General features: G+C 55.7%; 53 protein-coding genes (2 of these 53 running past the window's edge). 40 read left to right on the forward strand and 13 right to left on the reverse strand.

Annotation, left to right across the window (positions count from 1 at the left end; translation table 11 throughout):
• The 4 genes from folE to AC07UI_RS18090 form a co-directional block, all read right to left on the reverse strand.
• A protein-coding gene (gene folE / locus AC07UI_RS18075; RefSeq protein ID WP_494993782.1) for a GTP cyclohydrolase I FolE crosses the window boundary here: on the reverse strand, positions 1-391 show its 5' portion. The gene continues 155 nt to the left of window position 1, outside the view; only the first 391 of its 546 coding nucleotides appear in the window; it begins with the start codon at positions 389-391; its stop codon lies off the left edge, out of view.
• 77 nt (positions 392-468) lie between these two features.
• Entirely contained in the window at positions 469-1,026 is a 558-nt protein-coding gene (locus tag AC07UI_RS18080; RefSeq protein WP_494993783.1) for a Smr/MutS family protein, read from the reverse strand.
• 76 nt (positions 1,027-1,102) lie between these two features.
• Entirely contained in the window at positions 1,103-1,423 is a 321-nt protein-coding gene (locus AC07UI_RS18085) for a hypothetical protein (RefSeq protein WP_494993784.1), read from the reverse strand.
• A gap of 132 nt (positions 1,424-1,555) precedes the next feature.
• Positions 1,556-2,146, reverse strand: a complete 591-nt coding sequence (locus tag AC07UI_RS18090) for a cysteine hydrolase family protein (RefSeq protein WP_494993785.1) — start codon at positions 2,144-2,146, stop codon at positions 1,556-1,558.
• Positions 2,147-2,384: 238 nt separating this feature from the next.
• Between AC07UI_RS18090 and prmB the strand changes: the two genes are divergently transcribed.
• The gene (prmB, locus tag AC07UI_RS18095) at positions 2,385-3,293 is read left to right on the forward strand and encodes a 50S ribosomal protein L3 N(5)-glutamine methyltransferase (protein WP_494993786.1); all 909 of its coding nucleotides are present in this window, start codon (positions 2,385-2,387) and stop codon (positions 3,291-3,293) included.
• Positions 3,294-3,456: 163 nt separating this feature from the next.
• Here the strand turns inward: prmB and AC07UI_RS18100 are convergent, their stop codons facing one another.
• The gene (locus AC07UI_RS18100; protein WP_494993787.1) at positions 3,457-4,851 is read right to left on the reverse strand and encodes a class II fumarate hydratase; all 1,395 of its coding nucleotides are present in this window, start codon (positions 4,849-4,851) and stop codon (positions 3,457-3,459) included.
• Between the two features lie 192 nt (positions 4,852-5,043).
• Between AC07UI_RS18100 and AC07UI_RS18105 the strand changes: the two genes are divergently transcribed.
• The 7 genes from AC07UI_RS18105 (at position 5,044) to AC07UI_RS18135 (ending at position 12,981) form a co-directional block, all read left to right on the forward strand.
• Positions 5,044-5,568: a DUF2059 domain-containing protein gene (locus AC07UI_RS18105; RefSeq protein WP_494993788.1), complete on the forward strand. Its 525-nt coding sequence runs from the start codon at positions 5,044-5,046 to the stop codon at positions 5,566-5,568.
• A 12-nt stretch (positions 5,569-5,580) separates the two neighbouring features.
• Positions 5,581-5,880 carry a BolA family protein gene (locus AC07UI_RS18110; protein WP_494993789.1) on the forward strand — a complete coding sequence of 100 codons (300 nt, stop codon included), beginning with the start codon at positions 5,581-5,583 and terminating at the stop codon, positions 5,878-5,880.
• 211 nt (positions 5,881-6,091) lie between these two features.
• Positions 6,092-7,030 carry an oxygen-dependent tRNA uridine(34) hydroxylase TrhO gene (trhO, locus tag AC07UI_RS18115; protein ID WP_494993790.1) on the forward strand — a complete coding sequence of 313 codons (939 nt, stop codon included), beginning with the start codon at positions 6,092-6,094 and terminating at the stop codon, positions 7,028-7,030.
• Positions 7,031-7,066: 36 nt separating this feature from the next.
• Entirely contained in the window at positions 7,067-7,669 is a 603-nt protein-coding gene (locus tag AC07UI_RS18120) for a DsbA family protein (protein ID WP_494993861.1), read from the forward strand.
• Positions 7,662-9,488, forward strand: coding sequence for an ABC transporter ATP-binding protein (locus AC07UI_RS18125; protein ID WP_494993791.1), 1,827 nt, complete (start codon positions 7,662-7,664; stop codon positions 9,486-9,488). The genes AC07UI_RS18120 and AC07UI_RS18125 overlap by 8 nt, the downstream gene beginning before the upstream one ends.
• Positions 9,489-9,690: 202 nt before the next feature.
• Positions 9,691-12,150, forward strand: coding sequence for an EAL domain-containing protein (locus tag AC07UI_RS18130; protein ID WP_494993792.1), 2,460 nt, complete (start codon positions 9,691-9,693; stop codon positions 12,148-12,150).
• Positions 12,151-12,228: 78 nt separating this feature from the next.
• On the forward strand, positions 12,229-12,981 hold the full coding sequence (locus AC07UI_RS18135; RefSeq protein ID WP_494993862.1) for an iron-containing redox enzyme family protein: 753 nt from the start codon (positions 12,229-12,231) through the stop codon (positions 12,979-12,981).
• 15 nt (positions 12,982-12,996) lie between these two features.
• On the opposite strand, the gene AC07UI_RS18140 is transcribed toward AC07UI_RS18135, so the two are convergent.
• The 5 genes from AC07UI_RS18140 to AC07UI_RS18160 form a co-directional block, all read right to left on the reverse strand.
• Positions 12,997-13,923, reverse strand: a complete 927-nt coding sequence (locus AC07UI_RS18140) for a GGDEF domain-containing protein (protein WP_494993793.1) — start codon at positions 13,921-13,923, stop codon at positions 12,997-12,999.
• Positions 13,924-14,288: 365 nt separating this feature from the next.
• Positions 14,289-15,029: a YciK family oxidoreductase gene (locus tag AC07UI_RS18145; RefSeq protein WP_494993794.1), complete on the reverse strand. Its 741-nt coding sequence runs from the start codon at positions 15,027-15,029 to the stop codon at positions 14,289-14,291.
• Positions 15,030-15,206: 177 nt separating this feature from the next.
• Complete coding sequence (mupP, locus tag AC07UI_RS18150) at positions 15,207-15,878, reverse strand: N-acetylmuramic acid 6-phosphate phosphatase MupP (RefSeq protein WP_494993795.1); 672 nt, start codon at positions 15,876-15,878, stop codon at positions 15,207-15,209.
• A gap of 4 nt (positions 15,879-15,882) precedes the next feature.
• A complete protein-coding gene (ubiG, locus tag AC07UI_RS18155) occupies positions 15,883-16,581 on the reverse strand; it encodes a bifunctional 2-polyprenyl-6-hydroxyphenol methylase/3-demethylubiquinol 3-O-methyltransferase UbiG (protein WP_494993796.1) in 699 nt (232 codons plus the stop codon).
• Between the two features lie 65 nt (positions 16,582-16,646).
• Entirely contained in the window at positions 16,647-17,978 is a 1,332-nt protein-coding gene (locus tag AC07UI_RS18160; protein ID WP_494993797.1) for a TRZ/ATZ family hydrolase, read from the reverse strand.
• Between the two features lie 107 nt (positions 17,979-18,085).
• Between AC07UI_RS18160 and mtnA the strand changes: the two genes are divergently transcribed.
• The 16 genes from mtnA to AC07UI_RS18240 all read left to right on the forward strand — a co-directional run bounded on the left by mtnA (position 18,086) and on the right by AC07UI_RS18240 (position 37,416).
• Complete coding sequence (mtnA, locus tag AC07UI_RS18165; protein ID WP_494993798.1) at positions 18,086-19,162, forward strand: S-methyl-5-thioribose-1-phosphate isomerase; 1,077 nt, start codon at positions 18,086-18,088, stop codon at positions 19,160-19,162.
• A gap of 423 nt (positions 19,163-19,585) precedes the next feature.
• The gene (gene gyrA, locus AC07UI_RS18170; RefSeq protein ID WP_494993799.1) at positions 19,586-22,246 is read left to right on the forward strand and encodes a DNA gyrase subunit A; all 2,661 of its coding nucleotides are present in this window, start codon (positions 19,586-19,588) and stop codon (positions 22,244-22,246) included.
• Between the two features lie 220 nt (positions 22,247-22,466).
• A complete protein-coding gene (serC, locus tag AC07UI_RS18175; RefSeq protein WP_494993800.1) occupies positions 22,467-23,552 on the forward strand; it encodes a 3-phosphoserine/phosphohydroxythreonine transaminase in 1,086 nt (361 codons plus the stop codon).
• Positions 23,552-24,646: a prephenate dehydratase gene (gene pheA / locus AC07UI_RS18180; protein ID WP_494993801.1), complete on the forward strand. Its 1,095-nt coding sequence runs from the start codon at positions 23,552-23,554 to the stop codon at positions 24,644-24,646. Before serC ends, pheA begins: the two co-directional genes overlap by 1 nt.
• A gap of 10 nt (positions 24,647-24,656) precedes the next feature.
• Positions 24,657-25,769: a histidinol-phosphate transaminase gene (gene hisC, locus AC07UI_RS18185; protein ID WP_494993802.1), complete on the forward strand. Its 1,113-nt coding sequence runs from the start codon at positions 24,657-24,659 to the stop codon at positions 25,767-25,769.
• 28 nt (positions 25,770-25,797) lie between these two features.
• Positions 25,798-28,005 (forward strand): bifunctional prephenate dehydrogenase/3-phosphoshikimate 1-carboxyvinyltransferase, encoded by a 2,208-nt coding sequence (locus AC07UI_RS18190; protein ID WP_494993863.1) that lies wholly within the window; start codon positions 25,798-25,800, stop codon positions 28,003-28,005.
• Positions 28,005-28,691, forward strand: coding sequence for a (d)CMP kinase (gene cmk / locus AC07UI_RS18195; protein ID WP_494993864.1), 687 nt, complete (start codon positions 28,005-28,007; stop codon positions 28,689-28,691). Before AC07UI_RS18190 ends, cmk begins: the two co-directional genes overlap by 1 nt.
• A 123-nt stretch (positions 28,692-28,814) precedes the next feature.
• On the forward strand, positions 28,815-30,509 hold the full coding sequence (gene rpsA / locus AC07UI_RS18200) for a 30S ribosomal protein S1 (RefSeq protein ID WP_494993803.1): 1,695 nt from the start codon (positions 28,815-28,817) through the stop codon (positions 30,507-30,509).
• Positions 30,510-30,802: 293 nt separating this feature from the next.
• Entirely contained in the window at positions 30,803-31,099 is a 297-nt protein-coding gene (gene ihfB, locus AC07UI_RS18205) for an integration host factor subunit beta (protein WP_065886416.1), read from the forward strand.
• Positions 31,100-31,123: 24 nt separating this feature from the next.
• Complete coding sequence (locus tag AC07UI_RS18210; RefSeq protein WP_494993804.1) at positions 31,124-31,363, forward strand: LapA family protein; 240 nt, start codon at positions 31,124-31,126, stop codon at positions 31,361-31,363.
• A gap of 250 nt (positions 31,364-31,613) precedes the next feature.
• Positions 31,614-32,690: a dTDP-glucose 4,6-dehydratase gene (rfbB, locus tag AC07UI_RS18215; RefSeq protein WP_494993805.1), complete on the forward strand. Its 1,077-nt coding sequence runs from the start codon at positions 31,614-31,616 to the stop codon at positions 32,688-32,690.
• A complete protein-coding gene (gene rfbD, locus AC07UI_RS18220) occupies positions 32,687-33,580 on the forward strand; it encodes a dTDP-4-dehydrorhamnose reductase (protein WP_494993806.1) in 894 nt (297 codons plus the stop codon). Before rfbB ends, rfbD begins: the two co-directional genes overlap by 4 nt.
• Positions 33,580-34,470 (forward strand): glucose-1-phosphate thymidylyltransferase RfbA, encoded by an 891-nt coding sequence (gene rfbA / locus AC07UI_RS18225; protein ID WP_494993865.1) that lies wholly within the window; start codon positions 33,580-33,582, stop codon positions 34,468-34,470. Before rfbD ends, rfbA begins: the two co-directional genes overlap by 1 nt.
• A gap of 56 nt (positions 34,471-34,526) precedes the next feature.
• A complete protein-coding gene (locus AC07UI_RS18230) occupies positions 34,527-35,450 on the forward strand; it encodes a glycosyltransferase (RefSeq protein ID WP_494993807.1) in 924 nt (307 codons plus the stop codon).
• Entirely contained in the window at positions 35,447-36,409 is a 963-nt protein-coding gene (locus AC07UI_RS18235) for a UDP-glucose 4-epimerase family protein (RefSeq protein ID WP_494993808.1), read from the forward strand. Before AC07UI_RS18230 ends, AC07UI_RS18235 begins: the two co-directional genes overlap by 4 nt.
• Positions 36,406-37,416 carry an MraY family glycosyltransferase gene (locus AC07UI_RS18240; protein ID WP_494993809.1) on the forward strand — a complete coding sequence of 337 codons (1,011 nt, stop codon included), beginning with the start codon at positions 36,406-36,408 and terminating at the stop codon, positions 37,414-37,416. Before AC07UI_RS18235 ends, AC07UI_RS18240 begins: the two co-directional genes overlap by 4 nt.
• A 143-nt stretch (positions 37,417-37,559) precedes the next feature.
• Here the strand turns inward: AC07UI_RS18240 and AC07UI_RS18245 are convergent, their stop codons facing one another.
• Complete coding sequence (locus AC07UI_RS18245; protein ID WP_494993810.1) at positions 37,560-38,552, reverse strand: glycosyltransferase family 2 protein; 993 nt, start codon at positions 38,550-38,552, stop codon at positions 37,560-37,562.
• Between the two features lie 342 nt (positions 38,553-38,894).
• Between AC07UI_RS18245 and AC07UI_RS18250 the strand changes: the two genes are divergently transcribed.
• From AC07UI_RS18250 to AC07UI_RS18310, 13 genes are all read left to right on the forward strand, one after another.
• Positions 38,895-40,889 (forward strand): polysaccharide biosynthesis protein, encoded by a 1,995-nt coding sequence (locus tag AC07UI_RS18250; RefSeq protein ID WP_494993811.1) that lies wholly within the window; start codon positions 38,895-38,897, stop codon positions 40,887-40,889.
• A 960-nt stretch (positions 40,890-41,849) separates the two neighbouring features.
• Positions 41,850-42,668: an ABC transporter permease gene (locus tag AC07UI_RS18255; RefSeq protein WP_494993812.1), complete on the forward strand. Its 819-nt coding sequence runs from the start codon at positions 41,850-41,852 to the stop codon at positions 42,666-42,668.
• Positions 42,658-43,974: an ABC transporter ATP-binding protein gene (locus AC07UI_RS18260; protein WP_494993813.1), complete on the forward strand. Its 1,317-nt coding sequence runs from the start codon at positions 42,658-42,660 to the stop codon at positions 43,972-43,974. Before AC07UI_RS18255 ends, AC07UI_RS18260 begins: the two co-directional genes overlap by 11 nt.
• On the forward strand, positions 43,961-44,869 hold the full coding sequence (locus AC07UI_RS18265) for a class I SAM-dependent methyltransferase (RefSeq protein ID WP_494993814.1): 909 nt from the start codon (positions 43,961-43,963) through the stop codon (positions 44,867-44,869). The genes AC07UI_RS18260 and AC07UI_RS18265 overlap by 14 nt, the downstream gene beginning before the upstream one ends.
• Before the next feature lie 23 nt (positions 44,870-44,892).
• A complete protein-coding gene (locus AC07UI_RS18270) occupies positions 44,893-45,975 on the forward strand; it encodes a DegT/DnrJ/EryC1/StrS family aminotransferase (RefSeq protein ID WP_494993815.1) in 1,083 nt (360 codons plus the stop codon).
• 34 nt (positions 45,976-46,009) lie between these two features.
• Positions 46,010-46,681 (forward strand): acetyltransferase, encoded by a 672-nt coding sequence (locus AC07UI_RS18275; protein WP_494993816.1) that lies wholly within the window; start codon positions 46,010-46,012, stop codon positions 46,679-46,681.
• A gap of 88 nt (positions 46,682-46,769) precedes the next feature.
• The gene (locus AC07UI_RS18280) at positions 46,770-47,729 is read left to right on the forward strand and encodes a glycosyltransferase family 2 protein (RefSeq protein WP_494993817.1); all 960 of its coding nucleotides are present in this window, start codon (positions 46,770-46,772) and stop codon (positions 47,727-47,729) included.
• Positions 47,726-48,832 (forward strand): glycosyltransferase, encoded by a 1,107-nt coding sequence (locus AC07UI_RS18285; protein WP_494993818.1) that lies wholly within the window; start codon positions 47,726-47,728, stop codon positions 48,830-48,832. The genes AC07UI_RS18280 and AC07UI_RS18285 overlap by 4 nt, the downstream gene beginning before the upstream one ends.
• Positions 48,833-49,264: 432 nt before the next feature.
• Positions 49,265-49,597 (forward strand): ComEA family DNA-binding protein, encoded by a 333-nt coding sequence (locus tag AC07UI_RS18290; protein ID WP_494993819.1) that lies wholly within the window; start codon positions 49,265-49,267, stop codon positions 49,595-49,597.
• A 224-nt stretch (positions 49,598-49,821) separates the two neighbouring features.
• Entirely contained in the window at positions 49,822-50,616 is a 795-nt protein-coding gene (locus AC07UI_RS18295; RefSeq protein WP_494993820.1) for an SDR family NAD(P)-dependent oxidoreductase, read from the forward strand.
• 38 nt (positions 50,617-50,654) lie between these two features.
• On the forward strand, positions 50,655-51,929 hold the full coding sequence (gene fabF, locus AC07UI_RS18300) for a beta-ketoacyl-ACP synthase II (RefSeq protein WP_494993821.1): 1,275 nt from the start codon (positions 50,655-50,657) through the stop codon (positions 51,927-51,929).
• Between the two features lie 82 nt (positions 51,930-52,011).
• On the forward strand, positions 52,012-52,665 hold the full coding sequence (locus tag AC07UI_RS18305) for a GntR family transcriptional regulator (RefSeq protein WP_494993822.1): 654 nt from the start codon (positions 52,012-52,014) through the stop codon (positions 52,663-52,665).
• A 15-nt stretch (positions 52,666-52,680) separates the two neighbouring features.
• Positions 52,681-53,532, forward strand: coding sequence for an urea carboxylase-associated family protein (locus AC07UI_RS18310; RefSeq protein ID WP_494993823.1), 852 nt, complete (start codon positions 52,681-52,683; stop codon positions 53,530-53,532).
• Positions 53,533-53,664: 132 nt separating this feature from the next.
• Here AC07UI_RS18310 and AC07UI_RS18315 read toward each other — a convergent pair whose 3' ends face one another.
• Both AC07UI_RS18315 and eat read right to left on the reverse strand, forming a co-directional pair.
• Complete coding sequence (locus AC07UI_RS18315) at positions 53,665-53,832, reverse strand: DUF2897 family protein (protein WP_494993824.1); 168 nt, start codon at positions 53,830-53,832, stop codon at positions 53,665-53,667.
• Positions 53,833-53,950: 118 nt separating this feature from the next.
• Positions 53,951-55,315 (reverse strand): ethanolamine permease, encoded by a 1,365-nt coding sequence (gene eat, locus AC07UI_RS18320; protein WP_494993825.1) that lies wholly within the window; start codon positions 55,313-55,315, stop codon positions 53,951-53,953.
• 466 nt (positions 55,316-55,781) lie between these two features.
• Here eat and kdpF point away from each other — a divergent pair, with 466 nt between their 5' ends.
• The 3 genes in view from kdpF to kdpB are tightly spaced (at most 17 nt apart) and all read left to right on the forward strand, a layout consistent with a single transcriptional unit that may run on beyond the window.
• Positions 55,782-55,871, forward strand: a complete 90-nt coding sequence (gene kdpF / locus AC07UI_RS18325) for a K(+)-transporting ATPase subunit F (protein WP_007899818.1) — start codon at positions 55,782-55,784, stop codon at positions 55,869-55,871.
• Positions 55,872-55,879: 8 nt separating this feature from the next.
• Positions 55,880-57,583, forward strand: a complete 1,704-nt coding sequence (gene kdpA / locus AC07UI_RS18330) for a potassium-transporting ATPase subunit KdpA (RefSeq protein WP_494993826.1) — start codon at positions 55,880-55,882, stop codon at positions 57,581-57,583.
• 17 nt (positions 57,584-57,600) lie between these two features.
• Positions 57,601-57,671, forward strand: the start of a protein-coding gene (gene kdpB / locus AC07UI_RS18335) for a potassium-transporting ATPase subunit KdpB (protein WP_494993827.1). Its footprint extends 2,011 nt past the window's final position; only the first 71 of its 2,082 coding nucleotides appear in the window; it begins with the start codon at positions 57,601-57,603; the stop codon falls past the right edge of the window.

The raw sequence follows: 57,671 nt of genomic DNA on the forward strand, positions 1-57,671 counted from the left end.
CGCCGGTCACTTCCTGGACCGCTTCGGCGATTTGCCGGCTGAGGTTTTCCTGGATCTGCAGGCGGCGGGCGTACATGTCGACGATCCGCGCGACTTTCGACAGGCCAAGCACCTTGCCGCTAGGGATATACGCGACATGCGCTTTTCCGATGAAAGGCAGCAGGTGGTGTTCGCACAGCGAGTAGAGCTCGATGTCCTTGACCAGCACCATTTCGCTGTTATCGGAACTGAACAAGGCACCGTTGGTGACCTGTTCCAGCGTTTGCTCATAACCGCGGCAAAGGTACTGCATGGCTTTGGCGGCACGTTTTGGCGTGTCGAGCAAACCTTCGCGGGAGACGTCCTCGCCAAGCTGGCCGAGAATCGCCGTGTAATTCTGTTCCAGGGACATGAAACTACCTGTGGGATTTTACGCAAAGGGCAAGGGTACGGTGACGGACACGGCGCTGCAAGCGTGACAACACCGCTTTACTCGTCACGACCTTCCATCATGGTGCGTTTGAGCATCACATAAACTGCACCGGCACCGCCATGTTTAGCCTGGCACGAAGTGAAGCCGAGCACCTGAGGGTGCTGGCGCAACCAGGTGTTGACGTGACTCTTGATCATCGGCCGCTTGCCGTCCAGTCGCACAGCCTTGCCGTGGGTGACACGTACGCAACGGATTTCGAATCTGGTCGCTTCAGCGAGAAACGCCCAAAGAGTCTCGCGGGCTTTTTCCACGCTCATGCCGTGCAGGTCGAGGCTACCTTCAAAAGGAATCTGGCCCACCTTCAGCTTGCGCATCTGGCTTTCCTGAACGCCGTCACGGGCCCACATCAGCTCGTCTTCCGGGCCGACATCGATGACAAACTGATCGGACAGGCCATCGACGGTGGTCACATCGGCGCGCACGGTAGCCGCCTGGCGCAGTTTGGCGATTTGCGCACGGTCGGCCTTGGGTTTGCCCGTCTCGGCACGATCATGTTTGATCGGCTTGACGCCGCGGATCTCGCTTTTGAACAGGGAAAAATCGTCGTCTTGCATGTCAGCCTCCGCGAAGGGCGGCTAGTTTACCCAAGTCCAGGCGGATCGGGCATGACAAAAAGCTGCCGCGCTGCACTCAGTCATTTTTTTTCATCAGGTGCGGCGCGATGTTCAGCCCGTTGGACTGGCGCCGGCGGCGACGGAAGCGACGCCATAACTTGATACCGATGTACAGCAGCAATAGACCCATCACCAAAATGACCGCCGAACCGGTTCGGCTGGCATTCAGTTCGCCGAGCGCGGGTGGGTGGCCCAAAAGGCTGGCGGCACCGGCCATGGCCAATAACAGGCCAAACATCGCCAGCACTGCCGAAAAGGCTACGCCCAGGCGAAAACGCCAGTTACTTGGGCCTTTGGGGCGCAAGCGACGTGCGTCAAATCCATCGGATATCTTCATTCCGACCTTCCTCAATGGGTATCGGCCCTTCGACCGGGAGATGACCGGGTGGTTCCTGAGGCTAAGACAATTGCAGAGACCGGGAGGTTTTTGCGGATGAGCGGCTGGATGGGCCGCTCATTGAGCGGTCGATCAAATCAGGTCTTTGGTCAGCGCAAGGGTGGCAAAGTTGTCCGCCATGATGGCCATCTCGGTCTGCTGCACATGTTCTGCGCTGAGGATTCCGCCCTTGTACGGTAGATCGCGGGTCGCACACGCATCCTCCACCAGCGTGCAGCGAAAGCCGAGGTTCTTGGCCGCGCGCACCGTGGTGCTGACACTGGAATGGCTCATGAAACCGCAGACGATCAGGTCCAGCGAGCCGAAGTCCTGCAGACGCTTTTCCAGTTCAGTGCCATGGAAGGCGCTCGGCAGCAACTTGCCGATGATGGTCTCGTCACCTTGTGGTTCCAGCCCCGGGATGAACTCGCCGCGCTCGCCTTGAGGGTCGAACAGACCACCCACGGTGCCGAGGTGGCGTACATGTATGATCGGCCGACCGGCAGTGCGAGCTGCGGCAACCAGTTTCTTGATGTTTGCGACGGCAGCATCCATGCCGGTCAGGGCCAGGGGACCGTTGAGGTACTCTTTCTGGGCGTCGATGATGACCAGGCTGGCATGGCCCAAATTGGCCGGTGCATAACCACGGCCGCTGAGTTGAAACATCGTCTTTGGAACGGACATTCTGGGGCTCCTTTGAGTGGGGCTTTTGCGACATTGTCCTCTGGCAGAGCACTTCTGTGAATGGCTACCAACGTAAGCTGCGTGGTTGCTGGCCTACAGCCGTGTCAATAGGGTTGCTGCGTTCGACCAAAAGACTCAAAAACGGATAACTCCTACATCAGACCAGCGTTTTTCATGCGTCGTCGGGGACGGTTTTGGCTGTTAGAATCATCCGTCGTTTTTTCAGGAGTTTGCCCCCGTGATCACTTCCCGCCTGCGCACTTTGCGCGACCACATCCGTTGGGCCGTCAGCCGTTTTCATGGGGAGGATTTGTTTTTCGGCCATGGGACAGACAACGCCTGGGACGAAGCCCGTCAATTGGTGCTTGGCGCGTTGCACCTGCCTTGGGAAATTGCCGACAGCTATCTGGACTGCCGCCTGGAAGATGACGAGCTGGTCAACCTGCAACGGCTGCTCAAGCGTCGTATCGAGGAACGAATCCCGACGGCTTATTTGCTGGGCGAGGCGTGGTTTTGCGGTATGTCGTTCATCGTTGACGAGCGAGTGCTGATCCCGCGTTCACCGATCGGCGAGCTGATCGAAAAACGTTTCGAACCGTGGTTGGGCACCGAGCCTGCACGCATTCTTGACCTGTGCACGGGTTCCGGCTGCATCGGCATTGCCTGCGCTTATGAATTCCAGAACGCTGAAGTGGTGCTGGCCGACCTGTCGTTCGAAGCCCTGGAAGTTGCCAATCAGAACATCGAGCGTCACGGTGTCGACGAGCGCGTATTCACAGTTCAAGGTGATGGTTTCGATGGGCTGCCGGGCCAGCGCTTCGACTTGATCGTTTCCAATCCGCCGTACGTCGATGCTGAAGATTTCGCCGACATGCCGGATGAATACCAGCATGAGCCAGAACTGGGGCTGGCTTGTGGTGAGGACGGCTTGAATCTGGTGCGACGCATGCTCAGCGAAGCGGCGGATCACCTGACCGAAAAAGGTTTACTGATCGTCGAAGTCGGCAACAGCCAGGTGCACGTCGAAGCGCTGTACCCGGAAGTGGATTTCGCCTGGCTGGAATTTGAACGCGGCGGCCACGGCGTGTTCATGCTCACTGCCGAGCAGTGCCGTCAGCATCAGGCATTGTTTGCTTCAAGGGTTTGATGGCGGGAAAACGCAATCGCGCAGGCTGCGATCTTTGATCGTTCCCATGCTCCCGCGTGGGAATGCAGCCCGTGACGCTCTGCGTCACAAAGCGGACGCGGAGCGTCCGGTAAGGCGTTCCCACGCAGAGCGTGGGAACGATCATCGCAGGCTGCGCCAGCTTCTACCCCTGTTTACCAGCCTCCAGCATATTCTCCGGTCTGACCCAGGCATCGAACTCTGCATCTGTCAGATAACCCAATTGCAGCGCAGCCTCGCGCAGGGTCAGGCCTTCGCCATAGGCTTTCTTGGCGATTTCTGCTGACTTGTCATAGCCGATATGCGGGTTCAGCGCCGTCACCAGCATCAAGCCGCGCTCCAGGTGCGCCGCCATTTGCACAGGGTCAGGTTCCAGCCCGGCAATGCAATGCTGCTGGAAGTTGCTGCACCCATCGCCCAGCAAGCGGATCGATTGCAGCAGGTTATGGATGATCACCGGTTTGAACACGTTCAGTTGCAGGTGGCCCTGGCTGGCGGCGAAACCGATGGCCACATCGTTGCCCAGTACCTGGCAGGCGAGCATCGACAGCGCTTCGCATTGGGTCGGATTGACCTTGCCGGGCATGATCGAACTGCCGGGTTCATTGGCTGGCAGTTTTACTTCTGCAAAACCGGCTCTAGGGCCTGAGCCCAGCAAGCGCAGATCATTGGCGATTTTCATCAGGGTCACGGCGAGGGTTTTCAGCGCGCCGGATAACGTGGTCAGCGGCTCGTGGCCGGCCAGTGCGGCAAACTTGTTCGGTGCAGTGACGAACGGCAGACCGGAGAGGGCGGCCAGTTCGGCAGCGATCGCTTCGCCAAAACCGTGAGGCGAGTTGAGCCCCGTGCCAACGGCGGTGCCGCCCTGAGCCAGTTCGCACACCGCAGGCAACGCGCTTCGAATCGCCTGTTCGGCATAGTCGAGCTGCGCTATAAACGCTGAGAGTTCCTGGCCAAAGGTGATCGGCGTCGCGTCCATCATGTGCGTACGGCCGGTCTTGACCAGCTTCATGTGCCCTGCCGACAGCTGTGCCAAACCACCGGACAGTTCGTTGATTGCCGGCAACAGATGTTGCTGCACCGCTTGGGCGGCAGCGATGTGCATGGCGGTGGGGAAGCAGTCGTTGGAGCTCTGCGAGCGGTTGACGTGATCGTTGGGATGCACCGGGCTTTTGCCGCCGCGCGGATTGCCGGCCAGTTCATTGGCGCGCCCGGCGATTACCTCGTTGACGTTCATATTGCTTTGGGTGCCGCTGCCGGTCTGCCAGACCACCAGCGGGAACTGGGCATCATGCTCGCTATTGAGCACCTCGTCGGCGGCCTGTTCGATCAGGCGGGCGATGTCGGCGGGCAGGTCGCCATTGCGGTTGTTGACCCGTGCAGCGGCCTTCTTGATCAGTGCCAGTGCGTGCAGCACCGTAATCGGCATGCGTTCGTTGCCGATGGCGAAGTTGATCAGCGAGCGTTGCGTTTGAGCGCCCCAGTAGGCGTCATCAGGGACTTCAATCTGGCCAAGGCTGTCGGTTTCGATACGGCTCATCGGTCGCACTCCTGTTGGTCTGATTCGCCAGTTTAGGCCGTGATCTGCCATTAGGGTTCCATTAGTCGATTTTTCTACCGTTCAACCCTTGCAAATCAGGTGTGGCAAGGCTTGGGGTTGAGTGACAGAGTTTTTTAGGCGCAGAATGGTCGCCCTTGGGGTTTTACCTCGCCAGCTAGAAAAGGAAACTTGATGACTCGTTTTCGTGCCATCTGTACCGCGGTTGTTCTGGTTTGCGCCAGCGGCCAGGTTCTTGCCGATACCGCCAGCCACAACGCCAGTGCCGAAGCCTTCCTGACTCTGGCACACGCCGACAAGCTCGGTACCCCGGTGTACATGCAAGTGCAGCAAATGTTCGCCCAGCGCTTTGAACAAACCAAGGCCCCGGAGTCCAAAAGAGCCCTGTTGGAAACCTACCAGGCCAAGGCCAACGCCGCTCTGGACCAGGCCATTGGCTGGAATAAACTCAAGCCGGACATGGTCAAGCTCTACACCACCAACTTCAGCGAGTCCGAACTCAAGGACCTGGTAGCGTTCTACCAGTCGCCGCTGGGCAAGAAAGTCCTGGAAAAAATGCCGCAGCTGACTCAGCAATCGGCCCAGATGACCCAGGCCAAACTGGAAAGTGCGGTACCTGTGGTCAACAAGCTGCTCGCTGACATGACCGCCGAACTTGAGCCAAAAGCCGCAGAAGCGCCGGCCAAGAAAAAGCCTTGAGCGGAGTCGGGAATGACCATGCAACAACGTATTGAATCGGCGCTGAGCGCATTGCAGCCCGAGCATCTGCAGGTACTGGATGAAAGCCATATGCACAGTCGTGGGTTGCAAACCCACTTCAAGGCAGTGCTGGTCAGTGAACAGTTTGCCGGGCTTAACAGCGTCAAGCGCCACCAGAAGGTTTACGCCACTCTCGGCGAGCTGATGGGGGAGTTTCATGCGTTGGCGCTGCATACCTACACGCCTGAAGAATGGGCGAAGATCGGCGCGGCTCCGGCATCGCCGACTTGCGCCGGCGGCAGCAAGCATTAAAAGATCGTAGCCTGCAGCAGCTCCTGCGGGGGCGCGCAGGGCGGGCTTTTGCAGGAACTGCTGAAGGTTCGAGCCGCGTTCGGACGATCTTGACGATCTAGAGCCAATCGCAGCTGTTTTTGCTAGAATCCGCAACGCGCCGCTAATCAGTCGGCGCGTTTTTTTTGCGTCCGGTTCACCCTTTACGAGGGTAGCCACCTGGAGATTACCCATGACACAAAACATTGTCGTGGCGGCACTGTATAAGTTCGTCACCCTTGAGGATTACGTCGCCCTGCGCGAGCCATTGCTGCAGGCGATGGTCGATAACGGCATCAAAGGCACGTTGTTGATCGCTGAAGAAGGCATCAACGGCACCGTTTCCGGTAGCCGTGAAGGCATCGACGGGCTCATGGCCTGGTTGAAGAGCGATCCACGCATGGACGACATCGATCACAAAGAGTCGTACTGCGAAGATCAGCCGTTCTATCGGACCAAGGTCAAGCTCAAGAAAGAGATCGTCACCCTCGGCGTTGACGGTGTCGACCCGAACAAACAGGTCGGCACCTATGTCGATCCGCAGAACTGGAACGCACTGATCAGTGACCCGGAAGTACTGCTGATTGATACCCGCAACGACTATGAAGTCTCGATCGGCACCTTCGAAGGCGCGATCGACCCGAAAACCACCAGTTTTCGCGAGTTCCCTGACTACATCAAAGCCAACTTCGATCCGGCCAAACACAAGAAAGTCGCCATGTTCTGCACTGGCGGCATTCGTTGCGAGAAGGCTTCGAGCTACATGCTCAGCCAGGGCTTCGACGAGGTGTATCACCTCAAAGGCGGCATTCTGAAGTACCTCGAAGAGGTACCGCAGGAAGAAAGTCAGTGGCGCGGCGACTGCTTTGTTTTCGATAACCGGGTTACCGTGCGTCACGATTTGAGTGAAGGCGACTACGATCAGTGTCATGCCTGCCGTACACCCATCAGTGTCGAAGACCGCGCCAGCGAGCACTATGTGGCCGGCATCAGTTGCCCGCATTGCTGGGATAAGCTGAGCGAGAAAACCCGACGCAGTGCCATCGACCGGCAGAAGCAGATCGAACTGGCGAAAGCCCGCAACCAGCCGCACCCGATTGGTTTCAACTACCGTCAGCCATCCGAGGCCTGAGCCATGTCCGCACGCCTGCTCTATGTAATGGACCCGATGTGTTCCTGGTGCTGGGGCTTTGCTCCGGTGGCCGAGGCCCTGGTAGAGCAGGCTCAAGCCGCGGGCGTTGAATTGCACCTGGTGGTCGGCGGCTTAAGGACCGGCAGTGGTGCAGCACTGGAACCGACCACGCGGCGTTACATCCTTGAGCATTGGCAGGCGGTCACCGAGGCCACTGGCCAACCGTTCAAGTTCGAGGGCGCTTTGCCCGACGGTTTTGTCTATGACACCGAGCCGGCCTGCCGGGCGGTGGTCACCGCGCGCAGTCTGGCACCGGATTGCGCCTGGAAACTGCTCAAGCTGATTCAGCACGCCTTTTATGCTGAAGGTCGCGACGTCACCCTCGCCAGTGTGCTGGTGGATCTGGCTGAAAAAGCTGGTGTGCCGCGTATCGAGTTTGCAGCAGCTTTCGATCGCGCCGAGCAGCACGCGGCGACGGCGGCGGATTTCACCTGGGTGCAGGACCTGGGTATCGCTGGTTTCCCGACCTTACTCGCTGAGCGCGATGGTCAACTGGCGCTGTTGACCAATGGCTATCAGCCGCTGAACGAACTCTCCCCATTGCTCGGTCGTTGGCTGGAGCGTGCCGCCTGTGCATGATCAACCCGATAGTGTGGAGCAACCCAAGCGAATCGATCGACTGAGTTGGGCGGAAATCCGCCGTTTGGCGCTACATCACAAGAAATCCCTGTGGATTGCCAACGGCGTAGCGGTGTTGGCGACGCTGTGCAGCGTGCCGATCCCCTTGCTGTTGCCATTGTTGGTGGATGAAGTGCTGCTGGGGCGTGGCGATGCCGCGCTCAAGGTCATGAATCACGCTCTACCGACAGACTGGCAAAGAGCCGCAGGTTACATCGGCCTGATGTTGCTGATTACCCTGACACTGCGTTGCGGCGCGTTGCTGTTCAACGTGCTGCAGGCGCGATTGTTCGCAAGCCTGGCCAAAGATATCGTCTACCGCATTCGTGTCAGGCTGATCGAGCGACTCAAGCGCATCTCCCTCGGCGAGTACGAAAGTCTGGGCAGCGGTACGGTGACCACCCATTTGGTCACCGATCTGGATACCGTTGATAAATTTGTGGGTGAAACCCTCAGTCGCTTTCTGGTGGCCATGCTGACACTGGTCGGGACCGCGGGCATTCTGGTCTGGATGCACTGGCAGCTGGCGTTGTTGATTCTGCTGTTCAATCCGCTGGTGATTTACGCCACGGTGCAACTGGGCAAACGGGTCAAACACCTGAAAAAACTGGAGAACGACAGCACTTCGCGATTTACCCAGGCGCTCACCGAAACCCTTGATGCGATCCAGGAAGTCCGCGCTGGCAATCGCCAGGGCTTTTTCCTCGGGCGTCTGGGCCTGCGGGCGCAGGAAGTTCGCGACTATGCCGTGAACTCACAATGGAAGACCGACGCCTCCAGCCGGGCCAGCGGTTTACTGTTCCAGTTTGGCATCGACATCTTTCGTGCGGCGGCCATGCTCACCGTGCTGTTCTCTGACCTGTCCATTGGCCAGATGCTGGCGGTGTTCAGTTATCTCTGGTTCATGATCGGTCCGGTCGAGCAATTGCTCAATTTGCAGTACGCCTACTACTCGGCGGGTGGGGCGTTGACGCGGATCAATGAGTTGCTGTCGCGTGCCGATGAGCCGCAGTATCCCGGTGGTAATAACCCTTTTCAGGGGCGCGAGACGGTGGGGATCGAGGTCCGCGGTTTGAGCTTCGGTTACGGCGACGAATTGGTGCTGGATCAGATGAACCTGTCCATTGCTCCCGGCGAAAAAGTCGCGATCGTTGGTGCCAGCGGTGGTGGCAAAAGTACCCTGGTGCAATTGCTTCTAGGGCTCTATACGCCGCTGTCGGGCAGCATCCGCTTCGGCGGTTCGACCCAACAGGAAATCGGTCTGGAAACCGTGCGCGAGCATGTCGCAGTCGTGCTGCAGCACCCGGCGCTGTTCAACGATACGGTACGGGCCAACCTGACCATGGGGCGTTTACGCAGTGATGAGGCCTGCTGGCAGGCGCTGGAAATTGCCCAACTGGATACCACCGTCAAAGCCTTGCCGCAGGGGCTGGATAGTATCGTCGGGCGCTCCGGGGTGCGCTTGTCTGGCGGTCAGCGACAGCGTCTGGCTATTGCGCGGATGGTCCTGGCTGAACCCAAGGTGGTGATACTCGACGAGGCCACCTCTGCGCTGGACGCTGCTACCGAGTACAACCTGCACCAGGCGCTGGCGCGCTATTTAAACGGCAGGACAACATTAATCATTGCTCACCGTCTGTCTGCGGTAAAACAGGCTGATCGAGTACTTGTGTTTGATGGCGGGCATATTGCCGAAGATGGCGACCATCAGCAGCTGATTGCCGACGGCGGCCTGTACGCCAAGCTTTATGGCCATCTGCAGCAAGTTCAACAACCTTGAGTTTTGACCGCTTTTCTGTGCTTAGTGCTTGAATTCCTTAGGAAAAATGTTGCTCTTGCGGCGTTCAACTTTTGCCTTGCAACTAAATAGATTTCGAACGACGCATCGATCAGTTCGAATTATTGGAAATTAGCCTAGTCTGTGCTGTTAGGAGCAGAGCTCACTCGGGTGTTCATCTGGCAGTGCTTATGCAAGGGACCTCATGAAGCAAACGCGGACTCTCGGAACACCACGATTATTGGGTATCGTCTGGCCATTTATTGCCGTTGTGTTATTTCAGGCATTGCTGGGCGGCGTCAGCCTGTACGTTCTGTCAGCGGTGCGCGGCTATGTTGCGGGTGAAAGTCTGTGGTCCAAGGGCCAGAAAGACGCTATCTATTACCTCAATCTGTATGCCGACAGCCGCGACGAAGCGATTTTTCTCAAGTACCAGCACGCCATCGCCGTGCCGCAGGGTGGGCATGAGCTGCGTATCGCCCTGGATCGTCAGCCCCCGGACCTTGACGCTGCACGTCTGGGGATCCTCAATGGTGGTAACCATCCGGATGACATATCAAGCCTGATCTGGTTGTACCTGAACTTTCGCCACTTCAGCTACCTGGAAGAAGCCATCAGTCGATGGACTGTGGGCGATAGCTACCTGCTACAACTGGATACTGTCGCCAGGGAGATGCACCGGGGCATCATCAGTGATCAAGCCAAACCTGCCGATTTTCAGCGCTGGAAGGCCTTGATACTTGCCATTAACGACAGTGTGACGCCCGCTGCCAAGGCCTTTAGCGATGCATTGGGCGAAGGGTCTCGGGTCATTCTGAGATTGTTGCTGTACACCAATCTGGCCACAGCGCTGGTGTTGATCGCCCTGGCACTATTGCGTACCCACAAGCTTCTGAAGCAGCGCCACGCATTTGCCGATGCCTTGCAGCTGGAAAAAGAACGGGCGCAAATCACGCTGCAATCCATTGGTGATGGCGTTATCACTACGGATGTCGGGGGAGCGATCGCTTACATGAACCCGGCGGCTGAAGAGCTGACTCACTGGAAAGCCGAGCAGGCCAACGGTCTGCCGTTGGCTGCGTTATTCAATCTTTTGGATGAAAACGCCCAGACTGATGGTTTTACCCTGATCGAGCACATTTTGAGTGGTCAACTCAGTGGTGGCAGTGAGCACTCCAAACTCATTCAGCGCCTGGACGGCAGTACCGTGTCGGTCACCCTGGTCGGCGCGCCGATCCAGAACGCCGGTAAAGTCAGCGGCACGGTACTGGTGCTGCACGACATGACACAAGAGCGTCAATACATCGCCAATCTGTCATGGCAGGCGACTCACGATGCTCTGACGGGCCTGGCCAATCGTCGTGAATTCGAATATCGGCTCGAACAAGCCCTGCACAATCTGGCACGCCAGCCGGGCCGCCATGCCTTGATGTTTCTCGACCTGGATCAGTTCAAGTTGGTCAATGACACGTGCGGGCATGCAGCGGGCGATGAACTGCTTCGGCATATCTGTGCCTTGTTGCAATCGGGCTTGCGCGAAGGCGATACCCTGGCGCGCCTGGGTGGAGATGAATTCGGCATTTTGCTTGAAAACTGCCCGCCGGACGCCGGAGAGAAGATCGCCGAGGGGTTGCGCCAGACCGTGCAGAACCTCCATTTCGTATGGAAGGGCCGGCCTTTTCTGACCACGGTCAGCATCGGCCTGGTTCACGTCGCGCAAACGCCCACAACCCTTGAGGCGTCATTGCGTGCCGCCGATATGGCCTGCTACATGGCCAAAGAGAAAGGGCGTAATCGGGTGCAGGTCTACCATGCCGACGATTCGGAGTTGTCCTTGCGCTTTGGCGAGATGGCGTGGGTGCAACGACTGCACATGGCGCTGGAGGAAAACCGCTTTTGTTTATATGCCCAGGAAATCGCTGCGTTGGGTCAGACGGAGCGCGGGGGCGGGCATATCGAAATATTGCTGCGGTTGCATGACGAAGCAGGGCGAATGATTCTGCCCAACAGCTTTATTCCCGCCGCCGAACGTTACGGGTTGATGACATCGCTGGATCGTTGGGTGGTACAGAATGTATTCAAGATCATCGCCCAATGTATTGCTGAAGAGCGCGAAGGGCCGATGGCCATGTGTGCGATAAACCTCTCGGGCATCACTATCGGAGATGACGACTTCCTGGACTTCCTGCGTGAGCAGTTCATTGCCTACGCTGTCCCTCCTGAAATGATTTGTTTTGAAATCACAGAAACCAGTGCAATTTCCAATCTGGGAAGTGCAATTAGATTTATTAATGAGCTCAAAGGCTTGGGATGCCATTTCTCACTAGATGACTTTTGTGCTGGTATGTCCTCGTTCGCCTATCTTAAACATTTACCTGTAGACTTCTTGAAGATCGATGGAAGTTTCGTAAAGGATATGCTGGACGACCCGATTAACCGCGCTATGGTCGAAGTGATCAATCACATCGGTCATGTCATGGGTAAGCGCACGATTGCAGAGTTTGTTGAAACACCTCAGATTGAGCAGGCCTTGCTGGAAATCGGAGTGGATTACGCTCAAGGGTACATTATCCAACGCCCGCAATTGTTTACCTGTGACAGCCTGCAGTGTCGGCCCGCGCGACCACAGCCTTTGTTATTCAAGGCGCCTGGCACGTTCCGTTGAAATCTCTTGCTGATCCGTACAATCACAATCAAAAGGAGCTCGACAGTGATCGACACGTTCAACAGAACCGGCCCGCTTATGGAAGCCGCAAGTTATCCCGCCTGGGCTCAGAAGCTGATCCAGGATTGCAGCGAGAGCAAACGCCGGGTGGTCGAGCACGAACTGTATCAGCGCATGCGCGACAACAAGCTCAGCGCCAAAACCATGCGTCAGTACCTGATCGGTGGCTGGCCTGTCGTTGAGCAGTTCGCTTTGTATATGGCACAAAATCTGACCAAGACCCGCTTTGCACGTCATCCCGGCGAGGACATGGCGCGACGCTGGCTGATGCGTAACATTCGAGTAGAACTCAATCATGCTGATTATTGGGTGCACTGGAGTCGTGCGCACGGCGTCAGTCTGGAAGATTTACAGGCGCAACAGGTAGCGCCAGAGCTTCATGCCCTGAGTCATTGGTGCTGGCACACCAGTTCGGCCGATTCGCTGATCGTGGCGATTGCCGCGACCAACTATGCCATTGAGGGGGCTACAGGCGAGTGGTCGGCGCTGGTTTGCTCCAATGGCATCTATGCGGCGGCGTTCCCGGAGGAAGACCGCAAGCGAGCGATGAAGTGGTTGAAAATGCATGCCCAGTACGATGATGCTCATCCATGGGAGGCGTTGGAAATCATCTGCACGCTGGCGGGTCTGAACCCAGACAAATCACTGCAAGTCGAGTTACGCCAGGCCATTTGCAAGAGCTACGACTACATGTACCTGTTCCTGGAACGTTGCATGCAGCTGGAAAAGGCTCCGGTGGTTCGTAAGCACATGGCGCTGGCCGAGGATTGACTCCAGCCGACAGGTTTACCCCGCCATCGCCAGCCGGTTGCGGCCTTCACGTTTTGCCACATACAAAGCGCTGTCTGCCCGGCGCAACAGGCTTTCGGCTGACTCACCGGGTAACAGGGTGGCGCAGCCAAGGCTTACTGTGAGTTCGATAAGCGTGTCATCCGCTAAATAATCCTGAGCCTGTACTGCATGACGTAGCCGCTCGCCAACCATGGCGGCGGCCTCTCGGCCAGTGTTGGAGAGCAGGATCAGAAACTCCTCGCCGCCATATCGAAACACCATATCGACATTGCGCAACTGGTCCTTGATCGAGGCGGCTACGGCCTTGAGCACCTTGTCGCCTGCGCCGTGACCGTGGCTGTCGTTGATTCTCTTGAAGTGGTCGATATCCAGCATCAACAGCGATAGCGGTTGCAGATGCCGACGGGACATTTCGATTTCCCGTTGAAACGTCTGATCCATGGCGATCCGGTTGCCGGTGTCCGTCAGCGGGTCGCGCAGCGCGCTACGAGTGGCTGCCCGGTATAGCAAGGCATTACGGATCGGGTAGAGCAGGGAAGACAGTAGAGACTCCAGGTTGCCCAGATCCTGTTCGCTAAAGCGCTGATTGCGTCGAAACACCAGCTCACCCAAGTGTTCGCCCTCATGGCTGAGGCTGTAGCTCACACAATGGTGTCCGCGCTGGCCGAACGCCAGGCGCAAATCGCTGGCCTGGTGCTGGTAGCTCAAGGCATCCAGTGGAACGAGTCGCTGAATTTCGCGGAAGAACAATCCCAGAATGTGTTGTGGCTCAAGACTGGTTTGCAGCTGTAGGCCTAGTTGCTGGCGCAATTGCGCAAGGCTGACGGGGCGTTGTAGAAGGGGTGACTGCTGACCAAAGCCCAGGCGTTGCAATTTGGCGCTATCAAAGTCAATTGCGTTGGTCTGGGTAGGTGATTTCATATGGTGTGAGCCCCTAAGCACGTAATGCTGTCTTACAGGCTGGGTGAGAGCGGCTTCGGGCTGCGCGTCATACTGGTCCATCAGTCCCGTAGGACAAGTAACTGCAGTCTAGTCTGCTTTGCCGAACGTTATAAGCCCCGGCTCAGGCGATGCCCGCTTCGCTAACACGCTGCGTGTCTGAACAGTGTTAGAGCGAAAGTCGTGCCATTCGGTTCGGTAAATTAAAAATCGTTATAATTCAATCGGTTGGTCGGTAATGGCGTCAATGCGTATGGACGCCGCGGCATTTGTTTGGCTTCAATAACAGGCCTGATGACCTTGTTGCGTGCGCCGCGACGGTATTCCGTCGCGGTGGTTGAAGGGGATTACTGAGCGTCGAAGGCCTGGCCGTTGATGCCGGTGCTGTCCGGCCCCATCAGGTACAGATACACCGGCATGATTTCTTCAGGTGTCGGATTGTTGCTCGGGTTTTCGCCTGGATATGCCTGAGCCCGCATGCTGGTGCGGGTAGCGCCGGGGTTGATGCTGTTGGCGCGCACTGGTGCGACGGTGTCCAGTTCGTCGGCCAGGGTTTGCATCAAGCCTTCGGTCGCAAACTTCGAGACCCCGTAGGCGCCCCAGTAGGCGCGGCCTTTGCGTCCGACACTGCTTGAGGTGAACACCACCGATGCGTCCTGGGATAGCTTGAGCAGCGGCAGCATGGTGCTGGTCAGCATGAACATCGCGTTGACGTTGACTTGCATCACGCGCATGAAGTTTTCGCCGGACAGCTGTTCCAGCGGGGTGCGCGGGCCAATGATCGACGCGTTGTGCAGCAGGCCATCGAGGTGTCCGAACTCGGTTTCGACCATGGCCGCCAGCTCATCGTATTGATGCGGCAGTGCGGTTTCCAGGTTGAACGGAATGACTGCGGGTTGTGGATGACCGGCCGCTTCGATTTCGTCATAGACCCGGGTCAGATTGGCTTCGGTCTTGCCCAGCAGCAGCACGGTGGCGCCATGAGCTGCAAAGGTCTTCGCGGCAGCAGCTCCAATGCCACGGCCAGCGCCGGTGACCAGGATGACCCGGTCTTTGAGCAATTCAGGGCGGGCGGAGTAATCAAACATAAGAAACCTCAACAAAATTCACAGAAGCCCCCCCCTGTGGGAGCGAGCTTGCTCGCGATGGACTTGAAGCTGACGCGTTTGGTCAGGAAACACGCGTTATCGTTAACGACCATCGCGAGCAAGCTCGCTCCCACCACAGGAAAGGCGATCAGCCACGCAAACCATCAGGAAAGTCGCTCAGCAACCACACAGGGCGCTATCCAGAACCTTACGCAACTCCAGTGGATGATCGACCACCACATCCGCCCCCCAATGACTGGGGTTGTCGTCTGGATGAATATAGCCCCAGGTCACCGCGGCAGTTTTGGTGCCTGCGTCGCGGCCTGACTCGATATCGCGTAGGTCATCGCCAACAAACAGCACGTTGGCCGGATCCAGGTCGAGCATCTTGCAAGCGAGGATCAGTGGTTCGGGATCAGGTTTGCTGTTTTTCACATGATCCGGGCAGATCAGCACCGCCGAACGCTCCGCCAACCCTAGTTGCTGCATGATCGGTTCGGCAAAACGTACCGGCTTATTGGTGACGACGCCCCAGATCAGATTGGCTTTTTCGATGTCCGCCAACAGCTCGGCCATGCCATCGAAAAGTTTGCTATGGACTGCGCAGTCTTTCAGGTAACGCTCCAGAAACTCCAGGCGCAGTTCCTCGAAACCCGGTGATTCCGGGTCCATCGAAAAGGTCACGGCAACCATGGCCCGCGCACCGCCGGAGATTTCGTCGCGGATGTGCTTGTCGCAAACCGGTGCCAGGCCGCGATCGGCGCGCATGCTCTGGCAAATGGCGATAAAGTCCGGTGCGGTGTCGAGCAGAGTGCCGTCCATGTCGAAAAGAACCGCTCTGATACGCATGGGCTTATTCCTCCCGCAGGGTCTGGATCATGTAGTTGACGTCAACGTCCGTCGCCAGCTTGTAGTGCTTGGTGAGCGGGTTGTAGGTCAGACCGATGATGTCCTTGACCGTCAGACCGGCCGAGCGGCTCCAGGCGCCGAGTTCGGAAGGGCGGATGAATTTCTTGAAGTCGTGGGTGCCGCGCGGCAGCAGTTTCATGATGTATTCGGCGCCGACAACGGCGAACAGGAATGCCTTCGGATTGCGATTGATGGTGGAGAAGAACACTTGGCCGCCTGGCTTGACCATGCGGAAGCAGGCGCGGATCACCGAAGAGGGGTCTGGCACGTGTTCGAGCATTTCCAGGCAGGTGACCACGTCGAATTGCTCCGGCATTTCTTCGGCCAGGCCTTCGGCGGTGATCTGCCGGTACTCGACGCTGACGCCGGATTCCAGTTGATGCAGCTGGGCCACGGCCAGCGGCGCTTCGCCCATGTCGATACCCATCACCGTTGCGCCGCGCAGGGCCATGGCTTCGCTAAGGATGCCGCCGCCGCAGCCGACGTCGAGGACTTTTTTGCCGGCCAGTTTTACCCGCTCGTCAATCCAGTTGACCCGTAACGGGTTGATGTCGTGTAGCGGTTTGAACTCGCTTTCACGGTCCCACCAGCGATGGGCCAGGGCTTCGAATTTGGCAATTTCAGCGTGGTCGACGTTGCTCATGGGGGGCATCCTCTAAATCTAATAAATTCTGCGGTAAGCCTTGAATGTCAGTTCAAGGTTTCTATCTATTGGCGATGACCGCTGATGCGTTTGCCCCAGGCTACGGCTGTGGCGCAAAGCTGTTGTTCATCCAGGCGGGTCAGGCGCCGGTCGTCGAGCAATTGCTTGCCGGCGACCCAAAGGTGTTTCACACAGTCTCGGCCGGTGGCATATACAAGCTGCGAGACCGGGTCGTAAATGGGTTGCTGCGCCAGGCCGGAGAGGTCAAAGGCCACCAGGTCGGCAGCTTTGCCGACTTCCAGTGAGCCGACTTCGGCGTCCAGTCCCAGCGCTCGTGCGCCGTTGAGCGTGGCCATGCGCAATGCGCGATGGGCATCCAGGGCGGTCGCCGAGCCAGCGACGGCCTTGGCCAAAAGTGCTGCGGTGCGGATTTCGCCGAGCAGATCCAGGTCATTGTTGCTGGCTGCGCCATCAGTGCCGACAGCAACGTTGACCCCGGCCTGCCACAAACGCTCGACCGGGCAGAAACCACTGGCCAGTTTCAGGTTCGATTCCGGGCAATGAATCACGCTGCTGTTACTTTCTACCAGCAAAGCCAGGTCGTCATCGCTGATTTGTGTCATGTGAACGGCCTGGAAGCGCGGACCGAGCAAGCCCAGGCGCCCCAGGCGGGCCATTGGTCGCTCGCCGCGCTGCTCGACGGATTGCTGTACTTCAAACGCGGTCTCATGGACGTGCATATGAATCGAGGCATCCAGCTCCTCGGCAATGACCCGGATTTTCTCGAGGTTCTCGTCGCCGACGGTGTAGGGTGCATGAGGGCCGAAGGCGATCTTGATGCGCGGATGGTGCTTGAGATCGCCGAACAGCTCGATGCCCTGACGGATGGCCTCATCGGCATCGCTTGCACCGGGAATCGGAAAGTCGAGGATCGGGATGGCAATTTGTGCGCGAATACCGCTGTTATGCACGCGTTCACTGGCGACTTTCGGGAAGAAATACATGTCCGAGAAACAGGTGATGCCGCCTTTAAGCTGTTCTGCGATGGCCAGATCGGTGCCATCGCGAACAAAGTCCTCATTGACCCACTTGGCTTCGGCGGGCCAGATGTGCTGCTCCAGCCAGGTCATCAGCGGCAAGTCATCGGCCAGGCCGCGAAACAGGGTCATCGCCGCGTGCCCGTGAGCATTGATCAGGCCAGGGCTGAGCAGTATGCCCGGCAATTCGCGGACTTCAGTGGCGTTGAGTTTCAAGGCGTCGGCGCGCGGGCCGATGAATGCAATGCGGCCGTCACGGATGCCCAGGCCATGCTCTTTGAGGACCACACCGGCGGGTTCGACAGGTACCAACCAGGTCGGCAGCAATAATAAGTCGAGCGCAGCGGCAGGGTTCGGCATCGAGGGTGGGTTCCAGTGCTTTATAAAGGATGGCGAAGTATACCCGAGCGTCTTCGCGGGCGGATCGCTATAATCGGCGGCTTTTGTACATGAGTACGGGGTGAGGCATGCGCGATCGACTGTTGGCTGCGGAGAAGGTAAAGGCCATCGATTGGCGGGATGATGCCCTTTATCTGCTCGATCAGCGCATTTTGCCGTTCGAAGAACGCTGGATTGCCTACACCGGTGCAGCCGGTGTGGCCGAAGCCATTCGCTCGATGGTTGTGCGTGGTGCCCCGGCCATTGGCATCAGTGCGGCCTATGGTGTAGTGCTGGCGGCGCGCACGCGGTTTGCCGCCGGCGGTGACTGGCAGGCAGCTCTTGAGGAGGATTTTGCCTTGCTCGCGGATTCGCGGCCGACGGCGGTCAATCTGTTCTGGGCGCTGAACCGCATGCGCGAGCGTCTTGAACGGCTAAAAGGGCATGCCGATCCGTTGTCGGTCCTTGAGGCGGAGGCCTTGGCCATTCATGAAAGCGATCGCGAAGCCAATCTGACCATGGCGCAATTGGGTGTCGATCTGATCCGCAAGCATCAGGGCAATGCTCAAGCCATTTTGACGCATTGCAATACTGGTGCCTTGGCCACGGGCGGCTTTGGCACGGCGCTGGGAGTGATTCGTGGTGCCTGGCTGGAGGGTATGGTGGAGCGGGTCTACGCCGATGAAACCCGGCCTTGGCTGCAGGGCTCGCGGCTCACTGCCTGGGAGTTGGCCAACGAAGGTATTCCCGTCACGCTGAATGCCGACTCGGCCGCGGCACACATCATGAAAACCAAGGGCGTGACCTGGGTGATCGTCGGTGCTGACCGGATTACCGCCAATGGCGATGTGGCGAACAAGATTGGCACCTATCAGTTGGCGGTGTGCGCCATGCACCACGGGGTGCGTTTCATGGTGGTGGCGCCGAGTTCGACCATCGACATGACCTTGGCCAGCGGTGACGATATTCCTATCGAAGAGCGTGATGGCAGTGAGCTGCTGGAAGTCGGCGGCAAGCGCGTCGGGGCTGATGTGGGCGCTTTCAATCCGGTTTTCGACGTCACCCCGGCGGACCTGATCGACGCCATCGTCACCGAAAAAGGTATTGTCGAGCGGCCCGATACCGCGAAACTGGCTCAGTTGATGTGTCGCAAGCGGCTGCATTGATGGTGGTTGGCGTCTGTTAAATCGCTTTCGCGGGCAAGCCTCGCTCCTACAAGTCCCCGATGTTCTGTAGGTGCGAGGCTTGCCCGCGATGAACGATGACGCGGTCTGCAGCACCTGAAGCAGCATTTCGCTTGCGAATCGGGCGCAATAACACCTCTAAGCTTCTCTGGTCCCCTATCAGGCTGTCACCGGTCCACTAACTATGCTCCATGCGCGTCTGGGGGATAGGTGCGTGGCGGCGATTGTGATAACATCCGGCGGTTTCCAAGGTAGCCCGATGTGGCTGCCTTTACTGCGCAGATCCATGGCATAACTCGTTGATTTGTCGTAAGTCGAGGCATGGCACCAAGCCTGCATCGACGAGCTTCGTTCGTCCCATATGGATGCGACGAAGTTTCACCAGAAAAAGGAATCAGGCTTCTCATGGGCGAACTGGCCAAAGAAATCATCCCGGTCAATATCGAAGACGAGATGAGGCAGTCCTACCTCGATTACGCAATGAGCGTAATTGTCGGGCGGGCACTGCCTGATGCGCGCGATGGCTTGAAGCCCGTGCACCGGCGCGTACTGTTCGCGATGAGCGAGCTGGGTAACGACTGGAACAAGCCGTACAAGAAATCTGCCCGTGTTGTCGGTGACGTGATCGGTAAGTATCACCCCCATGGTGATACTGCGGTGTATGACACCATCGTTCGTATGGCCCAGCCTTTTTCCCTGCGCTACCTGCTGGTAGACGGCCAGGGTAACTTCGGTTCGGTCGACGGCGACAACGCCGCGGCCATGCGATACACCGAAGTACGCATGACCAAGCTGGCGCACGAGCTGCTGGCCGACCTGCATAAAGAAACCGTGGACTGGGTGCCGAACTACGACGGCACCGAAATGATCCCCGCGGTCATGCCGACCAAGATCCCCAACCTGTTGGTCAACGGCTCCAGCGGTATCGCCGTGGGCATGGCGACCAACATCCCGCCGCACAACCTTGGTGAAGTCATCGACGGTTGCCTGGCGCTCATCGACAACCCTGAGTTGACCGTCGATGAGTTGATGCAATTCATCCCCGGCCCGGACTTTCCGACTGCTGCGATCATCAACGGTCGCGCCGGCATCATCGAAGCCTACCGTACCGGTCGCGGACGCATCTACATGCGTGCCCGTTCGATCATCGAAGACATCGACAAGGTCGGTGGTCGTCAGCAGATCGTCATTACCGAACTGCCTTACCAGTTGAACAAGGCGCGTCTGATCGAGAAGATCGCCGAGCTGGTCAAAGAGAAGAAGCTCGAAGGCATCACCGAGCTGCGCGACGAGTCCGACAAGGACGGTATGCGCGTCGTGATCGAGCTGCGTCGTGGTGAAGTGCCTGAGGTGGTCCTCAACAACCTCTATGCCCAGACTCAGCTTCAAAGTGTTTTCGGCATCAACATCGTTGCGCTGATTGACGGTCGCCCACGGATCCTCAACCTGAAGGATCTGCTGGAAGCCTTCGTACGTCACCGTCGCGAAGTCGTAACCCGTCGTACCGTGTTCGAACTGCGTAAAGCCCGTGAACGTGGCCATATCCTGGAAGGTCAGGCTGTTGCACTGTCGAACATCGACCCGGTCATCGCCCTGATCAAGGCTTCGCCAACTCCGTCGGAAGCCAAGGAAGCGCTTATAAGCACGCCTTGGGAGTCCAGCGCAGTGGTCGCGATGGTCGAGCGTGCCGGTGCTGATTCCTGTCGTCCGGAAAATCTCGACCCGCAATACGGTCTGCGCGAAGGCAAATACTTCCTCTCGCCAGAGCAGGCGCAAGCCATTCTTGAGCTGCGTCTGCACCGTCTGACCGGCCTGGAGCACGAAAAGCTGCTGGCCGAATACCAGGAAATCCTCAACCAGATCGGTGAGCTGATCCGCATCCTCAACAGCGCTGTGCGCCTGATGGAAGTGATCCGCGAGGAACTGGAAGTCATTCGTGCCGAGTACGGCGATGTACGTCGCACCGAGATTCTCGATGCTCGTCTCGATTTGACCCTGGGTGACATGATCCCGGAAGAAGAGCGCGTCGTGACCATCTCGCACGGTGGCTATGCCAAGACCCAGCCATTGGCTGCGTATCAGGCTCAGCGTCGTGGCGGTAAAGGCAAGTCGGCTACCGGCGTCAAGGATGAGGACTACATCGCCCACCTGTTGGTCGCCAACAGTCACACCACGCTGTTGCTGTTCTCCAGCAAGGGCAAGGTTTACTGGCTGAAAACCTACGAAATTCCGGAAGCATCGCGCGCTGCCCGTGGTCGTCCATTGGTCAACCTGCTGCCGCTGGGTGAGGGTGAATACATCACCACCATGCTGCCGGTCGAGGAATACACCGAAGGTCACTACATCTTCATGGCTACCGCTGACGGTACGGTGAAGAAGACGCCGCTGGAGCAATTCAGCCGTCAACGCAGCGTTGGTTTGATTGCGCTGGAGCTGGACGAAGGCGACGTATTGATTTCCGCTGCGATCACTGATGGCGAGCGCGAAGTCATGCTGTTCTCCGACGGCGGCAAGGTTACCCGCTTCAAAGAGTCCGATGTCCGTGCCATGGGGCGTACCGCTCGCGGTGTGCGTGGCATGCGTCTGCCGGAAGGTCAGAAGCTGATTTCCATGCTGATCCCGGAAGAAGGCAGCCAGATCCTCACCGCTTCGGCGCGTGGTTACGGCAAGCGTACGGCTATCAGCGAGTTCCCTGAGTACAAGCGTGGTGGTCAGGGCGTTATCGCCATGGTCAGCAACGATCGTAACGGCCGTCTGGTCGGTGCAGTCCAGGTGCTCGACGGCGAGGAAATCATGCTGATTTCCGATCAGGGCACACTGGTTCGTACCCGCGTCGACGAAGTTTCCAGTCTCGGCCGCAACACTCAGGGCGTGACCCTGATCAAGCTGGCCAGCGACGAAACACTGGTCGGTCTGGAGCGTGTTCAAGAGCCATCCGAAGTCGAAGGCGAAGAGCTGGAGGGCGAGGAAGCTGTTGAGTTCCAGGGCGGTGCAGTCATCGAGGATGTTGTTGAAGATCAGCAACTCGATGCCGCTGTGGCTGACGACGCCGAACCGCAGGAGTAAACGGATACGCGAGGGGGGCGGATGAAAATTCTCCCCCTTGTTATTTTTCCAGCCTGTAGGAGCGAGCTTGCTCGCGATGGTCGCTAACGATAACGCGGGCTAGCTGAAGCACCGCGGCGCTCTCAGGCTCATCGCGAGCAAGCTCGCTCCTACAGTGATTGGCCCCCGTGTCGATCGATGATTTATTGCGTGATCCCACCAAATCAGAGCGAGATTGGATGTGAGCAAGAGAGCCTATAACTTCTGTGCCGGCCCCGCGGCGCTTCCCGAATCTGTCCTGCAGCGCGCGCAGGGTGAACTCCTCGACTGGCACGGCAAGGGCCTGTCGGTCATGGAAATGAGCCATCGAAGTGATGAGTTCGTCTCCATCGCGACCAAGGCCGAGCAGGATCTGCGTGATCTGCTGGATATCCCCTCGAACTATAAAGTGCTGTTTCTGCAAGGCGGCGCCAGCCAGCAATTTGCTCAGATTCCTCTGAACCTGTTGCCGGAAACCGGCAAGGCTGACTATATCGACACCGGTATCTGGTCGCAGAAAGCCATTGAAGAAGCCTCGCGCTTCGGCACCGTCAATGTGGCGGCGACGGCCAAGCCTTATGACTATTTCGCAATTCCCGGCCAGAACGAATGGAAGCTGTCGCAAGACGCGGCCTACGTGCACTACGCGCCGAACGAAACCATCGGCGGTCTGGAATTCAGCTGGATCCCGGAAACCGGTGATGTGCCACTGGTTGCGGACATGTCTTCGGATATCCTGTCCCGTCCTGTGGATATCTCCCGTTTCGGCATGATCTACGCCGGCGCACAGAAGAACATCGGCCCGAGCGGTATCGTCGTCAACATCGTTCGCGAAGACCTGCTGGGTCGCGCCCGTTCAATCTGCCCGACCATGCTCGACTACAAGGTCGCGGCCGACAACGGCTCCATGTACAACACCCCGCCAACCCTGGCCTGGTACCTTTCGGGTCTGGTCTTCGAATGGCTGAAGGAGCAGGGCGGCGTAGAAGCCATCGGCAAGCTCAATGACGTCAAGCAGCGCACGCTGTATGGCTTCATCGACGCCAGTGGCCTGTACAGCAACCCGATCAACAAGTCCGACCGCTCATGGATGAACGTGCCATTCCGTCTGGCGGATGATCGCCTCGACAAGCCGTTCCTGGCGGGTGCCGAGGAGCGCGGTCTGTTGAACCTCAAGGGTCACCGTTCCGTAGGTGGCATGCGCGCCTCTATCTACAACGCCGTCGACATCAATGCGGTCAACGCGCTGGTGGCGTACATGGCAGAGTTCGAGAAGGAACACGGCTAATGTCTGAGCAAGAACTCAAGGCACTGCGCCTGCGCATTGACAGCCTGGACGATAAAATCCTGGAGCTGATCAGTGAGCGTGCGCGCTGCGCCCAGGAAGTCGCGCGAGTCAAGATGGCTTCATTGGCCGAAGGCGAAGTGCCGGTGTTCTATCGTCCTGAGCGCGAAGCTCAGGTGCTCAAGAAGGTCATGGAGCGCAATAAAGGTCCGTTGGGCAACGAAGAAATGGCGCGTCTGTTTCGTGAAATCATGTCTTCGTGCCTGGCGCTGGAGCAGCCACTGAAAGTGGCTTATCTAGGCCCCGAAGGTACCTTCACTCAAGCGGCGGCCCTGAAACACTTCGGTCATGCGGTGATCAGCAAGCCTATGGCCGCAATTGATGAAGTGTTCCGTGAAGTGGCAGCCGGAGCGGTGAATTTTGGCGTGGTGCCTGTGGAAAACTCCACCGAGGGCGCGGTCAACCACACCCTCGACAGCTTCCTTGAGCACGATATGGTGATCTGTGGCGAAGTCGAGCTGCGTATCCACCATCACCTGTTGGTCGGTGAAAACACCAAAACCGACAGCATTAGCCGTATCTACTCCCATGCCCAGTCTCTGGCTCAGTGCCGCAAGTGGCTGGACGCCCATTACCCGAATGTCGAGCGCGTAGCGGTTTCCAGCAACGCCGAAGCGGCCAAGCGGGTCAAGGGTGAATGGAACTCGGCAGCCATTGCCGGTGACATGGCGGCAGGCTTGTACGGCCTGACTCGTCTGGCCGAAAAAATCGAGGACCGTCCGGACAACTCCACGCGCTTCTTGATGATTGGCAGTCAGGAAGTGCCGCCGACCGGCGACGACAAGACCTCGATCATCGTATCCATGAGCAACAAGCCTGGCGCGCTACACGAGTTGCTGGTGCCATTCCACGACAATGGTATTGACCTGACGCGGATCGAAACCCGGCCTTCGCGTAGTGGCAAATGGACCTATGTGTTCTTCATCGACTTCGTTGGCCATCACCGTGATCCGCTGATCAAGGCTGTGCTGGAGAAGATCAGTCAGGAAGCAGTAGCACTCAAAGTGCTGGGTTCCTACCCGAAAGCGGTTCTCTGAGGCTTTAACAATGAGTGGTGACTTCCTCGCTCTGGCGCAGCCGGGTGTGCAACAACTTTCGCCTTACGTCCCGGGCAAACCCGTGGACGAACTGGCTCGCGAGCTGGATATCGATCCGGCAAAAATCGTCAAACTGGCGAGTAATGAAAACCCGCTGGGTGCCAGCCCTAAAGCCTTGGCGGCGATTCGCGAAGAGCTGGCCGAGCTGACTCGTTATCCGGATGGCAACGGCTTCGCTCTCAAGAGTTTGCTGGCCGGGCAGTGCCGTGTGCAACTCGATCAGGTGACCCTGGGTAACGGTTCCAATGACATTCTGGAACTGGTGGCTCGTGCCTATCTTGCGCCCGGTCTGAATGCGGTGTTCAGCGAGCATGCGTTCGCGGTCTATCCGATCGTCACTCAGGCCGTAGGTGCGCAGGCGCGCGTGATTCCAGCCAAAGACTGGGGGCACGATTTGCCGGCGATGCTCAAAGCCATCGACAGCAATACTCGCGTGGTCTTCATTGCCAATCCAAACAATCCGACCGGCACCTGGTTCGGTGCAGAGGCGCTGGATGAGTTCCTTCAGGACGTGCCTGAGCACGTGCTGGTGGTGCTCGACGAGGCCTATATCGAATATGCCGAAGGTAGCGATCTTCCGGATGGTCTGGACTTCCTCGCGGCTTACCCGAATCTGCTGGTCTCGCGGACCTTCTCCAAGGCTTATGGTCTGGCCGCGTTGCGTGTCGGTTATGGCCTGTCTACGGCGATCGTCGCTGATGTCCTGAACCGCGTGCGCCAGCCATTCAACGTCAACAGCCTGGCCCTGGCCGCGGCTTGTGCGGCGCTGCAGGACGAAGAATATCTGGCTGAAAGCCGTCGCTTGAACGAGTCCGGTATGCAGCAGCTGGAAGCGGGCTTTCGCGAGCTGGGCCTGAGCTGGATTGCGTCCAAAGGCAACTTCATTGCGGTCGATCTGGGGCGCGTCGCGGCTCCGGTGTTCCAGGGTTTGCTGCGTGAAGGTGTGATCGTGCGTCCGGTGGCCAACTATGGCATGCCGAACCATCTGCGCATCACCATTGGTTTGCCGGCTGAAAACAGCCGCTTCCTCGAGGCGCTGGCCAAGGTTATGGCTCGTGGTTGATGTCATTGCTGTGCAACCTGCTGTGCCTATGATCGGTCGCCTGGTGGTGGTCGGTCTTGGGCTGATCGGTGGTTCCTTCGCCAAGGGCCTGCGCGAAAGCGGCCTGTGTCGCGAGGTCGTGGGTGTCGATCTTGATCCGCAGTCGCGCAAGCTGGCGGTTGAGCTTGGTGTGGTGGATCGCTGCGAAGAAGACCTTGCTCTGGCTTGTAGCGGTGCCGATGTCATTCAGTTGGCGGTGCCGATTCTGGCTATGGAGAAATTGCTGGCCGTTTTGGCGCGCATGGACCTGGGGCAAGCAATTCTGACGGACGTCGGCAGCGCCAAGGGCAATGTGGTGCGTGCTGCGAGCGAAGCGTTCGGCGGCATGCCCGCGCGTTTTGTGCCGGGGCATCCGATTGCCGGCTCCGAGCAGAGCGGGGTAGAAGCCTCCAATGCGCAGTTGTTCCGTCGACACAAAGTGATTCTGACACCGCTGGAACAGACCGATCCCGCAGCGCTGGCAATGGTTGACAGGCTTTGGCGCGAGTTGGGTGCGGATGTTGAGCACATGCAGGTCGAGCGTCATGATGAAGTGCTGGCGGCTACGAGCCACTTGCCGCACTTGCTGGCGTTCGGTTTGGTCGATTCATTGGCCAAGCGCAGTGAAAACCTTGAGATCTTTCGTTACGCTGCGGGCGGTTTCCGCGATTTCACGAGAATCGCCGGTAGCGACCCGGTCATGTGGCACGACATCTTTCTCGCCAATCGCGAAGCTGTCCTGCGCACACTCGATACATTTCGCAGCGATCTCGACGCCTTGCGCGACGCGGTCGATGCAGGGGACGGGCACCAGCTGTTGGGCGTTTTCACGCGCGCCCGGGTTGCCCGCGAGCATTTCAGTAAAATCCTGGCCCGCCGGGCCTATGTGGACGCTATGAACTCCAACGACCTGATTTTCCTGGCTAATCCTGGTGGCCGCCTGACTGGGCGGATTCGTGTACCAGGCGATAAATCGATTTCCCACCGTTCGATCATGCTCGGCTCTCTTGCCGAAGGCACTACCGAAGTCGAAGGTTTCCTCGAGGGCGAAGACGCCCTGGCGACGCTGCAGGCTTTCCGTGACATGGGGGTAGTGATCGAAGGTCCGCACCATGGCCGTGTGACCATTCACGGCGTCGGCCTGCACGGCTTGAAGCCGGCCCCCGGGCCGATCTATCTGGGTAATTCCGGTACGTCGATGCGTCTGTTGTCGGGGTTGCTGGCGGCGCAGAGCTTCGACAGTACCTTGACCGGTGATGCGTCGTTGTCCAAGCGGCCGATGAACCGTGTGGCCAATCCGCTGCGTGAAATGGGGGCGGTCATCGAGACCGCTGAAGATGGTCGTCCGCCGATGACCATTCGTGGTGGTAACAAGCTCAAAGGCCTGACCTACACCATGCCGATGGCCAGTGCCCAGGTTAAATCCTGCCTGCTGTTGGCTGGTCTGTACGCCGATGGCAAAACTACCGTAACCGAGCCCGCCCCGACTCGCGACCATACCGAGCGTATGCTGCGTGGTTTCGGCTATCCGGTAACGGTGAATGGCGCTACGGCTTCGGTCGAGTCCGGGCACAAACTGACGGCGACGCACATCGAGGTTCCGGGGGATATTTCTTCCTCGGCGTTCTTCCTGGTCGCAGCATCGATAGCCGAAGGCTCTGAGCTGGTGCTTGAGCATGTCGGTATCAACCCGACCCGTACCGGTGTTATCGATATCCTGCGTCTGATGGGCGCTGATATCACTCTGGAAAACCAGCGTGAAGTCGGCGGCGAGCCAGTGGCTGATCTGCGTGTACGTGCGGCTAAACTGAAGGGTATCGAGATCCCGGAAGAGCTGGTTCCGTTGGCCATTGATGAGTTCCCGGTACTGTTCGTGGCTGCCGCCTGTGCCCACGGGCGCACGGTGCTGCGTGGCGCAGAAGAGCTGCGAGTCAAGGAGTCGGATCGCATTCAGGTGATGGCGGATGGTTTGCTGGCGCTGGGCGTCAAATGCGAGCCAACCCCGGACGGCATCATCATCGATGGCGGCCAGATCGGGGGCGGTGAGGTGCATGGTCATGGCGATCACCGCATTGCCATGGCGTTCAGTGTGGCGTCGCTGCGGGCAAGCGCTCCAATCCGTATCCATGACTGCGCCAACGTTGCTACGTCGTTCCCCAACTTCCTCGCGTTGTGCGCGCAGGTCGGTATCCGCGTTGCGCAAGAGGCTCAATCGTGATGATCAAAGCGCCTGTAATTACCATTGATGGGCCGAGCGGTTCGGGCAAAGGCACCATCGCCGGTATTCTGGCCAAACGTCTGGAGTGGTGCCTGCTGGATTCGGGGGCGTTGTACCGCTTGCTGGCATTTGCTGCGCGCAATCACGGGGTCGACCTGACCAACGAAGAATCGCTGAAGTTGCTGGCGGCGCATCTTGACGTGCAGTTCGTCGGGGCGACCGAAGGTCAGCCGCAGCGGATCATTCTCGAGGGTGATGATGTCACTGATGACTTGCGCAACGAACAAGTCGGCGCCTGGGCTTCCCAGGTAGCCGCGCTGCCGGCGGTGCGGGACGCTTTGCTGCAACGCCAGCGGGCGTTCCAGGAACCTCCGGGACTGGTGGCTGATGGTCGGGACATGGGAACGGTGGTTTTCCCCGATGCTCCGCTGAAGATTTTTCTGACCGCCAGCGCCGAGGAGCGTGCACGTCGCCGATACTTGCAGTTGAAGGCCAAAGGTGATGATGTTAGTCTGTCGAGTCTGCTAGATGAGATACGTGTACGTGATGAGCGTGACACCCAGCGAGCGGTAGCCCCGCTCAAACCGGCGGCTGACGCCATACAGCTGGATTCCACGGAATTGTCCATCGAGCAGGTGCTGGAACGCATCATGAGCGAGATCGCCATTCGCGATATCGCCGGGTGACCAGGAAACTCCGCAGGGGACACCAGGCATAGTCCTGCGGTTTTTCTTTTATATGAACGTAACCCACATCGTCTGGGATGTGGCAGATGGGCGTATTCTTCGCCCTTATCAACAGGAATTAAAATGAGCGAAAGCTTTGCAGAACTCTTTGAAGAAAGCCTAAAAACCCTGAACCTTCAGGCTGGCTCGATCATCACCGCTATCATCGTCGATATCGATTACCAAGCTGGTTGGGTAACCGTTCACGCTGGTCTGAAGTCCGAAGGCCTCATTCCGCTGGAACAGTTCCACAACGATGCTGGTGAACTGAACATCAACATTGGTGATGAAGTTCACGTTGCGCTGGACGCGGTCGAAGACGGCTTTGGCGAAACCAAACTGTCCCGTGAAAAAGCCAAGCGCGCTGAATGCTGGATTGTTCTGGAAGCAGCCTTCGCAGCTGAAGAAGTGGTCAAGGGCGTTATCAACGGTAAGGTTAAAGGCGGCTTCACTGTCGACGTTAACGGCATCCGTGCGTTCCTGCCAGGTTCTCTGGTTGACGTCCGTCCAGTGCGCGACACCACGCACCTGGAAGGCAAAGAGCTCGAATTCAAGGTCATCAAGCTCGACCAGAAACGCAACAACGTTGTCGTTTCCCGTCGTAGCGTCCTCGAAGCCGAGAACTCCGCTGAGCGCGAAGCTCTGCTGGAATCCTTGCAAGAAGGTCAGCAAGTCAAAGGTATCGTCAAAAACCTCACCGATTACGGCGCATTCGTCGATCTGGGTGGCGTCGATGGCCTGCTGCACATTACCGACATGGCCTGGAAGCGTATCAAGCATCCTTCCGAAATCGTCAACGTTGGCGACGAGATCGATGTCAAGGTTCTGAAGTACGATCGCGAGCGCAATCGTGTTTCCCTGGGCCTCAAGCAACTGGGCGAAGACCCATGGGTTGCTATCAAGGCACGTTACCCAGAAAGCACTCGCGTTACCGCGCGTGTAACCAACCTGACCGACTACGGCTGCTTCGCTGAGCTGGAAGAAGGCGTGGAAGGCCTGGTACACGTTTCCGAAATGGACTGGACCAACAAGAACATCCACCCTTCGAAAGTCGTACAAGTCGGCGACGAAGTGGAAGTTATGGTTCTGGACATCGACGAAGAGCGTCGTCGTATCTCCCTCGGCATCAAGCAGTGCAAATCTAACCCATGGGAAGATTTCTCTGGCCAGTTCAACAAGGGCGATAAAATCTCCGGCACCATCAAGTCGATCACCGATTTCGGTATCTTCATTGGTCTGGACGGCGGCATCGACGGCCTGGTTCACCTGTCCGACATCTCCTGGAACGAAGTGGGCGAAGAAGCCGTACGTCGCTTCAAGAAGGGCGACGAGCTCGACACCGTCATCCTGTCTGTTGATCCAGAGCGTGAGCGCATCTCCCTGGGTATCAAGCAGCTGGAAAGCGATCCGTTCTCCGAGTACGTTCAAGAGAACGACAAAGGCGCAATCGTTAAGGGTATCGTGAAAGAAGTTGACGCCAAAGGCGCCATCATCACTCTCGCTACCGATATCGAAGCTACTCTGAAAGCCTCCGAAATCAGCCGTGACCGCATCGAAGATGCGCGTAACGTTCTGAAAGAAGGCGAAGAAGTTGAAGCCAAGATCATCAGCGTTGACCGCAAGAGCCGTGTAATCCAGCTGTCCATCAAGTCGAAAGACGTTGAAGACGAGAAAGAAGCTATCCAGAGCCTGCGCGAGAAGCCAGCTACTTCGGATATCGCTGCTGGTCCTACCACTCTGGGCGACCTGTTGCGTGCACAAATGGAAAAGCAGAACTAAGTTCTGTCAGACCATAGAAAAAGGGCGACTTCGGTCGCCCTTTTTTGTGTCTGCGATTTGACCCGCAACTTGCGTTGTACGCTGCCGGCTATCTGTCGATGAGCAGCGCAAGTTAGGTACTACCCGGGTATAAGGTCCGGGCTTTTGGCTTCGGTAAATGCCGTGGTTCTTGGTCCGTGCACGGCATCTCTGGCGTCGTGCAGATAAGTCAATACACGGGCTGTTCAAAATCCTCCGGGCGTGCTAAAACCTTTGAAGCGCTGATCTAGCTGCTTGAAAAAGAAGGGAAAAATATGACGAAGTCGGAGTTGATCGAACGAATTGTCACCCATCAAGGGCTGCTCTCATCCAAGGATGTCGAGCTGGCCATCAAGACCATGCTTGAGCAAATGTCCCAGTGCCTCGCTACCGGTGATCGCATCGAGATCCGTGGCTTTGGCAGCTTCTCCTTGCACTACCGCGCACCGCGTGTAGGTCGCAACCCGAAAACCGGTCAATCCGTCAGCCTTGACGGTAAATTCGTTCCCCACTTCAAGCCGGGCAAAGAGCTCCGGGATCGGGTGAATGAGGACGAGGAGGAGGGGATTTGATAGTGTTGGCTCAAGGAGCAACTCATGCGTAATTTGAAACGCGTACTCCTCGTGGTAGCTGTTCTCTTGCTTGTGCTGGCGATTCTGGCTTTTGTGCTAGAGAACCAGCAATCAGTTTCCTTGCTGTTCCTTGGCTGGGCCGGGCCGCAACTGCCAATCTCAGTCATAACGGTGTTGGCGTTGTTGATAGGGATGCTGATTGGGCCTCTTATCGGCTGGTTTGTCGGTCGCACCGCAAGAGCGCGGCGCAAGCGCTTGGTCTGATTAAGGCGCGGGTCGGGGGGAGGGGCATCGAACTTTTCACGCGTTGTTTGTCTATATCCGTTAGTAAATCCTCCTTTAAACTGTAAAATGCTACGTCTGTCTGAATAGTTGGAGATTCCATAGGGATCTCGGCATTGGCACGGATGGATCACTCGTCAGAGGCTACGGCTAATACGATAGCTTTTGCATTCATGGATTAGACAGCGCTCAGTGTGCAGCTTTGTCAGCAACTCAAGGGTATGGTTTCCGCGTGAAAATTCTAGTAACCGGCGGCGCCGGGTTTATCGGCTCTGCAGTCATTCGTCATATCATTTCCAATACTACTGACTCCGTAGTAAACCTCGATAAGCTGACTTACGCTGGCAACCTTGAGTCTGTGGCGCAAGCGGCTCAGAGTGAGCGCTATGTGTTCGAGCGCGTGGATATCTGCGACCGGGATCAGGTGGATCGCGTCCTGCGCGAGCACCAGCCCGATACGATCATGCACCTGGCGGCCGAATCCCACGTTGATCGCTCGATTTCCGGCCCGTCTGAATTCATCCAGACCAACATTATCGGCACTTACACCTTGCTGGAGGCTGCTCGCCACTACTGGAGCACCCTGGATGATGAGCGCAAAGCCAATTTCCGCTTTCACCATATTTCTACCGACGAAGTCTACGGAGACCTTGAAGGTCCGGAAGACCTCTTCACCGAAACCACGCCTTACCAGCCAAGCTCGCCGTATTCGGCCAGTAAAGCCAGTTCCGATCACCTGGTTCGTGCCTGGAGCCGCACTTACGGCTTGCCGACCCTGGTCACCAATTGCTCGAACAACTACGGCCCATGCCATTTCCCTGAGAAGTTGATCCCGCTGATCATCCTCAATGCGCTGGAAGGCAAGCCGCTTCCGGTGTATGGCAAAGGCAATCAGGTTCGTGACTGGCTCTACGTCGAAGACCACGCACGTGCCCTGTATAAAGTCGTGACCGAAGGCGTCGTCGGCGAGACTTACAACATTGGCGGCCATAACGAAAAGCAAAATATTGAAGTGGTGCACACGCTCTGCGCTCTGCTTGATGAGTTGCGTCCCGATTCACCGCATCGCCCTCACGCCAGCTTGATCACCTATGTCCAGGATCGCCCTGGCCATGACCAGCGCTACGCAATCGATGCCAGCAAAATCCAGCGTGAGCTGGGCTGGGTGCCTGAAGAGACCTTCGAGACCGGGATTCGTAAAACCGTCGAGTGGTACCTCGATAACACCGAATGGGTTGCTCACGTGAAAAGTGGCAGCTATCAACAGTGGATTGATAAAAACTACACTGACCGTTCAAGCAAAGCATGAAAATCCTTCTTCTTGGCAAAAACGGCCAGGTCGGCTGGGAGCTGCAACGCTCCCTTTCGCCACTCGGCGAAGTGATAGCGCTCGACCGTCAAACGGTCGATGGGCTGTGTGGCGACTTGTCCGATCTTGACTCGCTGCGAGCAGCGATTCGTCAGGTCAAACCCGACATCATCGTCAACGCTGCGGCTTACACTGCGGTGGATAAAGCCGAATCAGAGCCTGAGCTCGCAACTCGCATAAATGCCCTGGCAAGTCGGGTCATGGCCGAAGAAGCATTGTCCCTTGATGCCTGGCTGATTCACTATTCTACGGACTACGTGTTCAGTGGCAGCGGACAAGCGCCATGGAAAGAAGATGACGCAGTCGCGCCAGTGAATCATTACGGCGCGAGCAAGCTCGCTGGTGAGCAGGCCATTAGAGGTACCGGCTGCAAACACCTGATCTTCCGCACCAGCTGGGTCTATGGTGCTCGTGGTAACAATTTTGCCAAGACCATGCTGCGTCTTGCCAAAGGCAGGGAAACACTGAGCGTCATTGCCGATCAGGTTGGAGCGCCCACTGGTGCAGACTTGATCGCAGACGTTACAGCCTTGGCTATTCAGCAAGTCGTTAAGCGCCCTGAGCTGGGGGGCGTGTATCACTTGGCGGCTGGCGGCGAAATCTCGTGGCACGGCTATGCTAGTCATGTGATCGATTTCGCTCGTGGCCATGGCGAACAACTGATGGTGACGGCAATCAATCCGATCGATACCACGGCCTACCCAACACCTGCGCGTCGGCCGCTGAATTCGCGTCTGAATACTCAGAAGCTGCGTGATAACTTTTCTTTGCACTTGCCGGATTGGCAAAGTGGCGTAACCCGAATGCTTATGGAAGTTCTAGATAAATGATCAACACGACAAATCGCAAAGGCATCATCCTCGCTGGCGGCTCGGGCACACGTTTGCACCCGTTGACCTTGGGTGTTTCGAAGCAGATGCTGCCGATCTACGACAAGCCGATGATCTTTTATCCGCTGTCGGTGCTTATGCTCGCGGGCATGCGTGAAATTCTGATTATCTCCACCCCGGAAGACTTGCCGTGCTTCCGCAAGCTGCTGGGTGACGGCAGCGTGTACGGCATCAAGCTGACCTACGCCGAACAGCCAAGCCCGGATGGCCTGGCTCAAGCCTTCATCATTGGCGAGGAGTTCATCGGTAAGGATCCATGCTGCCTGATCCTGGGCGACAACATCTTCTACGGTCAGCACTTCTCCGACAATCTTCGCTCCGCCAGCACTCAACAGCATGGCGCCACGGTATTTGGTTATCACGTTTCCGATCCCGAACGCTTCGGTGTGGTTGAGTTCGATGCATCGGGCCGCGCACTGAGCATCGAAGAGAAACCGCTCAAGCCAAAATCCAGCTACGCGGTGACCGGTCTGTACTTCTACGACAACCAGGTTGTCGAAATCGCCAAGAACATCAAACCGTCCGAGCGCGGCGAGCTGGAAATTACCGACGTCAACCGTGCTTATCTCGAGCAGAAGACCCTCAACGTCGAAATGCTTGGGCGCGGCTTTGCCTGGCTGGACACCGGTACCCACGACTCGCTGCTTGAAGCCAGCCACTTCGTGCACACGATCGAGCAGCGCCAGGGGCTGAAAGTAGCTTGCCTGGAAGAGATTGCTTACCACAATGGCTGGATCACTGCCGAACAACTGGGCGCTCAAGCTGACGCTTTGAAGAAGACCGGTTATGGTCAGTACCTGCAGAAGCTGCTGGGCTCGAGCTCCCACTGACCGGCGAGCGTTATCCTTTCGAACGCTTACGTTCAGCCGGTGCAAGCAGGATAGGTATGCCAGTAGAACATCCCAAAGTTGCGGTTTTACTGGCGGCTTACAACGGAATGCAATGGATCGAGGAGCAGATTGCCTCGATCCTCATTCAGTCAGCGGTAGACGTAACGATCTATATCAGCGTCGACCCTTCAACGGACGGTACCGAGGCTTGGTGTGCAGCGTATGCGGCTGAGCATACTCGCGTGGTCCTTCTGCCGGCTGCCGGCTCTTTTGGTGGTGCCTCGCGTAATTTTTTCCGGCTGATCCGTGATGTTGATTTCGATGGCTATGACTTTATTGCCTTTGCCGATCAGGATGACGTTTGGCACGTTGATAAACTCTCGAGGGCGACTCGGACTCTGAATACCGGCGAATTTGCTGCTTATTCGAGTAACGTCACCGCCTTCTGGCCGAATGGCAGAACCCTGTTACTGGATAAGGCTCAGCCGCAGGTCACTTGGGACTTCTTGTTCGAGGCGGCCGGGCCAGGCTGCACTTACGTGTTTGGCAAGAGTCTGGCGACGTCGTTGAAGGCTTCCATGCTCGCCAATTGGCAGCAACTGCAAGACGTCAGCCTGCACGACTGGTACTGCTATGCCTATGCGCGAAGCCATGGCTATGTATGGTTCATCGACCCGCTACCGACCATGCACTACCGTCAACATGAGCGAAATCAGGTGGGAGCCAATACCGGGATAAACCCGTTGATTGCACGCTATAAAACCATTCATGACGGCTGGTGGTTCTCTCAAGTCCGGCTCATCACATGCCTGGTTGGGCAAAGTGGCAATCCCTTTGTCCAAGGGTGGCTGCGCCTTGGGCGCAGGCAACTATTAAAGCTTTCACTTAGTGCCTGGAAATGCCGACGACGTGCGCGCGATAAGGTGTTCTTCTTTTGTATTTGTTGCGCCACGGCGGTGATCGGGAAAAAAGCTAAATGAAAGGCCCGCAGGTTTTAGTCACAGGCGCGACGGGGTTTGTAGGCGAGGCTGTGGTCTTCAGGTTATTGCTCGATAAGAAGTTCACCCCTGTGGCGGCCGTTCGCGGTGTTACACGCTTGAGTGGCTTGTGTCGCGTTGTGCCATTCGATCTGAATGAGACAACGGTGTTGCCCCCCCTGAATGATGTTCAGGTTGTCATTCACTGCGCTGCCCGGGTGCATGTGATGAACGAAACCGCGGTGGATGCCCTGGTGGAGTTTCGAAAGGTCAATGTTGACGGGACTGTGCGACTCGCTCAGAAAGCCGCAAAGTCTGGCGTAAAACGTTTCATCTTTATCAGCTCGATCAAGGTTAACGGCGAAAGTACCGTCTCAGGTGCACCTTTCAAAGCTGACGATCGTCCCGCACCTGTCGACCCATATGGGATATCGAAGCGAGAAGCTGAAGATGCGTTAAGGCAAATCGGCCTGGATACAGGTATGGAAGTCGTGATCATCCGTCCGCCGCTTGTTTATGGTCCGGGAGTAAAAGCCAACTTTCTGAGCATGATGCGTTGGTTGGACAAGGGCATACCGCTGCCGTTGGGCGCTATTCGCAATCAGCGCAGTCTGGTGGCATTAGGTAACTTGGTAGATCTCGTAGTGACCTGCATCGATCATCCGGCCGCCGCGGATAACACATTTCTAGTCAGCGACGGTGAGGACTTATCCACAACCCAGTTGCTTCAACGCATGGCTCACTCATTAGGTAAGAGCGCTCGATTGTTGCCGATACCTACAGGTATGTTGAATCTAGCGGCCTCAACTTTTGGAAAAAAATCGATTGCTCAGCGTTTATGCGATTCGCTGCAAGTTGATATCAGCCAGACAAGGGTGCTTCTGCACTGGGCTCCTTCTATAAGTACTGCAAGAGCCCTGCGTCAGACCGCGGACCATTATCGGGACAAAGAAATTAAATGATTTTTTGGTGGGTGTTACTGGCAGTATTCGCCGTTTCCTGGATTTTTACCCTGGTCTTGCGCCGTTATGCTTTGGCCAAAAGCCTGATGGACATCCCCAATGAGCGCAGTTCCCACTCCGTTCCTACGCCACGTGGCGGAGGGGTGGCTATCGTGGTCGCGTTTGCATTGGCTCTCCCTGTACTGACCGCGTTGGGGCTGTTGAGTGCGCCAGCGCTTATAGGGCTCCTGGGCTCGGGGTTGCTGGTAGCGGTCATTGGGTTTGCCGATGATCATGGGCATATCGCCGCCAGATGGCGGCTGTTGGGGCATTTTATAGCAGCCGGCTGGGCACTCTTCTGGCTCAATGGCCTTGCCCCCATCTCACTGTTTGGAGTTCTGGTTGACTTAAGTGTGATTGGTAACATCCTTGCGCTGATCTATCTGGTGTGGATGCTTAATCTTTACAATTTCATGGACGGCATCGATGGCCTGGCTAGTGCTGAGGCGATAAGTGTGTGCCTGGGGATTTGTCTGGTTTATTGGCTTGGTGGAAACACGAATCTAATGTGGGCTCCGCTTATTTTGGCTGGGGCAGTCGCAGGGTTTCTTTGCTGGAATTTCCCACCTGCTAAGATTTTCATGGGGGACGCCGGAAGCGGGTTTCTTGGCATCGTTCTAGGCGGACTAGTGCTCCACGCGGCTTGGGAAAAGCCTGAGCTGTTATGGAGCTGGCTGATATTGCTAGGTGTTTTTATTGTCGATGCAACATGGACTTTAGTGCGGCGGCTGGTAAGAGGGGATAAGGTGTATCAGGCTCATCGTAGTCACGCTTATCAGCATGCAGCTCAAGGCTCAAAAAATCATCTGGTGGTCACAGTAGCCGTTATCTTGATAAATATAGGCTGGTTATTACCCATATCACTATTCGTTGGTGCTGGAGGCTTGGGGGGAGGTTGGGGATGCCTTCTTGCTTATTCCCCGCTCTTTTATCTTGCGTGGAAATTCCACGCGGGAGTGGTGCGCTGATCGCTCGCTGCGAGGCCGGCACACGGATAAAAAGTGCTGATTAAATGGTTTTTCCTTTGGGGCGGCTACTGCAAACGCCCCTTTCTTTTCAGTTTTAAGTTGTAGCTGGAAGCTTTGCAAAGGGGCGTGAAGGGTGGCACGGGTCAAATTTTATTAAGAATTGCGGCTGCTATTAAGCTGACGTTTCCCTTCAGTGTCTGGCGATGGACACCGCTGTTTTTTATAAGGCGAAGTCGTGAAATTAATCCGCTTTGTCGCGCGAGCTCGAACTGTTGAAGTGTCTGTTTGTTTTCAGGTGTTAAACTTTCTTTGACTGAATTAATGACGATAAGGTTTTGAGTACTCCACTCTCTGAACCGACCGGTCAACATTTTTCTAATTCGCAGAAGTCGGTTCTTCAAGTCGGCGTTGGCACCAATAAGGTTGCCCTCATGCTGGCGATAGTCTAGCGTGGGTAGAGGGTCATATACGATTTTTCCGCCGCAACCACTCACTAAAAGATACGCCAGCCAGTCGTGTGCCACAACAGGGGCATCGGCGGCGATGCGCAGCATGAGTTCTCGGGCTGCATTGTTGATTAGCATCGTATTGGCACCTGCAATACTTTGCACCAATGAGTTTTTAAAGCATGGACGACTTTTGAATAGAGGGGAGTAGCCCATGGGCTCCAGTTTTGAATTTACCAGTCTTGTTCTTGAGCAATAAAGGGCTGGCTGTCCTGGGGTACCATTTATCTGAGCGATGCTTCTCTCTAGCTTGTTCTCAAGCCAAATATCATCTTGATCGCTGAACGCAAAGTAGTCGGCAATTATTGTCGTGTTTTTTATTAGTGATAAGAAGTTTCTGGCGAAGCCTTGGCGTGGGCCAGACAGAATGGAAAGTCGATCGGCGCCGAGTCGCTGTTGGTAACTCTGCAGTATTTTCAGTGTTTCGTCTTCCGAACCGTCGTCCGAGGCGTAAATTGACCAGTTTTTGTGCGACTGGTTTAAAATCGAATCAAGCTGCTCAGAAAGAAATTTTGCACCGTTGTAAGTGCAAATAAGTACTGCAACTTTGTCAGTGCCGTCCGGCCGGGTCTCTCGCGACGATGAGGGGGCGGGGGCTCGAAAATGACGGCCGTTGTTTTGATTTTCCATGATTTCGATCTCTCGCGCGCCAGCTATATAGTAAATCTAGTACCGATAAAGAAGGGATGAGTATGATTTCGAACGGTTTTGTCTTTGGGATACGTCAGTTGCGGCGGTGGTTTCAGCAGTCATCACGAGGTAGGCATTGTCTGGCAAGCTTAACAGGATTGGGGAGGCGCTGACGAGCGGGCTTGCCCCGCAACCTTTGATCGTCCAGAGAGTCATATCAGGCGTGGACCGACGAGGGGTGCCCCGGTGGTCGTATTCTGTTCATGAAGGAGGCTACAATGCCGGGAGTTACTAAGTTTTGGGGGGTGGGAGTGGGAGTGGGAGCGGTGATCGGGCGAGTCAATGGATAAATTACGATCGTTTTTATTGGGCTTGCCGCGACGGCAGAAAAGGCTGTTGCAGGTTGGCACTGACGTTTTCCTTGTCTGGGTTGCGCTGTGGTTGGCTTTCATCGTCCGTCTGGGTGTCGATGATATGTACAATCCGCTAAAAGTGCATTCCTGGCTTTTCATTTGTGCGCCATTGGTCGCGATCCCCCTATTCATCCGGTTCGGAATGTACCGCGCGGTCATGCGCTATTTTGGCAATGATGCCCTCATTGCCATCATCAAGGCAGTCAGCCTTTCATCGTTGATTCTGGCGGTTGTAGTCTATTGGTACAGCAACCATGAGAACGTGGTTCCGCGCTCCATCATTTTCAATTACTGGTGGTTGAGCCTGGTGATCATTGGTGGCCTGCGCCTTTGCATGCGCCAGTATTTCATGGGGGACTGGTTTACCGCCGCTCAGCATGTGCCGTTCACCAACCGGGATGACGGTTTGACCAAGGTTGCCATTTACGGCGCCGGTGTGGCGGGTAACCAACTGGTCGCAGCGTTGCGCATGGGGCGTGTGATGCGCCCCGTGGCGTTTATTGATGATGATGCGAGTATCGCGGATCGATCAATATCCGGTTTGCAGGTGTATAAGCCCAAGCATATTCAACAGATGATCGATGTTACCGGTGCTCAGGAGATTCTTCTGGCGCTGCCGTCGTCGACTCGTGCCCGGCGTCGAGAGATACTCAATTTTCTCGAAGGTTTTCCGCTTCACATACGAAGTGTGCCGAATTTCACCGATCTGGCTAGCGGCCGGGTGAAGGTCGATGATATCCAGGAGGTAGATATAGCCGACTTGTTGGGTCGAGACTCTGTGCCGGCGCAACCCGATTTGTTGGCTCGTTGCATCAAGGGAAAAGTGGTTCTGGTGACTGGCGCTGGCGGCTCAATTGGCTCGGAGCTCTGCCGGCAGATTTTCTCGCTTGGCCCGATCACGCTTTTGTTGTTTGATCATAGTGAGTTCAATCTTTATAGCATTTTATCCGAGCTGGAGCGCCGAATCGACCGTGAGTCATCGTCTGTCCGGTTGCTACCAATCCTGGGGTCTATTCGTCATCCCCATAAGCTCCTTGATGTAATGAACGCCTGGAATGTAGATACGGTCTATCATGCCGCCGCTTATAAACACGTTCCGATGGTGGAGCACAACATTGCCGAAGGCGTGCTGAATAATGTTATTGGTACGCTTAATACGGCGCAGGCGGCTTTGCAGGCGGGTGTTGAGAACTTTGTACTCATATCGACGGACAAAGCGGTACGTCCTACCAATGTGATGGGCAGCACCAAGCGACTTGCTGAACTAACCTTGCAAGCGCTCAGTTGCGAATTGGCGCCGGTGTTATTTGGTGACAAAGCCAATGTATCCCGCGTCAACAAGACCCGATTCACTATGGTGCGTTTTGGGAATGTGCTGGGGTCTTCTGGTTCAGTAATTCCACTATTCCACAACCAGATAAAATCCGGCGGACCATTAACCGTTACCCATCCGAAAATCACTCGATATTTCATGACCATACCCGAGGCGGCGCAGCTGGTGATTCAGGCTGGATCCATGGGGCAGGGCGGTGACGTGTTTGTGTTGGACATGGGCGAGCCGGTCAGGATTGTTGAATTGGCAGAGAAGATGATTCATCTGTCTGGTTTGAGCGTTCGTTCGGAGAAGAATCAGCATGGCGACATCGCCATCGAGTTCACCGGCTTGCGTCCCGGTGAGAAGTTGTATGAAGAGTTGCTGATTGGCGACAATGTCTCGGCGACCCAGCATCCGATGATCATGAGCGCGAATGAAGACTATCTGCCTTGGGATGTGCTCAAGGCAAGGTTGACTGAGTTGCTTGCTGCGGTGGAGGTGGATGATTACTCTCGAGTCAGGCAGCTGCTGCGTGACACCGTGAGTGGCTATACCCCTGATGGAGAGATTGTCGACTGGATTTACCAGCAGCGCCGCCTCGAGCCCTGACGAGCGCTTGCTGATACGATGGCCGATTCTATGCGCGCAGTTGATCCTTGGGTCGGCCATGTCGTTTCTGCGGTGGTAATCACGAGGTTTCCTTTGAGAAGGGTGTTGCGTGCTTGCACCACCAGTCTTCGGTCGTGTCAATCTCGATTTTCGACAAGATCGCCTTTTCGTGTTTGCGTGCATTCGGGTGGTTGATTGACAGCTCCGGGCGCAAAAAACTTACCCCCCCTCTCACGAGTGCCTGTATGGCGGGGCTCATGCCATTGGGTCAAGGCGCCTGCAGGTGGCATGTACCTGGCCGCGCACATCGGCGGAAAATGGTATATGCCCTAACCCCGCGGGGGAGGCTCTACTTGGCCTGAACCGCCCGCTTGGTACGGGCTCGCAGGTATTATTCGTTGACGTTTTGAGGTATCCTCGACGCGCCTTTAGGGCGTTCAGCCAGGGCTCCATTTTATCAGGTGTATTGGTTTTTGCGGGTGTCTATGATCAACAACCTTTTTGTGTTTGTTCAGCTAATAGATCCAAGGCTTCGTGAATTTTGAAACTCCTGGGCTCTGACATTGTCTCACGTCATTTTTTCTCTACTCTAAAGAGCTATAAGGGAAGTGTTACAGCATGGTCGAAAGCTATTTTTCATCAACAAATGAATAGTATTGAAGAACTGTGCCAGTTAGCTCTTTCCCGGCAGTTTGAGTGTTTATTCTCAATCAGTGACGTGTGCCAGAGACTGGCTCGCCGAGTAAAAGAAATACAAGATGGTTTTTTTCGGATAGGGCCAAGCCAGTCTTCTTGTCTGGTCGCAAGCCTTCGAAAAAGTTTAACGATTTTTCGCCAATGGATTGAATTTCATTTGATCGCTAACATCATGCAGCAGTCCAGGATGCCAACGCCAGTGGTGTTACTTATAACCCAAGAGGCCAGATCGAAAGCCCTTATTAACTCAGGGGAGTTTGCCTGATGCAGAATTTTTCAATATCGCCGCGCGAAATGATCGCAAGTTTTGTTCGAAATCGTTCGTTGATCAAGGCTTCTGTCAAACGTGAGGTGTTAGGGCGTTATCGCGGCTCAGTGTTGGGAGTATTTTGGTCGTTCTTCAACCCTGTTTTCATGCTCGCGGTATACACCTTTGTTTTCAGTGTCGTATTTAAGGCGCGCTGGAGCGGCGGCAGCGACTCTAAAACCGAGTTTGCACTGATTCTCTTTGCCGGCTTGATGGTATTCAGCCTTTTTTCCGAATGTATAAATCGTGCTCCGGGGCTAGTTATTGCTAATGCGAATTATGTCAAGAAAGTGGTTTATCCGTTAGAAATACTTCCTTGGGTAAGTCTCGGGGCGGCACTGTTTCATGCTCTGATAAGTCTTGGGGTATGGATGATTGCTTATCTGATTTTTTTTGGGGCGCCACACGTCACAGCTTTGTACCTTCCGCTGGTGGTACTTCCACTGGTGTTGATGATGATGGGGTTGTCCTGGGGCTTGGCTGCGCTGGGGGTTTACCTGCGTGATATAGCGCAGTTCATAGGGATCTTGACATCGGTGCTGATGTTCTTGTCGCCGATATTCTACCCGGCGAGTGCATTACCTGAAGCTTATAGACCTATCTTGATGCTGAATCCGCTGACGCCTGTGATTGAGCAAGCCAGAGATGTGCTGTTTTGGGGGCAGGTGCCCAATTTCTTCAGTATTTTGGTTCATATACTGGTGGGGACATTAGTGATGTGGCTGGGTTTCGCCTGGTTCCAGAAAACACGCAAGGGGTTTGCTGATGTCCTCTGAGTCCGGTATCGCTATCAAGGTTGAAAACCTCAGCAAGTGCTATCAAATCTATGATCAGCCTCATGATCGATTGAAGCAGTTTTTGATGTCGGGTCGCCAATATTACCGAGAGTTTTGGGCCCTGAATGATGTTTCATTCGAGATCAAGAAAGGTGAAACCGTTGGCATCATAGGGCGCAATGGAAGTGGTAAGTCCACTCTTCTGCAAATGATTTGCGGGACGTTGAATCCTACCAGCGGTAGCGTTCAGACCCATGGTCGAATCGCCGCGCTTCTCGAATTGGGTTCGGGATTCAATCCAGAGTTCACCGGGCGCGAGAATGTTTATATGAACGCGGCCGTACTGGGTTTGAGTACGGAAGAAACGGACGCTCGTTACGATAAGATTGTTGAGTTTGCGGACATAGGCAGTTTTATCGGCCAGCCAGTAAAAGCATACTCGAGCGGAATGATGGTCCGCTTGGCGTTTTCGGTTGCCATTCATGTAGATCCGGATATTTTGATTGTTGACGAGGCGCTATCGGTTGGTGACGCATACTTCCAGGCGAAATGTGCGAAGATGATCCAGACGATAATTGCTGGTGGTTCCACTGTGCTGTTCGTCAGTCATGATACAGCTTCAGTGAAGTCACTGTGTAGTCGTGCACTGTTGTTGGACTCCGGACGAAGCCAGTTTTTGGGCGATGTAAATACGGCAGTTGAAAAGTATTACTCTGCTTTGATCGAGAGCCAGCGAGCCGAACGAGTATTAGATGAGTCTGTCGAGCCGTCCGCGATGGTCTCAGCTGAGTTTACTGATGGCGCTGAAAGTTTTCAGTCAATGGCCAGCTTTCAGCGGATAAAGAACGGCGTCGCAGAGTTCATAAATGTTGCGTTGTTGAATGAAAGTGGCCAAGCGATAGATTCAGTGAACTTTGGTCAGAAAGTGATCCTCCGACAAGTCGTGCAGGTGAACAAGGCCACACACAGGTTAGGGTTGGCATACCATATTCGCGACAAGAACGGTCAGGATATTATTTACTCAGATACCGGAATCGAGCATGACAACCACCTACTGGATGTCAAGGCTGGGAGTGTCCACGTAATAGAGTGGCGCTTCACTGCGTATCTTCGTGAGGGAAGCTATGTGGTAGCGTCTATGCTTTCTGAACCGGTGGATCTGAGAATAGGGGACGTGGTGGTCGCAGACTTCGTTCCTATCTCTACAAAATTTACACTGTCGAGTGCTGGCCATCCACAAATATACGCCGCAGCGTATTGGCATAATGAAGTAAAAGTTCGAGAGATTACGCATGTCCCAGATTAATAATAAGCTTCACCTTGGATGTGGGTCAGTGAATTTCCCAGGGTGGATAAATATTGATCTTGACTCGCCAACTGCGGACATGTTGCTGGATCTTACACACCCATTGCCTTTCCCTGATGGTTCTGCGACTCATATGTTCAATGAACACTTCATTGAACACATAACACGTTCGCAAGCTGTGCAGTTTTTGCAAGAGTGCCATAGAGTGCTCTCTGCGGACGGAGCCATAAGGATCACGACGCCCAATCTGCGTTTTTTAACATACTCATATATGACAGGGGCCATTGGTGAGTGGGGGGATCTCTGGCAACCGAATACGCGCTGTATGATGTTGAATGAAGGAATGCGTTCTTGGGGACACCAATTTGTTTACGATGCGGAAGAGTTGGTTGAGGTTCTAGTTGAAGCCGGATTCAGGACGGTGTCCTTTCAATCCTACCGCGACAGCGCTGACCAGATGTTTAGAGGCCTCGAGTCTCGACCTTTTCACAATGAGCTGATCATTGAAGCACGAAAATCTGATGTAGCTGAAGTGCAGGTTGATTTTGATGTGGTTACTAAAAATGAAGCGGATTGGATTAATTCGCTTTCCACATACAATCCTCCTGTTCAAGAGCAAAAGCTCGCTCGTGTAGAGCAGGAGTCTTTGGCTCGCGCACAGTTTATCGATACGCAGGCGGCGCATATTCTCAAGATGGAAGAAAATGCTCTTGTCCAGGCACAGGCCATTGAGGCTCAAGTAGCGCATGCACTCAAAGTGGCGGAAGAGTCTTCAAAACAGGCTCAGGTAATTGAAATGCTGGAGCTTCGTATTGGCGAGGCGGAGGCTGAGTTGGAGGTGTTTCGTTCCTCGTGGTGCGGAAAACTCAAATCACTATTTAATAGAACTAAATAATAGTTTTGCTTTTCGGGACGCTCATGAATATTACAGTTACGAAGCCGTTTGTACCTCCCTTTGGTGAATTTCAGGCTTACCTGCAAGGGGTTTGGGATCGTGAATGGTTTACCAATAATGGACCGTTGGTAAACGAACTCGAGCTGAAGCTCAAGGAAAAACTTGATGTTGAACATTTATTGTTTCTTAGTAATGGCACTATTGCGCTTCAAATTGCAATACGAGCTCTCGATCTGCGCGGTGAGATAATAACCACCCCATTCAGCTATGTTGCTACTACTTCTAGTATCGTCTGGGAACATTGCAAGCCAGTTATGGTGGATATTTGTTCCGATACTTTGAATATCGATCCGCAAAAAATCGAGCAAGCCATCACTTCGGAAACAACCGGGATTCTGGCAACTCATGTGTTTGGTAATCCTTGTGATGTCGAAGCTATCGAGCTGATTGCAAAGAAGCACAATCTGCGCGTTATCTATGATGCGGCCCACGCTTTTGGTACGCAATATAAAAACCGTTCGCTTTTGTCATACGGGGATATTGCAACCTGCAGTTTTCATGCGACAAAGCTTTTTCATACAATTGAAGGTGGTGCAGTAGTTACAGCTAATCCTGAAATTCTGAAAAATATGGCGATGATGAGAAATTTTGGTCATTCGTCGTTGACCGATTTTGGCGGTGTGGGGATTAACGGCAAAAACTCCGAAGTTCACGCAGCAATGGGGTTGACCAACTTAAAATACGTTGAAGAAATCCTGAAGGTTCGTGCAGAGCTTTGTAATCATTATAAGCGTGAGCTTTCGGGTTTGCCTGTACGCTTTCAGAAAATTGCAGACGATACAACCTACAATAATTCTTATTTTCCGGTGGTCTTTGAAAGCGAAGCCATGCTTCTGAGGGTTATGGAGGCACTTAATTTAAATAATGTGTACCCGCGGCGATATTTTTATCCTTCGCTATCTGAACTTCCTTATGTGCATGATCAACGCTCTCCCGTTTCGGAAGATATATCGCGTCGTATTCTGTGCTTGCCACTTTATCATACCCTCTCGCGTGAAGAGATTGATATGATCTGTCGGTATATTAAGCGTTCGATCAGATACTAAATAATAGTCCATATTACTTAGAGCGGTAACGGTCATGAAAAAGTATTACGGTATCATTGGAGCTGGCGGTCACGGCCGAGAGGTGATGCCTTTAGCGAATGCTGCGTTAGCCGCTGAACTGTCTAGTGGTCGGGCGGAGCTTTTTTTTGTAGTAGAAGGCGACGTTGCAACTGACAAGGTTAATAATTATTCGGTACTTTCTCTTGATGTTTTTTTAAACCTGGAAGGCGATATTTTTTTCAATATAGCCATTGGCGCATCACAAGTCAGAGCCCGTATCGCGGAAATGTGCGAGCGTACAGGTGCCAAGCCATTCGCAATTATCGCCGATAACGTTGTCATTCTTGATTCAAATGAAATCGGCTGCGGTGTAATGCTTTCGCCTTTTGTCACCGTTACTTCGAATGTGAAAATCGGGAAATACTTTCACGCTAATAACTACTCTAACATTGCGCATGATTGTGTTATCGGCGACTTCGTAACTTTTGCTCCAGGGGTCAGGTGCAACGGTAACGTTGTCATTGAGGATCACGCCTATATTGGTGCTGGTGCGTGCATCATTCAGGGTGCATCAGGGAAGCCTCTCACTATTGGTCGCGGCGCTATTGTTGGAATGGGCGCTGTGGTGATCAAAGACGTGCCCGCAGGCGTGACGGTGGTCGGTAATCCTGCGCGCCCTCTGACTAGAGAACCATTGAGAAAATGACGGCGTTCAGTAAAAGTTTGATGATAGTTGATGGGAATGCGGAGATTTTTGCTCCCCACAATCTCTCCCCCCGCAGAGGAATAAGTCAGTGATCAAAGAAACGGTTGATGTATCTATTCTGCTGGTTACCTATAACCATCAAAAGCACATTCGGCAGGCGATGAATGGTCTGTTTGGTCAGATAATTGATGGGCCTATCGAGCTGGTAGTGGCTGATGACGGTTCCAGCGATGATACTCTCTCGATCATCAAAGAGTTTGATGGGGTGGACGACAGGTTTATCTTCAAATATCTGGACAATAGCGTCAACTTAGGCATAACAAAGAACTACCAAAGAGGTTATGAGGCCTGCTCTGGAGAGTATGTAGCTGTTCTAGAGGGCGACGACTATTGGACCAGTCCGTGGAAACTCAAGCGTCAGGCCGATTTTTTGAGGGAGCATTGGGAAAGTGACCTATGCTCCGTTAATTATTTTGTCTATGAGGAGGATCGTGCTCAGCTGACGCCTAGGGTTACTGCCGGGCAGGGATACAGGCTGGTTTCAGCTCGCGAGTTGATTGCCGACAATCTGGTGGGTAATTTCTCGACGTGCATGTATCGACGATCGGCATTGGCCAGGTTGCCAAAGGCAATGTTTGAGATTAAGTCTTATGACTGGATTACAAATATCTGCCTCGCCCGAAGCAGTTTGATTGGGTTCCTTCAGGAGCCTATGTCAGTCTATCGGCTTCATACTGCGGGCGTCTGGACTCAGACACCGCATATTGAAAAGCTGAAGATCCAGTTAGACATAATTCCTGCGTATGATGCGCTCACAGATCATGTGTTCCATGATGATTTTGAGCACCTTTCTGCCCGTCTGCGGCATGTGATCACGGCTTCGCAAATCGGAAACGTCGCCGAAACGGTAAGCCAGCCAGTTTTGAGGGTCATCCCTTCGCTGTTGAATTATATGCCCCCTATCGTTCTGGTTTTCATTCGCGCAATTGTTCCGGTAGCACTAAAAAATATTTTGGTTAAAATTGTGAAGCGGAGCCGCTCGGTATGACGTCGCCAACAGTTTCTGTGATTATGGCTACCTATAATCACGCAAATTTTGTCGCTCAGGCAATTGAGAGTGTACTTAGTCAGGTCGACGTGGATTTTGAGTTTTTGATTTCCGATGACGGGTCGTCTGATAACACGCGGGACGTTGTTGCCTCTATTCATGACGAAAGAATCAAGTTCTTTCCTAATGAAGTCAATCGGGGAGCCTGTGTCGTTACCAATGAACTGATCGAACGAGCATCAGGCGAATTTATCGCGCTGATTAACTCCGATGACTCTTGGATTGACGGTGACAAACTCGCTTACCAAGTGCAGTTCATGCGGGATAACCCTGAAATCGGGGCCTGTTTCGGGCGGGCTCGATTTGTAGACAAAAACGGTCAAGCGATGGATAAGGCCTCCATCTCTTTTGGCGGTGCGTTCGATCGGGATAATCGCTCGCAAGGTGCTTGGCTGAGGCACTTTTTTGAATTGGGCAATTGCATTTGCCACCCAACGATGTTGATTCGCAAGTCCTGCTATGATCATCTTGGTATGTATAGTAACCGTCTACGGCAACTTCCAGATCTGGATATGTGGGTGCGGTTGGTCAAGCACTATCCGATACATATATTTGAACGCGAGCTCATTAATTTCAGGCTCTTGCCGGGTGAGAACGCCAGTAGCCAGACGGTGACGAATTCAATTCGTACAATCAATGAGCACTACCTCATTGCCGATAGTTTTTTCGACGATGTGACAGCTGAGCAGATATCTGAGGGCTTTGGAGATTTGCTCAAGCGCAAGGATATTCCGAGTGAACTCCATTTGGATATCGAAAAGGCTATGTTGTTTCTGAGCTATAATCAGTGGCTTGGGAAGCCTTATCAAATGATAGGGCTGCTGAAGTTAAATAAACTGCTTAATAGCCCGGCTCATTATGCTGTCATGGTCAACGAGTACGGGTTGGACGACCGATGGTTTCAGAAGGAACTTGGAGAAATAGATGTTCTACGACCAAAAGTTGTTGCGGTCATGAGCCAACAGAAGTCTCGTATTCTTCGGGTCTGGCAGCAATACTTGTCGAGGTTTTTTCGTCATAGCCCAGGAAATCGCAACCTGTAGCGCATTGAATCATGTGTTAGTGCGGAGTATCTGGAAGTCTCGCCTATACCGCTGTTAGTGCTAAGTCCCATAGTTATCGATTAGCTGGATTCTAAGGGATTGGCCCTACCTATGTAATAGGCGGGATTTTCAGCCGCTTTTTCCGGAAGTCTTCCTCTGTAGTCAGATTCTTAGCTCCAGGAACCTTGGTCAAATACATTGTATTACCATGAATATAAACGAGTTGCTACTTCGGCGACGAAGTGGCTATTTGGTTTGCTCACAGCTACATTTTTCGGTCTGGTTGTGATTCTTGGCTTAGCCTGGTTAAAGTGTGAATCGTTACATATGCTGTAACGCAGCCATTTTTGACATGTACATGATATGACCTAATTTAGAGATGCAGCTTCGGAAAAGCTGCTTCTCCCTTATCGATGTCATGGAGTGTCACTTATGCGTACAGCCTACTTCTCGTCCCTGGTCTTTGCTCTGCTGACCAGCGCCTCTCTTGCTGTCAACGCTGCGCCTGCCAAACAGGAGGCCACTGCGCCTGTCGCTGCGCAAGTAGCACCAGCTGGGCAAACCACCTCAAAGGTCAATCTCAACGGGGCCGATGCGTCTACCTTGCAACGCGAGCTCTCGGGGATTGGTGAGGCCAAGGCCAAGGCGATTGTTGCTTACCGGGAGAGCAACGGGCCTTTCGCGTCGGTGGATGAGTTGCTGGAGGTCAAGGGGATCGGCAAGGCGATTCTGGACAAGAATCGCGACAAGCTTGAGGTCAATTGAAGCCCATCCGTTAGTGCTCGAGGCCGGTCGTTGACTGGCCTTTTTTGTCTTCTGATGTCTGAGCAATCCAATGAGGCGGAGTCATTTCGCCTTTTGTCAGGTTAAAAAAATTACGACTATCATATTTTGTTTGTATTATGCCTATAATAAACTCGCTTCCCCCCTGAGGTGCCTTGACTGCCAAGGCACTCAGATCCCCCACAGCTTCTCCCAGGAGTGCAGCTATGAACCCGGTCCAATCCCAAGGTACAGCCCTCATCACCGGCGCATCGTCCGGTATCGGTGCGATTTACGCTGAGCGGCTGGCGGCGCGTGGTTATGACTTGTTGTTGGTCGCTCGCGATGAACGGCGACTGGAGGCGGCCGCGATCAGGTTGCGTGACGAGTACAGTGTGCAGGTTGAAGTGATGAAAGCGGATTTGACGCTCAAGGCGGATCTGCTGAATGTCGAACAGCGCTTGCGCAGCGACCCAAGTATCAGTCTGTTGTTGAACAATGCCGGTGTCGCTGCCGATGGGGCGCTGGCCAGTGCAGATATGGATCAGATGGAGCGGATGATTCAGCTCAATGTGGTGGCTGTCACGCGTTTGGCTTCTGCTGCTGCGCAGAGTTTTTCGGCTGCCGGGCGCGGTTCGATTATCAATCTGGCGTCGGTGGTGGCGTTGATTCCGGAGCGCTTCAATGCAACCTATAGCGCGACCAAAGCTTACGTCTTGAGTTTGACCCAATCCCTGAACGCCGAGTTAAGTGGGTTGGGCGTGCGGGTGCAGGCCGTGTTGCCGGGGGCAACGCATACGGAAATCTGGGAGCGTTCAGGTATCGATGCCAGCGCGATCCCCCCGGAAATGGTGATGGACGCAGGGGAAATGGTCGACGCGGCATTGGCCGGCTTTGATCAAGGGGAGTTGATTACGATTCCTTCGCTGCCGGATGCGGCGGATTGGCACGCCTTTGTTGCGGCGCGCCATGGGTTGGGGCCGAATTTGTCGAAGAGCAGCGCGGCGGCTCGCTACAAGTGAGGGGCTTGGTCCATGACACGATTTGAGGTGTTTAGCGTATGAACGGTCGTCGAGTTGTCGTGACAGGCATGGGCCTGGTTTCTCCGCTGGGTTGCGGTGTCGAGCAAGTCTGGGAGCGTTTGCTGGCCGGTCGTTCGGGGTTGCGGCGGCTACCGGAGGAGATGGTGGCTGATCTGGCGGCCAAGGTTGGCGGCGTGGTGCCAACTCTGGCAGAGGATGCTGAAGCGGGTTTTGATCCTGATCGGACGACGCCGCCCAAAGAGCAGAAGAAAATGGATCGCTTCATCATGTTCGCCATAGCGGCAGCGAAAGAGGCATTGGAGCAGGCGAACTGGACCGCCACTGACTCTCGGACCCAAGAGCGCACGGCGACGATCATCGGATCCGGCGTCGGTGGTTTTGGTGCCATTGCCGATGCGGTGAGAACGACTGATAGTCGCGGCCCGCGGCGTTTGTCGCCGTTCACGATTCCATCGTTTCTGGTCAACCTTGCGGCGGGTCATGTATCGATCCAGCACGGTTTCAAGGGGCCGCTGGGGGCGCCGGTAACCGCCTGCGCCGCAGGCGTACAAGCCATTGGTGATGCCGCGCGATTGATTCGTAGCGGCGAAGCCGATATTGCGGTGTGCGGCGGCGCGGAAGCTGCAATTGATCGTGTCAGTCTTGCCGGTTTTGCGGCGGCCAGGGCATTGTCCAGTGGCTATAACGATACTCCCGAGCGCGCTTCGCGACCGTTCGACAGTGGGCGCGATGGTTTTGTCATGGGGGAGGGTGCGGGGATTCTGGTGATTGAGGCGCTGGAGCATGCTCTGGCCCGAGGCGCTCGACCGTTGGCGGAACTGGTGGGCTATGGCACCAGCGCCGATGCCTATCACCTGACCGCCGGCCCGGAAGATGGCAGCGGTGCGCGGCGTTCCATGGCGCTGGCATTGGCGCAGGCCGGAATCAGCGCGGCGCAGGTGCAGCATCTGAATGCTCACGCGACCTCTACGCCGGTGGGTGACCTGGGCGAGATCGCCGCGATCAAGTCGTTATTCGGTACACACGAAGAGGTTGCGGTGACATCGACCAAATCCGCCACCGGGCATCTTTTGGGCGCTGCGGGCGGAATTGAGGCGATCTTCACGATTCTGGCTATTCGCGATCAAATCGTTCCGGCCACCCTCAACTTCGAGAACCCGGATGCAGCGGCGCAAGGGCTGGACATCGTCCATGGTCAGGCACGGTCGCTGGCAATCGAGTATGCGTTGTCCAATGGCTTCGGCTTTGGGGGGGTCAATGCCAGCGTGTTGTTCAAGCGATGGCAGGCGTAAGCTTTCGTCATTCGCAGAATTGGCACGAATAGTGGTTATTCGTTATCTGACGATTGTTGAACAATCATGAGGGGCGATGACCATGAGCAGCGGACTTTCCCTGGCCGATCACATCACATTGGAGATACGGACCGACATAATCGGTGGCCGATTGTTACCGGGCATGGCCTTGATCGAAAGCGATCTGGTGACAGCCTACAATGCTTCGCGTAACACTATTCGCGAAGCACTGCATCGCTTGGGGCAGGAAGGGCTGACCCGCTATGTGCGCAACAAGGGTGTGGTGGTGCGGCGCCTCGGCGTCGATGAAGTGCGCGATCTGTTTCAGGTCCGGCGCACTCTGGAGTTGCAGGCCATCGCCACCAGCAAGCCACTGCGCGAGTATCAGTCCGATCGCATGCTCGAGGCCATCGAAGCCACGGAACTTGCCCGCGAGCGCGAGGACTGGCAAGCCGTCGGCACCCACAGCCTGTGTTTTCACCAGCATATTGTTGGGCTGATGTGCAGCCCCTTGTTCGATGAGTTCTTCACGAACATCGTCGCCCAGATGCGCTTGGTGTTTTGTGCTGCACCCGACGAGGAGCTCTTTCAAACACCTTGGCTTGCGCGCGATCGACAGATTCACGATTTGCTTGCCGAGGGCAAAAAACCTGCAGCTCAGGAGGCGATGAGTCTTTACCTCGACGACTCCGAGCAGCAGTTACTCGACATGCTCAGCGACACTTCCCACCCCTGATCGAGGATGTTCACTATGTACAAAGACTATCCCGCGGCTTACCAGGTCAGCAAAGGCTCGGCCCTGCAGGTGGACAAGGCCTTTTATGAGCGGATCCGTGACACCAAGGACGGTCGCACGCTGATCGACCAGTTCGAAGTCCCGATCCGCACGGGTCGTGCGTGGAAGGTCCCGGCCGGGCATGTCTTTCGCGTGACCACCCCTGTCGGCCCGCAAGTGGGGGATTTCAATGTCTGGAATGCCAATGATCCGCGCGAACGTTTGTGGGCCGCACGTACTCGTCAATTGCAGGGCGCGCATGTCAGCACCCATGACCGGCTCTGGTCGAACCTGCCGTTTTTGCGGCCTTTGGTGACCATCACCGATGACAGCCTGGCGAGTTACGGTATCGATGAACATGGTGGTCGACTGCACGATTTGCTGGGCACCCGCTGCGATCCTTATGTAAACAAAATGCTCACCGGTGAAGATTTCCACCATCACTGCCATTCGAACCTGACCCGCGCTGTATTGCCCCATGGCCTGACCGAGTTTGACGTACACGATGTGCTGAATATCTTCCAGTGCACCGGTCTCAACCACGACGACATGTACTTCATGAAGGCCTGCCCGGCACAGAAGGGCGACTATCTGGAGTTCTTTGCCGAAATCGATTTGCTCTGTGCCTTGTCCACGTGCCCGGGAGGTGATTTGTCGCTCGCGATGTGGGGGCCGGATGCGCAGGATCCGCTGAGCGTCTGTCGTCCGTTGGGGGTGGAGATCTATCGGCTTGAAGATTCATTGCTCGAAGGCTGGAGCCAGCCTGAGCGCGCGGCCTACAAGGGGATGCACGGATTGCACATTGCCAAGGCTGAATGGGAAAAATAGAAGCGCTGGAGCCCTTGCCGGGATTTGAAGTCAGGCGCTATTTGTGGCGAGGGGGCTCCCTCGCCACAGTTCTGTGCATGGCGATAGATAAGAAAACCCCCGTCATTGGTTCTCAATGGCGGGGGTTTTTAGTCAACGATCCCGCGCATCCTTGGCGTCCGCTTCCGCGTTGCGTTCAGCCACGCGTTTACGTTGCTCTTCGGTCAGCTCCACCTTGTTTGCGGTGTCGCGCAGTATCATTAATCCGCCGACGATCGAGCCGATAGCAAGAACCAGAATCAACCAGGCATACCAAGGCATAGGGCTCTCCTTAAGGGCAGGCCATCGGGCGAAGGATTTCGCGCAACGGTCATGCATATACCACCTTTGAGTAGTTCCATTGTAGGCCTGATCCGTCTGGATAGCGCTTCCTCAGTGTTTACAGCCCGGTCAGCATTGCATCGGCGGGGGCATCGGTGCGCAGTTGTGCGGTCATCTGGAAGTACCCAAAACCGACCGCCATGAAACCCAGAAAGATCATCCCGATCAACGTATTGAACCAGGCCATCGCCACCAGACACACCACCGCCAGAAACAGCGCGATGGCTGGCACCAGCGGATAGCCTGGCGCGCGGAAAGTGCGCTCCAGCAGCGGCTCGGTTTTGCGCAGTTTGAACAGGCTGAGCATGCTCATGATGTACATCACGATGGCGCCGAACACCGCGATGGTGATCATCGCCGCGGTGAGGGTCATGCCGCCCAGGTTGATCAGGCCATCGCTGTAAATCGCCGCGATGCCGATCAGCCCGCCGGCAATGATCGCCCGGTGCGGGGTCTGGAAACGCGACAGTTTGGCCAACGATGCAGGGAGATAACCGGCGCGGGCCAGGGCGAAGAACTGCCGCGAGTAGCCGAGGATGATCCCGTGGAAACTTGCCACCAGGCCGAACAGGCCAATCCATACCAACATGTGCAGCCAGCCAGAGCTTTCGCCAACCACTGCTTTCATCGCTTGTGGCAGCGGATCGTTGATGTTCGACAGGGTGCGCCAGTCGCCCACGCCGCCAGCGAAGAACATCACGCCCATGGCCAGCAACACCAGGGTCAGGATGCCGCTGATGTAGGCTTTGGGAATGGTGCGTTTCGGATCCTTGGCTTCTTCGGCGGCCATGGCCGCGCCTTCGATGGCCAGGAAGAACCAGATGGCAAACGGAATCGCCGCAAACATCCCGGCAATCGCCGGCGCGCCGAAGGTATCGGTACCGGCCCAGCCGTTGAGGGCAAAGTTGCTGAAGCTGAAAGCCGGCGCCACCACGCCCATGAATACCAGCAGTTCGACGACGGCCAGCACGCAGACCACCAGTTCGAACGTCGCGGCCAGTTTGACCCCGAGGATGTTCAGCCCCATGAACACGATGTAGGCGCCGACCGCTGCGTGTTTCGTGTCGAGGGCGGGAAATTGCACATTCAGATAGGCGCCGATGGCCAGGGCAATCGCCGGCGGAGCGAAGACGAATTCGATCAGCGTCGCCAGCCCGGCAATCAGCCCGCCTTTTTCACCGAATGCTCGACGGCTGTAGGCGAATGGCCCGCCCGCATGAGGGATAGCGGTCGTCAGTTCGGTGAAGCTGAAGATGAAGCAGGTGTACATCGTCGCGACCATCAACGACGTCACCAAAAAGCCCAGCGTCCCGGCCACGCCCCAACCGTAACTCCAGCCAAAGTATTCACCGGAAATCACCAGACCGACCGCGATACCCCATAAATGCAGCGTGCCCAAGGTGGGCTTGAGTTGTGTGTTCATGCGTTGCTCCCCGAACGGTTTGAAGTGCTCGGGGGAGGAGGTGTGCAGCGGGCATGCCATATCGCGAAAGCACGTCGTAATGGACAGAAAACTGTCGTATCGAGGATGTTAGCAGCTGGATGCCCGCTGTTTTTGCGCTACTTGAGTGCGGTGGTGGATGTTCTGACGCTATCGCGAGCAATCGAGCGTCGACCGGCTGCTCCTACATCTTTGGTTACCCCCCTTTCGATCGTTCCCACGCTCCGCGTGGGAATGCCGCCATGGACGCTCTGCGTCCGTTCTGGATGTGACGCGGAGCGTCACGGGATGCATTCCCACGCAGAGCGTGGGAACGATCAGGCACCGCAGTACCCCCACTTTTTACACTTTTTTTATGCCGCGCCTCACCCCTCGATCTCGTTCCTTTACAGCCTCCCTGCGGACAATGGCTCCACACGCGGCAATCGCCGTACGACGGAGAAATCCCATGAGCGTTCTGGACGGAGTGTCACTGCTGCTGGCAGTGGGGCTGTTCATTTATCTACTGGTTGCGCTGTTGCGCGCCGATCGGAACTAGGAGCGGCTATGCACAGTTATGACTATTGGCTGATCCTTGCCTTCTTCGCTCTGGTGCTGATACCGGCACCCTTTCTGGGACGGTTCTACTACAAGGTGATGGAAGGCCAGCGCACCTGGTTGACGCCGGTTCTTGGGCCGGTGGAGCGCGGTTGTTATCGCATTGCCGGGGTCGACCCGCAGACCGAGCAGAGCTGGCAGAAATACACCCTGGCCTTGCTCGCCTTCAACCTCGCGGGCTTTTTGCTGTTGTTCGCGATCCTGCTGTTTCAGGACTACTTGCCGCTCAACCCGCAAAACCTGCCGGGTCAGGAGTGGACGCTGGCGTTCAACACCGCCATCAGTTTCATGACTAATACCAACTGGCAGTCCTACAGCGGTGAAGCCTCCCTGAGCTACCTCAGCCAGATGGTTGGACTGACCGTGCAAAACTTTGTCAGCGCCGCCACCGGCCTCGCCGTGCTGGTTGCCTTGTGTCGCGGCATCGGTCGCAAATCGGCGCAAACCCTGGGTAACTTCTGGGTAGACATGACCCGTGCCACGCTCTACGGCTTGTTGCCGTTGTGCTTGCTACTGGCGCTGTTTCTGGTCTGGCAAGGCGTACCGCAAACCTTCGCCCATTACGTGAAGGCGCTGACGATGCAGGGCGTGGATCAAGTGATTCCTCTGGGGCCTGCGGCCAGCCAGATTGCGATCAAACAACTGGGCACCAACGGTGGTGGCTTCTTCGGCGTCAACTCGGCCCATCCGTTCGAGAACCCGACGGCCTGGAGCAACCTGTTCGAAGTCTCGTCGATCATCCTGATCCCGGTTGCCCTGGTGTTTACCTTTGGCCATTACGTGAAAGACCTGCGTCAGAGTCGGGCGATCATCGCCTGCATGCTGGCGCTGTTCCTGATCGGCGGCGCTACCTCGCTGTGGGCCGAGTACCAGCCGAACCCAACCCTGGACAACGTCACGGTCGAACAGACCGCGCCACTGGAAGGCAAGGAATCGCGTTTTGGTACTACCGCCACGGTGCTCTGGTCGGTGACCACCACAGCGGCGTCCAACGGTTCAGTCAATGCGATGCATGACAGCCTCAACCCGCTGACCGGCATGGTCGCGCTGGTCAACATGATGGTCGGCGAAGTGATCTTCGGCGGCGTCGGTGCCGGCCTTTACGGCATGTTGCTCAACGTATTGATTGCGGTGTTCCTCGCCGGCTTGATGATTGGCCGCACCCCGGAATACCTCGGCAAGAAACTCCAGGCCAGGGAAGTCCAGTTGCTGGTGGTGACCTTGCTGGTGATGCCGGTCGGCGTGCTGGTGCTCGGTGCGATCGCGGCGAGTCTACCGGGTCCGGTGGCCGCGGTGAGTAACCCAGGCCCCCACGGTTTCAGCCAGTTGCTGTACGCCTACACCTCGGCCAGCGCCAACAACGGCTCTGCGTTCGGCGGCTTCAGTGCCAACACCGCGTTCCATAACCTGATGCTCGGTCTTGGCATGTTGATCGGCCGCTTCGGTTACATCCTCCCGGTACTGGCGTTGGCCGGCAGCCTGGCGATGAAGAAAACCGCGCCCATCGGCCAGAACAGCTTCCCGACCCATGGCCCGCTGTTCGTGACCTTATTGACTGTGACCATTTTGCTGGTAGGCGGCCTGACGTTCCTGCCGACCCTGGCGCTGGGTCCTATCGCTGAACATCTGAGCATGGCTGCTTTTGGGCTCTAGAGCTGAGGGATTTGATAATGAATATGCCCGTTCCTGTATCAAACAAAGCTGCACCGAAAAAAGCCGCTGCCGTTAAAGCGCCGGAGCA

Source organism: Pseudomonas sp. GW821-FHT04C07 (assembly GCF_059420325.1).

Bases quoted from the DNA above. Each gene is read 5' to 3' on its own strand.
- AC07UI_RS18080 (WP_494993783.1), bottom strand. From the start codon at position 1,026: ATGCAAGACGACGATTTTTCCCTGTTCAAAAGCGAGATCCGCGGCGTC.
- AC07UI_RS18085 (WP_494993784.1), bottom strand. From the start codon at position 1,423: ATGAAGATATCCGATGGATTTGACGCACGTCGCTTGCGCCCCAAAGGC.
- AC07UI_RS18090 (WP_494993785.1), bottom strand. From the start codon at position 2,146: ATGTCCGTTCCAAAGACGATGTTTCAACTCAGCGGCCGTGGTTATGCA.
- AC07UI_RS18100 (WP_494993787.1), bottom strand. From the start codon at position 4,851: ATGAGCCGTATCGAAACCGACAGCCTTGGCCAGATTGAAGTCCCTGAT.
- AC07UI_RS18105 (WP_494993788.1), top strand. From the start codon at position 5,044: ATGACTCGTTTTCGTGCCATCTGTACCGCGGTTGTTCTGGTTTGCGCC.
- AC07UI_RS18110 (WP_494993789.1), top strand. From the start codon at position 5,581: ATGACCATGCAACAACGTATTGAATCGGCGCTGAGCGCATTGCAGCCC.
- trhO (WP_494993790.1), top strand. From the start codon at position 6,092: ATGACACAAAACATTGTCGTGGCGGCACTGTATAAGTTCGTCACCCTT.
- AC07UI_RS18120 (WP_494993861.1), top strand. From the start codon at position 7,067: ATGTGTTCCTGGTGCTGGGGCTTTGCTCCGGTGGCCGAGGCCCTGGTA.
- AC07UI_RS18130 (WP_494993792.1), top strand. From the start codon at position 9,691: ATGAAGCAAACGCGGACTCTCGGAACACCACGATTATTGGGTATCGTC.
- AC07UI_RS18135 (WP_494993862.1), top strand. From the start codon at position 12,229: ATGGAAGCCGCAAGTTATCCCGCCTGGGCTCAGAAGCTGATCCAGGAT.
- AC07UI_RS18140 (WP_494993793.1), bottom strand. From the start codon at position 13,923: ATGAAATCACCTACCCAGACCAACGCAATTGACTTTGATAGCGCCAAA.
- AC07UI_RS18145 (WP_494993794.1), bottom strand. From the start codon at position 15,029: ATGTTTGATTACTCCGCCCGCCCTGAATTGCTCAAAGACCGGGTCATC.
- mupP (WP_494993795.1), bottom strand. From the start codon at position 15,878: ATGCGTATCAGAGCGGTTCTTTTCGACATGGACGGCACTCTGCTCGAC.
- ubiG (WP_494993796.1), bottom strand. From the start codon at position 16,581: ATGAGCAACGTCGACCACGCTGAAATTGCCAAATTCGAAGCCCTGGCC.
- AC07UI_RS18160 (WP_494993797.1), bottom strand. From the start codon at position 17,978: ATGCCGAACCCTGCCGCTGCGCTCGACTTATTATTGCTGCCGACCTGG.
- mtnA (WP_494993798.1), top strand. From the start codon at position 18,086: ATGCGCGATCGACTGTTGGCTGCGGAGAAGGTAAAGGCCATCGATTGG.
- gyrA (WP_494993799.1), top strand. From the start codon at position 19,586: ATGGGCGAACTGGCCAAAGAAATCATCCCGGTCAATATCGAAGACGAG.
- pheA (WP_494993801.1), top strand. From the start codon at position 23,552: ATGTCTGAGCAAGAACTCAAGGCACTGCGCCTGCGCATTGACAGCCTG.
- hisC (WP_494993802.1), top strand. From the start codon at position 24,657: ATGAGTGGTGACTTCCTCGCTCTGGCGCAGCCGGGTGTGCAACAACTT.
- AC07UI_RS18190 (WP_494993863.1), top strand. From the start codon at position 25,798: ATGATCGGTCGCCTGGTGGTGGTCGGTCTTGGGCTGATCGGTGGTTCC.
- cmk (WP_494993864.1), top strand. From the start codon at position 28,005: ATGATCAAAGCGCCTGTAATTACCATTGATGGGCCGAGCGGTTCGGGC.
- rpsA (WP_494993803.1), top strand. From the start codon at position 28,815: ATGAGCGAAAGCTTTGCAGAACTCTTTGAAGAAAGCCTAAAAACCCTG.
- ihfB (WP_065886416.1), top strand. From the start codon at position 30,803: ATGACGAAGTCGGAGTTGATCGAACGAATTGTCACCCATCAAGGGCTG.
- AC07UI_RS18210 (WP_494993804.1), top strand. From the start codon at position 31,124: ATGCGTAATTTGAAACGCGTACTCCTCGTGGTAGCTGTTCTCTTGCTT.
- rfbD (WP_494993806.1), top strand. From the start codon at position 32,687: ATGAAAATCCTTCTTCTTGGCAAAAACGGCCAGGTCGGCTGGGAGCTG.
- AC07UI_RS18230 (WP_494993807.1), top strand. From the start codon at position 34,527: ATGCCAGTAGAACATCCCAAAGTTGCGGTTTTACTGGCGGCTTACAAC.
- AC07UI_RS18235 (WP_494993808.1), top strand. From the start codon at position 35,447: ATGAAAGGCCCGCAGGTTTTAGTCACAGGCGCGACGGGGTTTGTAGGC.
- AC07UI_RS18240 (WP_494993809.1), top strand. From the start codon at position 36,406: ATGATTTTTTGGTGGGTGTTACTGGCAGTATTCGCCGTTTCCTGGATT.
- AC07UI_RS18245 (WP_494993810.1), bottom strand. From the start codon at position 38,552: ATGGAAAATCAAAACAACGGCCGTCATTTTCGAGCCCCCGCCCCCTCA.
- AC07UI_RS18250 (WP_494993811.1), top strand. From the start codon at position 38,895: ATGGATAAATTACGATCGTTTTTATTGGGCTTGCCGCGACGGCAGAAA.
- AC07UI_RS18255 (WP_494993812.1), top strand. From the start codon at position 41,850: ATGCAGAATTTTTCAATATCGCCGCGCGAAATGATCGCAAGTTTTGTT.
- AC07UI_RS18260 (WP_494993813.1), top strand. From the start codon at position 42,658: ATGTCCTCTGAGTCCGGTATCGCTATCAAGGTTGAAAACCTCAGCAAG.
- AC07UI_RS18265 (WP_494993814.1), top strand. From the start codon at position 43,961: ATGTCCCAGATTAATAATAAGCTTCACCTTGGATGTGGGTCAGTGAAT.
- AC07UI_RS18270 (WP_494993815.1), top strand. From the start codon at position 44,893: ATGAATATTACAGTTACGAAGCCGTTTGTACCTCCCTTTGGTGAATTT.
- AC07UI_RS18275 (WP_494993816.1), top strand. From the start codon at position 46,010: ATGAAAAAGTATTACGGTATCATTGGAGCTGGCGGTCACGGCCGAGAG.
- AC07UI_RS18285 (WP_494993818.1), top strand. From the start codon at position 47,726: ATGACGTCGCCAACAGTTTCTGTGATTATGGCTACCTATAATCACGCA.
- AC07UI_RS18290 (WP_494993819.1), top strand. From the start codon at position 49,265: ATGCGTACAGCCTACTTCTCGTCCCTGGTCTTTGCTCTGCTGACCAGC.
- AC07UI_RS18295 (WP_494993820.1), top strand. From the start codon at position 49,822: ATGAACCCGGTCCAATCCCAAGGTACAGCCCTCATCACCGGCGCATCG.
- fabF (WP_494993821.1), top strand. From the start codon at position 50,655: ATGAACGGTCGTCGAGTTGTCGTGACAGGCATGGGCCTGGTTTCTCCG.
- AC07UI_RS18305 (WP_494993822.1), top strand. From the start codon at position 52,012: ATGAGCAGCGGACTTTCCCTGGCCGATCACATCACATTGGAGATACGG.
- AC07UI_RS18310 (WP_494993823.1), top strand. From the start codon at position 52,681: ATGTACAAAGACTATCCCGCGGCTTACCAGGTCAGCAAAGGCTCGGCC.
- AC07UI_RS18315 (WP_494993824.1), bottom strand. From the start codon at position 53,832: ATGCCTTGGTATGCCTGGTTGATTCTGGTTCTTGCTATCGGCTCGATC.
- eat (WP_494993825.1), bottom strand. From the start codon at position 55,315: ATGAACACACAACTCAAGCCCACCTTGGGCACGCTGCATTTATGGGGT.
- kdpF (WP_007899818.1), top strand. From the start codon at position 55,782: ATGAGCGTTCTGGACGGAGTGTCACTGCTGCTGGCAGTGGGGCTGTTC.
- kdpA (WP_494993826.1), top strand. From the start codon at position 55,880: ATGCACAGTTATGACTATTGGCTGATCCTTGCCTTCTTCGCTCTGGTG.